Genomic DNA, 55,507 nt, shown 5'->3' with positions numbered 1-55,507 from the left:
AGGCAGTCCATCGCGGTGTCCCCGCCGCCGATGACCACAACGCGCTTGCCTTCGGCGTTCAGCTCGCCCGAGTCGAAATCCGCCACTTCGTCGCCAAAGCTTTTGCGGTTCGAGGCGGTCAGATAGTCCAGCGCCTTCACGATGCCTTTGGCGCCCGAGCCCGGCGCGGTCACTTCGCGCACTTTATAAACGCCGGTGGCGATCAGAACCGCATCATGCTGGCCGCGGATCGCATCAAAGGAGATGTCCTCGCCGACTTTGCAGTTCAGCACGAAGGTCACGCCGCTTTGCTCAAGCTGCTCAATGCGGCGCAGAACGACCGGCTTTTCCAGCTTGAAGCCCGGAATGCCGTACATCATCAGCCCGCCCGCGCGGTCATAGCGGTCGTAAACCGTGACCTGCACACCGGCGCGGCGCAGCATATCGGCAGCAGCAAGGCCACCGGGGCCTGCGCCAATGATGCCAACGGATTCGGCGCGCTCAACCGAGGGACGCGCCGGTTTGACCCAGCCGTTTTCCCAGGCGGTGTCGGTGATATATTTCTCAACCGAGCCGATCGTCACGGTGCCGTGGCCCGACTGCTCAATCACGCAGTTGCCTTCGCACAGACGATCCTGCGGGCAGATGCGGCCGCAGATCTCGGGGAAAGAATTGGTGGCCTGCGAGACTTCATAAGCCTCCTGCAGGCGGCCGGCAGCGGTCAGGCGCAGCCAGTCGGGGATATTGTTCGACAGCGGGCAATGCGCCTGACAGTAGGGCACGCCGCACTGGCTGCAGCGGCTGGCCTGTTCCGCGGCCTTGGCATCGGCATATTCACGATAGATTTCGTGAAAATCCTGCGAGCGAGTTTCAGCTGCGCGCTTCTCGGGCATCTCTTTGCCCAGCGACACGAACTTCAGCATTTTCTCAGCAGCCATACCGGGGCCTCCTACCTAGCGCAAAAGCTGTGTAAATCAGCACATTCGATAGTAAAAGTCAGTAAAGCTGACCTATTTGTGCGATTTTATACTCCGTCACTCGCCGGAATGCAAAATTAGCAAAATACTAGGTAACTTAAACTGACCTATATTCACTCTTCCCTCCCTGCCCCCGCACCGGGCAGGGTGCGCGCAACGAATCAAAAAAGCCCGGGGCCTGCGCATGCCACTGATGATCCTCTCTCTGCTTGCCATTGTGCAGGGCATCACAGAATTCCTTCCGATTTCTTCATCGGCCCACCTGATCCTGCTGCATGAGATCAGCGGTCAGACCCCCAATGCCCTCGCACTGGATGTGGCGGTGCATATGGGCTCAATCGTGGCGGTGCTGATCTATCTGCGCACCGAGGTGATGCAGGTGCTGCGCGGCTGCCTGCAGTGGCTCACCGGCACCCGCGACACCGTTGAAGCGCGCCTGGCGCTGTGCCTGGTGCTGGTAACGATCCCCACGCTGATCGTCGGCGCGATCCTGGCCGTGACCGGAGTTGTTGATCAGCTGCGCAACCCGACCGTGATCGGGGTGACCATGATCGTCTTCGGGATCTGGCTCTGGTGGGCGCACCGAACCTCGCCCGAAGAGCGCGAGATGGACGACTGGCGGCTGAGCGATGTGGTGAAGATGGGCCTCTGGCAGGCCGTGGCGCTGATCCCGGGCACCTCGCGCTCGGGCATCACCATGACCACCGCGCGGCTTTTGCGCTTCAAGCGCCATGCGGCGGCGAAAATCTCGATGCTGATGTCGATCCCGGTGACATTGTCGACGGGCGGCTATCTGGGGATCAAAGTCGCCAAAGACGGTATGCCCGAAGGCCTCTGGGCGGATGTTGGCCTCGCGGCACTTCTCAGCTTTATCGCCGCCTATATCTCGCTCGTGCTGATGATGAAGTTCCTGCACAAAGTCAGCTTCACCCCCTATGTGATCTACCGCGTGATCCTGGGGGTCGTGCTGCTGGTCGTCACCCTGTAAAGAAAAGCCCGCCGGACGGCGGGCTTTTTCATATCGACGCGCCCCGGGTCGGCGATGCGCCTCGGCAGGACCACCTCTGCCCGCTTCAGTCCTCCTTCACCAGGATCGCCCGAAAGTCATTGACGTTGGTCCCCGTGGGACCGGGTGAGAACAGATCCCCCAGCGCGTCAAAGGCCCCCCAGGCGTCATTGCGACTGAGAAACCCGCGCGCGGGCTGGCCCAGCGCCCGCAGGCGCGCCGCCGTGTGACCATCGGCGAAGGCTCCGGCATTGGCCTCTGAGCCGTCGATGCCATCGGTATCGGCCGCCAGTGCCACGACGGGCAGCCCCTCGGCGGCCGCGGCAAAGGCCAGCAGAAACTCGGTGTTGCGCCCGCCGCGCCCCTGGCCTTTCAGCGTCACCGTGGTCTCTCCGCCCGAGAGGAGCACCACGGGGCGCGGCACCGGACGGCCCCGCAGGGCCACCTCACGCGCAAGGGCGGCATGGACCTGCCCCACATCCCGCGCCTCGCCCTCAATGGCATCCGACAGGATCACCGCCCGCACGCCCATCGCCTCCGCCTGCCGCGCCGCAGCCTCCAGAGACAGGCGGGCTGAGGCGATCACCCGCACCTCATTGCGGGCAAAGACCGCCTCCGAGGGCAGCGGTGCCGGAGCGCCGCCGCCCTGCAGCCAGTCGCGCAGCCGCGGCGGCAAATCGATGCGCCAGTCTGAGGCCATCTCCAGCGCCTCTGCCAATGTGCCGCCCTCCGGCACCGTGGGCCCTGAGGCCACCTGCGCCGGATCATCGCCCGGCACATCCGAGACCACCAGCGAGACCACCCGCGCCGGATGCGCCGCCCGTGCCAGCCGCCCGCCCTTGACGCGCGAGACCTGACGGCGCAGCGCATTCATCACCGAGATCGGCGCCCCCGAGGCCAGCAGCGCGCGGTTCAGATCCGCCTCATCCTGAAGGCTCAGCCCCTCAGGCGGCGCGGGCAGCAGCGCCGAGCCGCCGCCGCAGATCAGCGCGACCACCAGGTCTTCGGGGCCAAGCCCCTGAACCGCCTGCAAAAGCGCCTCTGAGGCGCGCAGCCCGGCCTCATCCGGGACGGGATGGGCGGCCTCCATCACCCGGATGCGGGTCGTGCGACAGCCATAGCCATAGCGCGTCACCACCACCCCGCTCAGATCCCCGGGCCAGAGCCGCTCAAAGGCGGCGGCAAGCTGCGCCGCGCCCTTGCCTGCACCGATGACCACCGTGCGGCCAGGCGGCGGCTCAGGGAGATGGGCCGCCAGGACCTGCGCGGGATCTGCGGCCGCGACCGCGGCATCAAAGAGACGGGTGAGAAAGATTTTATCATCAGACTGCATAAACGGCACCTTCCCTGCGAAGCAGCGTTTTGCCAATGACTTTTCACCGGGAGACCTCATTTGCTCAACCGCTGGTCTACGGATGGCCCCCGCCTTATCCCGCTGAACGAGGCCGCGCCCGAAAGTGCCGCGCTTTGGATCGACCTCTGCCGCCCTGCCCCGCCCGAGCTGCAGGCGATGGAAGCGCTGTTGCCGAAGGTCCCCGACCAGGGAGAGATGCACGACCTTGAGGTGTCACACCGCTACTACCGGCTGGGGGCCGCGCTTTATATGACAATGGTGCTGCCCGGCACCGATCACCCCGGGCAGGCAGGGACCTTCAGCAGGCCGGTCAGTTTCATCCTGACCCCTGAGCATCTGATCACGCTGCGTCATCATGAGCCGGCGGTGCTTGCCAGCCTGCCGCAGCGCAGCGATCTGCGGCTGCACGCCCATCGGCCGGATCAGTTGTTCCTGACCTTTTGCGAAGAGATCGTCGGCCAGATGGCGGATCTGCTGGAGCAGACCGGCGATGATCTGGCCCTCGCCGCGCAGGACATCTACGCGCAGAACAGCCGCACCGGCCCTTCGCAACTCCACCAGGCGCTGCGCCGGATCGGGCGCAAAAACGAAGTCCTGGCCCAGGTGCGGGCGGCGCTGATGACGCTGACCCGCTCGCTCAGGTTTTTTACGACGGATCTGGAGGACCAGGGCGGGATCGCGCCTGAGATGACACGCGCCCATGACGATCTGATGCGCGATATTGATGCGCTTGATCTGCATACCGACAGCCTGGATGCGCGGCTGGGCGTGCTGACGGAAATGACCATCGGGCTGATCGGCCTTGGCGACAATAAGGTCGCCAAGGCGCAGTCCATGGTGGCGGCGCTGTTTTTACCGCCGACGCTGATAGCCTCGGTCTATGGGATGAACTTTGCGCATCTGCCGGGGCTGGAAAACCCCTATGGCTTCTGGCTGTCGATCGGGGCGATGTTTCTCGCCTCGATCGGAACCTGGGTGTTCTTCCGCTGGCGCGGCTGGTTCTAGACCGTGTCGAGATAAAGCTCGACCTGCTCATCGGGGGTCAGCTCGGCCATATAGTGCAGCTCCTGCCGCTTGGTCAGCACATAGTTGCGAATGAGCTCCGCCGGGAAAATCCGCGCCATCTGGGGCGAGTGCTCAAAGGCATCGATCGCCTCGGCCCAGGTGCCGGGCAACTGCCGCAGCCCTTCAATGGCATAGGCATTGCCGGTGACATGGCCCGGCGGCTCGACCCCGTCGATAATGCCGTTGAGCGCGCCGCCAAGGATCGCGGCCAGCATCAGATAGGGGTTCACATCGCCCCCCGCGACCCGATGCTCAATCCGCCGCGCCGCAGGGCTGCCCGAGGGCACCCGCAGCGCCACGGTGCGGTTCTCATAGCCCCAGCAGATCGCCGTCGGCGCATGGGCATCGGGCACGAGGCGCGCATAGCTGTTGGCATGGGGCGCAAAGACCAGGGCTGCGTCATGCATGGCATCAAGAGAACCCGCGATGGCATGGCGCAAAAGCGCCGTCCCCTCGGGTCCGCCGTTATCAAAGACATTGCGGCCCTGCCCGTCGATCAGGCTGAAATGGGTATGCAGGCCAGAGCCGGAATATTCCGCATAGGGCTTGGCCATGAAGCTCGCGGCAAAGCCGTGACGCCGCGCCAGCCCCTTCACCAGCAGCTTGAACAGCCAGGCATCATCGGCGGCGCGCAAAGCGTCCTCCTGATGCATCATATTGATTTCAAACTGCCCGAGGCCGGTCTCGGAAATGGCGGTATCGGCGGGGATATCCATCGCCTCGCAGGCGTCATAGAGATCGGTAAAGAAGGTATCAAAGGCGTCAAGCGCGCGGATCGACATGGTCTCAGCCGCCTTGCGCCTTTTGCCCGAGCGCGGTGAGGGCGGCACCTGCAGCTTGCGGCCGCTGTCATCGATCAGGAAAAACTCAAGCTCGGTGGCGACCACCGGGGTCAGGCCACGGGCCTTAAAGCCCTCGATCACCCGGCGCAAAGCATGGCGGGGATCGCCCTCATAGGGGCTGCCGTCCTCGCGAAACATCCAGATCGGCAGCAGTGCGGAGGGGCTTTCAAGCCAGGGCATCGGCATGAAGCCCCGCTCGGTGGGACGCAGGATCCCGTCTTCATCGCCCTGGTCAAAGACCAGCGGGCTGTCGTCAATGTCTTCGCCCCAGATGTCGAGGTTCATCACCGACATCGGAAAGCGGGTGCCGTTGCGGATCACATTTTCCGCAAAGCGCGCCGGGATGCGTTTGCCGCGGGCCTGACCGTTGAGGTCTGCCGCAGCAACGCGGATTGTCCGGACGGACGGGTGTTTACGCAGCCAGTGTTCTAACTCTTTCATCGTACAATTTGCGGCCGAATGCGGAGTTTCGGCCGCACCTCCCCTGGCAAATGCCTGTTAAGCCGCCGGTTCGCCGCCCCGAAGAGAGCGATGATCCCCAGAGTCGCCAGCACAAAATAGGCGGCGATAATCGGATAGGCGACAAAGGGGTTAAACGTCTGTTCCGCAAAGTAGCGGGCGTAATAAAGCGCGTCACCGGACTGCTGCCAGGCGGGAAAGCCCGAGAAAAACACCAGCGCGGTGGCGTGGAAAAGGAAGATGGCCTCATTGGTATAGCTCGGCCAGGCCAGGCGCAGCATGATGGGCCAGGTGATGCGGCGGAACCGCGCCCAGCCGTGCATGCCGTAGGAATCCGCCGCCTCGACATCGCCTTTCGGGACCGAGCGCAGCGCCCCGTAGAAGATCTCTGCCGAATAGGCCGTGGTGTTCAGGATCAGCACCAGCAGCGCCCCAAGCCAGGCACGGGTCAGCCAGCGCGTCTCCACCGTCAGCTCGACAAGGCCCAGATTCAGCGTGCCGGTCAGCTTTGGCAAAAGCTGGAACAGCTCATAGGCGAAGAAAAACTGAATAAAGAGCGGCGAGCCCCGGAAAACGAAGATAAAGCCCTTCGCCAGCCCCGCCAGCCAGCCGGTTTCCCGCGAGCGTGCCACGGCCACCAGGGTCGCCAGCACAAAGCCGAAGACCACCGCCATGGCCGCCAGATAGATGTTCCACAGCATCCCCGAGCCGATCAGAACGATCTGATCACACAGGCCAATATCCGCGCCTTTCGGCAAAAGCGGCGCCCCGAAATCGCGGCCAAGCGCGCGCAATCCGTAATCGCTCAGGCTTTCATAACAGCTGCGCATCAGGCAGCTGCCCGGCGAAGTGCTTCGCCTGAGGCTGTGGCCTGGCCCGTCGACAGACGGCGCTGCAGACGCGCGAAGACCTTTTCACTGATTGCCGTGAGCACGAGATAGAACACCAGAAGTCCGAGGAAATACCACACCCGCCAGTCAGGATGCGCATAGGCGTAAACAGAGGTCTTGGAGCCGCCAAGCTCGCGCGCCCAATAGACGATGTCTTTGATCCCCAGCAGAAACAACAAAGGCGTCGCCTTGATGAGGATCATCCACAGGTTCGACAGACCCGGCAGCGCAAAGACCCACATCTGCGGCAGGATCACCCGCCGGAAGGCCTGAGCGCGGTTCATGCCGTAGGCCTCAGCCGTCTCAACCTGGGCTTTCGGCACCGCCGACATGGCCCCGTGAAGCGTATTGGCCGCAAAAGCCCCGAAGACCAGCGCAAAGGCCAGCAGCGCCAGGGCAAAAGAATAGGCATCATGCACAAAGGCCGCCGAGGAAGACTGCGGGATCTTGGCAGCCGGACAGACCACGAAATCCACGCCACGCCGGACCGGCTCAGTCCAGTCGGGGCAGCGGATCTTATGGTTCAGATATTCCAGCCCCTGATCCACCGCCAGCGGCACAAAGAGGAAGAACACCACATCCGGCACACCCCGGACCATGGAGATATAGCCCTTGCCAAAGGTCCGCGTGACCGGGTTCGGCGAGCGCGCCATCAGCGCCCCGCCAAAACCAAAGAGCAGCGCCGAAGGCGCAGCCAGAGCCAGCAGCAACAGCACCGTCAGCACCGACCAATACATCATCAGATGGGTGCCGGAGGTCAGATAGCAGCTCAGCCAGACCAGCCCCTCAAGGCTTTTGGGATCAGCGCAATACTCAAACATCCCGCTCCCCCCCGGCAGCAGGCAATACCGCCGCGCCCGAAGGCGGGGCATCAACATCCGGGAGAGGGTGAGACAGATGGGTCATAAGTACAGGTCCGGTCAGCCTTCGGGCGGCGCAGCGCCGCCCGAAGCAGGGGATCAGAAGGTATTGGCTTCGTCGCCAAACCATTTCTGGATGAGCACGTTCAGCGAGCCGTCGGCTTTCATCGTATCGATGGCGGCGTCGAATTTGGCTTTCAGCTCATCATCGGACTTGCGAAAGCCAATGCCGATGCCTTCGCCAAGCGGGATGTCTTCCCCGACCCAAACCAGCCCGCCGTTCGATTCGTTCACGATCGGGGCAAGGAAGTCTTTATCGGCCAGCGCGGCCTCAGCCTCGCCATTGCGCACGGCAGCCACGGTCTCATCAGGGGTCGCAAACTCCAGCAGGGTCGCGCCGGTGGTGGCGACATGGCTGGCCTGAATGGTGCCGGTCTGCGCCGCGATCACGCCGTTCAGATCTGCCTCTGCACCCAGGGCCGCATAGGCCGAAGCCGCGGGCGGGAAATAGGCCTGGCTGAAGTTCAGCACCGCCTTGCGCTCATCGGTGATCGACATGCCCGCAAGGATGGTGTCGTAGTTGCCGGCGGTGAGGTTCGGGATGATCGAATCCCAATCCGTGCTGACCCAGGTGCAGGTCAGCTCCGCGCGCTTGCACAGCTCATCGCCGAGTTCGCGCTCAAAGCCGTCCACTTCGCCTTTGTCGTTGATCATGTTGTAGGGAGGGTAAGCACCCTCAGTTCCCATGCGCACCGTCTGCTGCGCGAAAGCTGAGGTCACCGACAGCGCCAGAACGCCGAGCGTCAATGCAATTTTCTTCATTCCGTCCTCTTAAGTTCAAACCGCTTTACTCACTAACCTTCAGTGACCACTCGTCGCTGAAAGGAACTGGCGCAGCCTTGCCGATTTCGGCGCGCCAAAAAGCGCAGCCGGGCTGCCTTCTTCTTCAATCAGACCCTGATGCAGGAAGATGACGTGATCCGAGACATCGGCGGCCATCTTCATATCATGGGTCACAATAATCATCGTGCGGCCCTCATCGGCGAGCGCCTTAATCACACGGACAACTTCCTGTTCCAGTTCCGGATCCAGCGCCGAAGTCGGTTCGTCAAAAAGGATCGCGCGCGGTTCCATGCAAAGCGCACGGGCGATGGCGGCGCGCTGCTGCTGACCACCGGAAAGCTGCGCGGGCCAGGCATCGGCCTTGTCGGAGATGCCGACCTTGGCCAGATATTCGCGGGCCTTCACTTCCACTTCGGCTTTGTCGCGGCCCAGCACGGTGACCGGCGCTTCCATGACGTTTTGCAGGATCGTCAGATGGGACCAGAGGTTGAACTGCTGAAACACCATCGACAGCCGGGTGCGGATGTCACGCACCTGCGCCTTATCGGCCGGATGGCGCGCCATGCCATGGCCCTTCCAGCGCACCGGCTGACCCTCAAAGAGGATCTCGCCCTGCTGGCTGTCTTCCAGCAGGTTGCAGCAGCGCAGCAGCGTGGATTTGCCCGAGCCCGATGAGCCGATCAGCGAGATCACGTGACCACGCGGAGCGACCAGATCGACGCCTTTGATCACTTCATTCTCACCATAGGCCTTATGCAGACCACGGATTTCGATCACCGGAGAAGACGTCACGATCTGTCCTGTTATCAACTGTTTCACCGATTAAAGGCCCGGGAGCGGTGCCATTGCAACGCAGTTTCCCGCGTCACCCGGACATAATGCCCGGAAACACGGCAGATCGCACAATTTGCCGCAGCTCCGCCACCATAAAATGTCAGTTTTCTGCGCGAAGCGCCCGCTGACGGGCAATACCGGATTCGACATCCGTTACCCCCAGAAGCGAGACCACCAAACGCATAAGGCGATCTTCAGATGCGTCACGCCCGCCATCGGCGAGTACGACGGACCAAAGCCCTTCCACCAGGCCCAGACGCTCTTCCGGCGGCACCGCCTCTTTCAGGGCGCGGGTGAAGCGAACGGTATCGGGGGCCTCAGCCTCCAGCACCTCAGCCTCCTGGCGCAGGGCAGCGGCGCCGCTTTCGCTCAGGCCTTCGCGGGCCATCATCACCCGGTCGATGCGGGTCTTTTCCGCCGCCGCATAATCGCCGTCCGAGCGGGCCACCCGCACCAGCAGCGCCGCAAGCGCCAGCGTCGCATCCTTATGACCCACCGGCGCAGGGGCCGGGGCCAGCAGGCGGCGCAGAAATCCTGAGACCATGTCAGTCCTTTCCGAAAGGCCGGAGCAGGATCAGCCTGCCCAGCCCTCAATAATAATCAGATCACCCGTCGAGCAGGGCTCGCGCAGCGATTTTGCATGCTGATACTCCGGGCTGTCGTAGCAGGCCCGCGCCGTGGCGAGATCGGCGAATTCAATCACCACCGTCCGGGCACGCACCTGGCCCTCGCGCTGCTCAAATTCACCGCCCCGGACCAGAAATTTCGCGCCATATTTGCTGAAAGCCGCCGCATTGGCGGCGCGATAGGCCTCATAGGCGGCAGGGTCTGCGACATCGACATGGGCGACCCAATAGGCTTTGGTCATCTGCGTTTCCTCCCCGAAACGGGCGCGGCCTGCGCCTTTGCAAATCTCTCCGTGATCCGCGCGGCTTCCTCGGCCAGACCGGGCGGCGGGTTCAGGATGAACATGCCCGAGCCTTCCATCCGGTGCCCCTCCCGCGCGGGCGGAAAGCGCACCTCATGGCGCAGAGCCCCCGGATGCGCCGCCGTCAGCGCCTCAAGCATCTCAAGATGCGCGCCCCCCGTCAGGATCGGATACCAAAGCACGATGATCCCCTCGGCCCAGCGCCTGGCAAAGCCCGCGATCAGCCCCGGCATCCGGGTGTAATCGTCCTTCACCTCATAGGAGGGGTCGATCACCATCACGCCGCGCTTTGGCGCGGGCGGAGAGATCCGGGTGGCCATGGAAAAGCCATCCTCGCGGTACACTTCCGCGCCGAAATCCGCCATGACCTCATCAAGGGCGGCATGTTCTTTCGGGTGCAGCTCCGCCAGCGCCATGCGGTCATGGGTGCCCAGCAGCAGCCCCGCAATCACCGGAGAGCCCGGATAGGCATCGCGCCCCGCCGCCTCGCGCACGATCTGCAGACAGCGCCGCCAGGGGTGATCTTCGGGGAAGACGTGCTCAAGTTTCTGCACGCCGCTGGCAGCCTCAGCGGTCTTGACCGCTTCGCGGGCGTTCAGGGCATAAAGCCCGCGCCCGGAGTGGGTCTCAAGATAGCTGAGCGGCTTGCCTTCGGCGACAAGCGCATCCAGAAGCCAGGCCAGAAGGGCGTGCTTCTGGACATCTGCGGCATTTCCGGCGTGATAGATATGCTGATAGGATAACATGCCACTGGCTTAGCGCCTGATGGACCGGCAAACAAGCAACGACCGGGTGAGGAACGAGGCCCCATGAGCGAGACACCACGGACGCGGATCCAGCTTGAAAACCGCCGCCGCATTATGGAAGGCGCGCTGGAGGTCTTTTCCGCAGAGGGCTTTCGCGGCGCGACGCTCGATCAGATCTCCGCCGCCTCGGGTCTCTCAAAGCCCAATCTGCTCTATTACTTCCCCTCCAAAGAGGCGATCTATACCCGGCTGCTGACGGAGCTGCTGGAAATCTGGCTGCAGCCCCTCGAAGACATGGACCCGCAGGGCCAGCCGCTGGAAGAAGTGCTGCGCTATGTGCAGCGCAAGCTGGATATGAGCCGCGACATGCCGCGCGAAAGCCGCCTCTTTGCCAATGAGATGCTGCGCGGCGCCCCCCATATCTCCGAAGTGCTGGCGGGGCGTCTGCGGGAGCTGGTTGAGGCACGCGCAACGCTTCTGAGCCGCTGGATGCAGGAGGGGCGCCTGAGGCAGACGCCCCCTGATCATCTCATCATCTCAATCTGGGCGCTGACCCAGCATTACGCCGATTTCGACGTTCAGGTCCGCGCCGTGCTGGGCCCGGACCGCGACCCCTATCCGGAAGCCGCGGGTTATCTCACCACGCTCTTTCGGGATCTGCTGACGCCCTGATTACAGGCTTTCCATCACATCCCGCGCCAGGGTGTAGCTGTATTTGCGCGCCTCATGGTCATAGATCTGGCTGGCAAAGATGATCTCATCGGGTTTCAGCTCTGCCGTCAGGCGGATAACCTCGGCGCGCACCGTGTCGCGGCTGCCCGTTGCCGAACAGGCCAGCGCCTGATTGACGCCCGCCATGATATTGCGCGGGATCACATGCTCAATATTGCGCAGGGGCGGCTGCATTTTGCCCGGACGGCCCAGCCGCAGATTGGCAAAGGTCTGCTGCATGGAACTGCGCAGGAACCGCGCCTCCTCATCGGTGTCGGCCGCAAAGACCCCCATGCCGATCTGCACATAGGGCTGATCGAGCCATTGCGAGGGGCGGAACTGCTCGCGGTAAGTGCGCACCGCCTCATGCAGATAATCCGGCGCGAAATGGCTGGCAAAGCCATAGGGCAGCCCCAGATAGGCCGCAAGCTGCGCGCCAAACAGCGACGAGCCCAGGATCCAGACCGGGACATGCGTCCCCTCCCCCGGCCAGGCATGGACCACGCCTTCGTTTTCATCCCCGAGATAGCCCAGCAGTTCGACCACATCTTCGGGGAAACTGTCGGCCCCGCGGGTATAACGGCGCAGCGCATGCGCCGTGGCCCCGTCGGTGCCCGGCGCACGACCAAGACCCAGATCAATGCGCCCCGGATAAAGCGTCTCCAGGGTGCCAAAGGCTTCGGCCACCTGCAAAGGCGCATGGTTGGGCAGCATGATACCACCCGCACCCACACGGATGGTCTTCGTCTGCCCCGCCACATGGCCGATCACCACCGCCGTCGCAGCCGAGGCGATCCCGGCCATATTGTGATGCTCTGCCAGCCAGAAGCGGGTGTAGCCCAAAGCCTCCGTGTGCTGCGCCAGATCGACCGAATGCTTCAGCGCCTCTGCAGGGGTGCAGTTCTCCGGCACCGGAGCGAGATCAAGAACGGAGTATTTCATTGCTCAACCTTATCAAGTCCGCGCCCTTTCAAAAGCGCCCCCGGCCCCGGCAGTCGCCCCCGGAACGCGGTGTAAAGCGCATCGGCCTCAACCGAGCCGCCTTTTGAGAGGATATGTTCATAAAGCGCCGCCGCCATCCCCGGGTCAAAGGCGGAGCCTGCCTCCTCAAAAGCCTCAAAGGCATCGGCATCCATCACTTCGGACCACATGTAGCTGTAATAGCCCGCGGCATAGCCACCGCCTGAGAAGACGTGACCGAAATGCGGTGTGGCATGACGCATGACGATGGCATGCGGAAGGCCAATACCCTGCAGCACCTCCGCCTGACGCGCCATCGGATCCGCGGGCGGGGTGCCGCGGTGGAAGTCCAGATCCACAAGCGCCGAGGCGAGATATTCCACCGTCGCAAAGCCCTGATCATAGGTCTGCGCCCCGAGCAGCCGCTCGCGCAGATCCGCGGGCATCGGCGCGCCGGTCTTATAATGACGGGCATGCTTTTCCAGCACCTCCGGAACGGCCAGCCAATGCTCATAAAGCTGGCTCGGCAGCTCCACAAAGTCCCGCGCCACGCTGGTCCCGGACACCGTCTCATAGGTCACATCCGAGAGCATCCCATGCAGCGCATGGCCAAACTCATGGAAAAGCGTGCGCGCATCATCCCAGGACAAGAGCGCCGGATCGCCCTTCACGAAATTGCAGACATTGACGATGACCGGCGACTGCGCCCCACCAAATTTCCGCTGATTGCGGAAGGCCGACATCCAGGCGCCTGAGCGTTTGGAGCTGCGCGCGAAATAATCGCCGATAAAGACGGCAATATGATCCCCCCCCCTGGTCACCTCCCAGGCGCGGGCATCGGGGTGATAAAGCGGTACATCAAGCGGACGGAACTCCAGCCCGAAAAGCCGGTTCGCACAGTCAAAAGCCGCAGCAATCATCGCCTCAAGCGACAGATAAGGCTTCAGCGCTGCCTCATCGAGATCATGCTCGGCCTTCCGGCGCGTCTCCGAATAGTACCGCCAGTCCCAGGGCTCCAATGCGCCGTTATGACCGTCGGCATGCAGCATGGCCTCAAGGACCTTCGCATCTGCCTCAGCCCTCGCCCTCGCAGGGACCCAGACCTGCATCAACAGATCCTCCACCGCCTCAGGCCGCTTTGCCATCTCGGTCTCAAGCTTAAAACGCGCGAAATCCGGATAACCCAGAAGCTGCGCCCGCTCATGACGCAGCGCCAGGGTCTCGGCCACAATGGCACGGTTGTCGGTCTCACCGCCATTTTCACCACGCGCCACCCAGGCCCGGAAGGCCACCTCCCGCAGATCGCGGCGCGGCGAGAACTGCAGGAACGGCACGATCAGCGAGCGCGAGAGCGTGATCACCGCACCAGGCCGCCCGCGCGTGACACCCTCATCCCGCGCAGCCGTCACCAGAAACTCCGGCAATCCCTCCAGATCCGCCTCGCTCAGGTCCATAAACCAGTCGCGCTCATCCGCCAGAAGATTTTGCGAAAACGCGGTGCCGATCACAGCCAGACGGCTGTTGATCTCCCGCATCCGCCCGGCATCAGGCCCTGAAAGCGCCGCACCCGCACGCACAAAGCCGCGACGGCAGAGCAGCAAAATCCGTGCCTGATCTTCCATCAGGCCCAGGCTGTCACGGGCGTCCCAAAGCGCCTCAATCCGCGCAAAGAGATCCGGATTCAGGCTGCGCTCCGAGTTCCAGGCCGCAAGCTTCGGCGCGAGATCCCGCTGCAAAGCTTCGCGCGCCGGATTGGACTCCGCCCCGGCCAGATTGTAAAACACCCCCGCAACCCGGTTCAGTTCCTCTTCGGCCTGCTCCAGTGCCTCAATGGTATTTGAAAACGTAGCAGGCTCAGAACTCCCGGTGATCTCTGCCAGCCGCGCCCGTGCCACCTCCAGCGCCACATCAAACGCGGGAGCAAAATCCTCATCCCGGAGCGCGTCAAAGGGCGGCAGGGCAAAAAGCGTGGTCCAGTCCGACAAAAGCACATTGGTCATGCAGGGTCTCCTTTGGGCGTAAAGTAAGCCCCACGCTCCGCACATGTAAGACCCGCCAGGCCGCCTTTGTGCCCACTGCACCCCCGGGAGGTTTTGCACCTCCCGGCCCCTCCGCAGAGTATTTGAAAAAAGCCAAAGCCGGGTGCGCGACCCTGACTTTGGCTTTTAAAAAATACTCCCGGGCGGGGTCCGGGGAGGGCAGGCAGCCCTCCCCGGCGGTTTCAGCCCGCGATGAAGTCGCCGCTCAGGCCGCGCGCGATCAGGGCACGGGTCTCATCGATACCGTAAAGCGCGATGAAGCCGCCAAAGCGCGGACCTTCCGATGCGCCGAGCAAAACCTCATAGAGGCCTTTGAACCAGTCGCGCAGGTTCTCAAAGTTGTGCTCTTTGCCCACGGCGAAAGCCAGGGATTGCAGCGCCTCTGCATCAAGACCCCCGTCCCAGACCGCCAGACGCGCCGAGAGATCCTCCATGGCCGCACGTTCCTGATCGCTCGGCAGGCGGAACTGCCGCGTCGGGGCAACGAAGTCATTATAGTAACGCACGGCGAAGCCGGCCGCCTGGTCGAGCTGCGGGTTGGTTTCCGGCGAGGCATCTGGCGCATAGCGTTTGATGAAGCCCCAGAGGCCTTTGGCATCCGCAGCACCAGCCACGGAGGCGAGATTGAGCAGCATGGCGAAGGGCACCACCATATCCGACTGCGGAACATTGCCGCTGTGGATATGCCAGACCGGGTTGTTCACCTGGGCGTCGACTTCCTGCGTATGATAGGCGCGCAGCTGCTGGTGATATTCATCCACCGCTTTCGGAATCACCGACCAGCCGAGGCGCTTCGCGGTCTTCGGCTTGAGGAACATGTAATAGCTGAGGGATTCCGTCGAGGCATAGGTGAGCCATTCGTCGATCGATAGTCCATTGCCTTTTGACTTCGATATCTTCTCGCCGTTTTCATCAAGGAACAGCTCATAGGTGAAATGCTCGGGCTTTTTACCGCCAAGGATTTCGCAGATGCGGTCATAGATCGGCGTATTGGTCGAGTGGTCCTTGCCATACATCTCGAAATCAACGCCCAGTGCCGCCCAGCGTGCACCGAAGTCAGGCTTCCACTGGAGCTTGACGTTTCCGCCAGTGACAGGAAGGGTCCATTCACGGCCATCTTCATCATCGAAAGTGATGGTGCCGTCTTTGGCGTTCACCTCTTTCATCGGCACGTAAAGCACGCGTCCGGTCTCGGGATGGATCGGCAGGAAGCAGGAATAGCTGGCCGCGCGCTCATCGCGCAGAGACTTCAGCATAACCTCCATGATCTCGTTATATTTCTCAACGGCGCGCAGCAGCACGGCATCGAACTGGCCGGATTTGTAGAACTCGGTGGCCGAGTAGAACTCATACTCAAAGCCGAACGTGTCGAGGAAGCGGCGCAGCATGGCGTTGTTGTAACCACCAAAGCTGTCGTACTCACCGAAAGGATCGGGCACAGCCGAGAGCGGCTTTTGCACATTGGCCTGCAGCAGCTCCTGGTTCGGCACGTTCTCGGGCACTTTGCGCATGCCGTCCATATCATCCGAGAAGCAGATCAGGCGGGTCGGAATATCCGAGATCGCCTCAAAGGCGCGGCGGATCATGGTCGTGCGGGCGACCTCTCCAAAGGTGCCGATATGGGGCAGACCTGAGGGGCCGTAGCCGGTCTCAAAAAGCACATAACCCTTCTCCGGGGCCTTCTTCTCGTAGCGTTTGAGGAGCCTGCGGGCCTCTTCAAAGGGCCAGGCTTTCGATTTCATCGCGGCGTCGCGCAGTGCAGACATCGGCGCATCCTCTCACACTCGTCACCGGACCCCGTGCCCGGCAGGCCACAGCCTCTATTGCCGCGAGGCGCTCGGGTCAATAATCTCTGCCAGGAAGTGGCCCAGGGGACGACAATATGACCACCGATACCGATCGGATGACAGCCCAGGACGCGCTGATTGCCGTGATGACCGCCGTTTCTGTCTCAGACCAGCGGATGCGCACGGCAGAACTGGTGGCTATTGAGCGCATCGTGATTCACCTGCCGGTTTTCGCGGGCTATGACGTTGAGCGCATCAAGCATGTCGCACAGACAGTGCTGGATCTGCTGACCGAAGAAGACGGGCTGGATGCGCTTTTTGGGCTTGTGCGCGCGGCCCTGCCGGAACGGCTGTTTGAGACCGCCTATGCGCTGGCCTGCGATGTGGCAGCGGCAGACGGCACGCTGCGCGATATTGAACTGGCGATGCTGGAAGAGATCCGCGACCAGCTGCAACTGCACCGCCTGCTCGCCGCCGCCATAGAAACAGGTGCGCGGGCACGTCATCAAAGGCCCTGAGGCGCGCGACCCGTTGTTGCAGAGGCCGGCAGCAGCCGGGAGGTTTTGCACCTCCCGGACCCTCCGCAGAGTATTTAGAAAAAGCCAAATATCTGCCGACGCCCTTCTGACTTTGGCTTTTCAGAAATACTCCCGGGTGGGGTCCGGGGAGGGCAGGCAGCCCTCCCCGGCTTTGGCCGATTTTACGCTTCGAAAGCCGGCATGGAGGAGACGAGATGTGGAAGCGGCCTGACAAGGCGCGACAAAGCCATCGGGCGGCAGAAAGGCCTCAGCAGGGTTGAGGCCAGGCGTCGATCTCGGCGATGGCCTCCTCCGCGGTTTCCACAAAGCGGAAGAGGTGCAGATCTTCGTCGGAGATCGTCCCCGCCTCGGCCAGCGCCTCCCAGTTGATGACGTTTTCCCAGAAGGCGCGCCCGAAAAGGAGGAAGGGGATCGATTTCATCCGGCCGGTCTGGATCAGCGTCAGCGCCTCAAACATCTCATCCAGCGTGCCGAAGCCACCCGGAAAGACGCAGATGGCCTTGGCGCGCATCAGGAAATGCATCTTACGGATCGCGAAGTAGTGGAAATTGAAGCACAGATCGGGTGAGACATAGCTGTTGGGTGCCTGCTCATGTGGCAGCACGATGCTGAGGCCAATGGACTGCCCCCCCGCCTCGGCAGCGCCGCGGTTGCCCGCTTCCATCACGCCGGGACCGCCGCCGGTGATGATGACGTTCTGTTTGCCATAGCTCTGCATTGAGCGCTCGGTCATCAGGCGCGAGAAGCGGCGCGCTTCTTCATAATAGTGTGAAAGTGCAGCGAGCGCGGGGGTGCGCGCCGTTTCTGCATGTTCGGGCGCCGGAATACGGGCGCCGCCAAAGAGGACGATGGTCGTCTCAATGCCACGCTCATCCATGACCATCTGCGGCTTGAGAAGTTCAAGCTGCAGGCGCACCGGGCGCAGCTCTTCGCGGGTCAGGAAATCGGTATCGGTAAAGGCCAGCCGATAGGCCGGTGCGCGGGTCTGCGCCGTCTGCGGCACCTGATCGGCGGCGACAACGTCCTGGGCGGCATCACGAAACGGGTGGCTGCGGCTGTCGTCATTCATGGCAATCGTCCTGATCAAATTATATCCCCGTGATGGCATAACGCCGACATAAAACCAACATTGCGGCACGCAATGGTTACAATGGCGTGAAGCCCGCTGAACGATTGCGCCAAAGTCCTGTGCCGCCTATAGCGGGGGCGGATGACCCTCTGACCGACAGGATAAATCGCATGTCCAACGCCGCACTTGAGACCGCCATCGAAGCCGCATGGGATGCCCGTGACACGCTGAACCCCGCCTCGAAAGGTGAGGCCCGTGACGCCATTGAAGCAACGCTCGACGCGCTCGACAATGGCACGCTGCGTGTGGCGGAGCGTCAGGCCAACGGCGACTGGCATGTGAACCAATGGGCCAAAAAGGCCGTGCTGCTGGGCTTTCGCATCAAGGACATGGAGCCGCTGACCGGTGGTCCGCAGGACAGCTTTTTCTGGGACAAGGTCGACACCAAGTTCAAAGGCTGGGATGAGAACCGCTGGAAAGCAGCGGGCTTCCGCGCCGTTCCGGGCGCGATCGTGCGCCGCTCGGCCCATATCGGCAAGGGCGTGGTGCTGATGCCCTCGTTTGTGAACCTGGGCGCTTTTGTGGATGAGGGCACCATGGTCGACACCTGGGCCACCGTGGGCTCCTGCGCGCAGATCGGCAAGAACGTGCACCTCTCGGGCGGCGTTGGTATCGGCGGCGTGCTGGAGCCGATGCAGGCGGGTCCGACCATCATTGAGGACAACTGCTTCATCGGCGCGCGCTCTGAGGTGGTTGAGGGCTGCATCATCCGTGAGGGCTCGGTCCTCGGCATGGGCGTGTTCATCGGCAAATCGACCAAGATCCTTGATCGTGAGACCGGCGAAGTCTTCTACGGCGAAGTCCCTGCCGGTTCAGTGGTTGTCTCGGGCTCGATGCCGTCGAAAAACGGCGTGAACCTTTACTGCGCGGTGATCGTGAAGCGCGTCGATGCACAGACCCGCTCGAAAACCTCGATCAACGAACTGCTGCGCGACTGACCGCAAGCCCCGCCCCGGGCTTTGGCTTTTTCCAAATACTCCCGGGCGGGGTCCGGGGAGGGCAGGCAGCCCTCCCCGGCTTTGCCACAGGCGCGCGGCCTGCCGCCTTGCCGCTCCGGCCCCGTCTTGCTACATCTGCGCGCCATTCAACCCGGAGAGCCGCCATGACCACTGAAGCCAAACCGCGCCGCCCGCAGCAGGTGCATACCCTTCTGGTCGAAGTCGGCCGCAAGCCGGGCGACGGGCTGCCCAAACATGCGACCGGGGCGGCGCTGCTGTGCTATGCCTCGGGCGTGGAAGAGGCCGAGGCCGTGCGTGAGACCGTGGCCATCCTGCAGCAGGCCGATCTGTCGGTGCTGGAAGTCACCGGCCAGGGCACCCGCGAAGAGCGCGAAGCCGGCGGCGAAAAGATCGACCCGGAAGAGCTGGAACTGATGGAGCGCGCGCTGGCCGAAAATTCGGTCGTCGTCGCGGTCATCACGCCCTTCTTCGACTGATCAGACCGCCCTGCGGCAGCCGGTCAGATCCGCGACCGGCTGCGGCAGCACCCCATCGGGGTCTGCGGCGGCCAGCCAGTAGCCGCCCACCGACAGCAGCGCCGGGCGATCCGTCACCGGCACCGCCATGAGCGCGACCCGCGAGGGTCCGGTAAAGCGGCGCGCCTCCGGCAGGGCGGCCGCCGTGATCAGCCCCCCCTCACGCGAGAGCTGCGCGCGCGGCCCGATCAGCAGATCCCGGCCCTCAGGGCTTGGCACGCGCAGGGGCGAAAAAGCAAAGCCCGCAGGCACCTCGGCAAGCTGCATCCCGGCCAGACGCAGCTCGCGGCCTGAGATATCGAGAACCGCATCTCCGGCCATCAGCGCCGCGGCAGGCACCAGCCCGCCCGGGGTCTGCAGGAAGGTATTGCCCGCGACGGCCGCCCCGCGACCGATCTGCTCAGGGCCCGCCCGCCCGGGAGAGGCGCGCCGCAGGCCCGCGGTCTGCACAAAGCGGCACGCGCCCAGCGCAGCGACCAGAGCGGCCCCCAGCGGCAGCGGCAGCGACAGCGCGCCGGCCCCGATGGCCACGGGGGCGAGAAGCCGCCCCGCCGCATCGCAAAGCGACAGCCGCCAGCGCCCCGCCGGGGCCTCATCTCCGCCCCCGATGAAAGAAAAGGTCAGCTCAGCGCTGCCGGGATGGCTGTAAAGCTCGGCCGCAAGGACATGGCGCAGCACATGACCGCCCGGGCCGCGCAGGCGCAGCACCACGCCCACATCCTGCCCCGCGATCAGCGCCGCGCTCAGCGCACGGCCCTGATGCAGCACCCGCGCATCCGCGAGCACGGTGGCCACCCGCGGGATGCCCCGCAGCGCCACATTCACCGCCCCCGTGCGCAGAGGCTGCGCCGCCGGGACCGCCTCAGGTGCATCGCCCGTCAGCGCGATCCATGCCGTTGCCTGCATCATCTGTCTGCCCTCCCTCTGATCGGGCAGGGGCACGCGCGGTTCTCGGATGTCATGCTCTCTGCCTCACCGGCGCCTCGGGGCGCTCTCTTGGGATCAGTCTTGCGCCGCAGACCCGTCCTGTCATGCGTTCTGGCGGGCTGGCCTGCAGGAATGCCATCAGGGTTGCAGCTTTACCACAGCCCGCGCGGGGGCTATCCCATTTCAAACAGTCTGCCACGGGAGCCCGCCATGACCACTGCCCTGCCCTTTGACCCCTCAGATCCCGTTGCGCTGACCCAGGCGCTGGTACGCTGCCCGACGGTCACCCCCGCCGAGGGCGGCGCGCTGGTGCTGCTGGAGCAGATCCTGTCGGAAGCCGGCTTCAGCTGCACCCGGGTCGACCGCGCCGGAGTGCCGAACCTCTTTGCGCGCTGGGGTGCGAAGGGCGATGCGAAGACCTTTGGCTTTAACGGCCATACCGATGTGGTTCCGGTCGGCAATCTCGACGACTGGAGCGTCGATCCCTTTGGCGGTGAGATCAAAGACGGCAAACTCTGGGGCCGGGGCGCCTGCGATATGAAATCGGGCGTCGCGGCCTTTGCCGCCGCCGCGATTGATTTTGTGCGCGACACGCCCCCCGAAGGCGCGGTGATCCTGACGATCACCGGCGACGAAGAGGCCGTCTCGACCGATGGCACCGTCGCGCTTCTGGACTGGATGGCCGCTCAGGGCGAGCAGATGACCGATTGCATCGTCGGTGAGCCGACCTGCCCCGAAGAGATGGGCGATATGATCAAGATCGGCCGCCGCGGCGCGCTTTCGGCCTATTTCACCGCCCGCGGCACCCAGGGCCATTCGGCCTATCCGCATCTGGCGCGCAATCCGCTCAATGGCATGGCGCTGCTGATGAGCCGCCTGGCGGTGCATGAGCTCGATCAGGGCAATGCGCATTTCGGCCCCTCGACCCTTGCGATCACCACCATTGATACCGGCAATACCGCCGCCAATGTCATCCCGGCCAGCTGCAAAGCGACCGTCAATATCCGCTTCAACACCTGCCACACCGGCGAGAGCCTGACCAAATGGCTGGAGGCCGAAGCCGCGAAAGCCGGCGCAGAGGCAGGGGTGGAGATTTCGGTGCGGGTCCGCGTCGGCGGCGACTGCTTCCTGACCCCGCCGGGCGCGCTTTCTGCCATGGTCTCGCGCGCCGTGCAGACGGAAACCAACCGCACCCCGGTGCTCTCGACCTCAGGCGGCACTTCGGATGCGCGCTTTATCAAAGACCATTGCCCGGTGGTGGAATTCGGCCTCGTTGGCAAGACGCTGCATAAGGTCGATGAACATGTCGAAGTGGCGCATATCCATCAGCTCAAAGCGGTCTATACCCGCGTCCTGCATGACTATTTCGCATGAGCCTGGAGGTCTGCGTGACCACGGACCCGGAGCCCTGCTTCGCGCTGCGCCGCCAGGTCTTCATTGATGAGCAGCAGGTGCCGGAAGAGGAAGAATGGGACGCGCTGGACGCCGTTGCCATTCATCTTCTGATGACCGATGCGGGCCGCCCCCTTGGCACCGCGCGGCTGATTATCGACGGCGACGCCGGAAAAATCGGCCGCGTCTGTGTGCTGGGCGAAAGGCGCGGCACCGGGGCGGGGGCGCTTCTGATGCGCTTTGCGATCGCGCATCTGCGCGCGCGGGGGGATCTGAAAAAGCTGAAACTCTCGGCGCAAAGCTATGCCATCGGCTTTTATGAAAAGCTGGGCTTTACCGCCTATGGCCCGGAATATGACGATGCGGGCATCCCGCACCGCGATATGGTGATGGCCCTCTGACATCGGCGGCCCCGGGAAATTGCTTGCCCCGGGGCCGCGCGGCCTTATCCTGCGCATCAGGCTCAGGAGGAGGGCACCAGATGCAAATGAAAGACAGCCGCGACATTGCCGCGCCACCCGCAGAGGTCTGGCAGGCACTTTTTAACCCCGAAGTTCTGAAGGCCTGCGTTCCGGGCTGCGAGGAACTGACCGGCTCACCCGAGGAGGGGTTTGAGGCCGTGGTGGTGCAAAAGGTCGGCCCCGTGAAAGCGAAATTCGCAGGTCTGGTGAAGATGTCCGACATCGTCGAGGGGGTCAGCTGCACCCTTTCCGGTGAAGGCAAGGGCGGCGCTGCGGGCTTTGCCAAAGGGGCGGCCCGGGTGACCCTGGCCCCTTCGGGCGACGGCACGCTTCTGAGCTATGAGGTTGACGCCAATGTCGGCGGCAAGCTTGCGCAGCTCGGCAGCCGTATCATCGACAGCTTTGCCGCCAAACTCGCCGATGAGTTCTTCAACCGCTTCCAGGAGGCCATTGAAGGCCCCGCCGAGCCGCCGCCCGAAGGCGAAGCCGGCGAACCCGCGAAAAAAGGCTGGTTCAAGCGGCTGGTCAGCTGAGCCTTAAAGATTTTGCGGCCCGCCCAGGGCCGCAACCCGGTCATGGACCAGGCAGCTGGTCAGATGGTCATTCACCAGCCCCGCCGCCTGCATAAAGGCGTAAGTGATGGTCGGGCCACAGAATTTAAACCCCTCGCGCTTTAAGGCTTTCGAGAGCGCAAGGGAGATGTCGGTCTGTGCCGGGATCGGCGCGCCGGGCTGCAGGGCATTTTGCAAAGGCGCGCCATTGGTGAAGCGCCAGATGAACCCGGAAAATCCGCCCGGCTCTGCCTCAAGGCGCAGAAAGCTGCGGGCCGCCTGAATCGTGGCCTCGATCTTGCCACGGTGGCGGATGATGCCGGGATTTTGCAGCAGGACCGCGACCTCCGCCTCCCCCCAGGTGGCAATGATCTGCGGATCAAAGCCCGCAAAAGCCTCCCGAAAACTTTCCCGCCGCCGCAGAATGGTGATCCAGGACAGCCCGGCCTGAAACCCCTCAAGCATCAAAAGCTCCCACAGGGTGCGGCCGTCGGTCTCCGGAATGCCCCATTCCTCGTCGTGATAGCGGACATAAAGCGGATCCGTTCCGCACCAGGCGCAGCGCGTCTGCATCTTCCGACCCCTCTCCCGTGGCTCGCGGAAAAATTAGCGCAATTAGAACAAAATGGGAAACTTAAACGCGAATTAAGCTCCTTGCGGCAGTCTGGGTGCAATTGCCCCAGAGGAGGCCCACATGAAACATCCCAAGCCCCCCCGGCCTGAGGCCTTCTCAGATCCGCTGACAACGGCCGTCAGCCTGCGTGACCGCGAAGTGCTGGAGATGGTCGATCAGGCGCTTCGCGAGGGGCGCACGGCCCTGGCCTTTCAGCCCGTGGTGCTGGCCCGCGACAGGGGGCGGGTGGCCTTTTATGAGGGGCTGATTCGCATCCTTGATACCTCCGGCCGCATTATCCCGGCGCGGGAGTTTATCTCTGCGGTCGAAACGCGCGAGACCGGGCGACTGATCGACTGCGCGGCGCTGACCCATGGGCTGACAATCCTGCAGCGCGTCCCGGATCTGCGGCTTTCCATCAATATGTCCGCCCGTTCCATTGGCTATGGCCGGTGGATGAACACATTGCACCAGGGCCTGAAGCAGGATGAGACCCTGGCTGAGCGGCTGATTCTCGAGATCACCGAAAGCTCCGCCATGATGATGCCGGAGGTGGTGAGCGCCTTTATGGACGAGTTGCACGGCATGGGCATCGCCTTTGCGCTGGATGACTTTGGCGCGGGCTATACCGCCTTTCGCTATTTTCGCGAATTCTTCTTCGATATGGTAAAGATCGACGGACAGTTCATCCGTAATGTCGCCTCCAACCCCGACAACCAGGTGCTGACACGGGCGCTGACTTCCATCGGGCAGCATTTTGATATGCTGGTGGTGGCCGAAGCGGTCGAAAGTCAGGCCGATGCCGACTGGCTGGCCACGCTGGGGGTGGACTGCATGCAGGGCTATCACTTTGCCGCCCCCATGCTGCAACCCGAATGGTTTCCGCGCCCGGGCGGCGAGGGACGGCGGGGACGCGCCGCCGCAGGCTGAGACCCCGGGCCATTTTTCTTGCTCTTCCCGCCGCTGCGTCTTAGCCATAACGCACAGCAGCCTGTCACGCTGTGGCAGGGCTGAGTCCGGGCGTATTCTGCCCGACGGACCGGCAGGAAGGGCGCCCCCCTTCCCCGCCCCACTCAGGGAAGGAAGCCCATGACCAGAGTTGTTATTGTATCCGCAGCCCGTACCCCGGTTGGCAGCTTCAACGGCGCCTTTGCCCAGATCCCCGCGCATGATCTGGGCGCCATCGTGCTTGATGCCATCTGCACCCGCGCAGGGGTCGACAAATCGGAGGTCTCGGAAACCATCCTTGGCCAGGTGCTGACCGGCGGTCAGGGCCAGAACCCGGCGCGTCAGGCGCATATCAAAGCGGGTCTGCCGCAGGAAAGCTCAGCCTGGTCGATCAACCAGGTCTGCGGCTCGGGCCTGCGCGCGGTGGCGATTGCCGCCCAGCACATCGCCCTTGGGGATGCAGAGATCGTTGCCGCCGGTGGCCAGGAAAACATGTCGCTCTCTCCCCATGTCGCGCATCTGCGCTCGGGCCAGAAAATGGGCGATCTGAACTTCATCGATTCGATGATCAAAGACGGCCTCTGGGATGCCTTCAACGGCTATCACATGGGCCAGACCGCTGAAAACGTTGCAAATAAATGGCAGATCTCGCGCGAAGAGCAGGACATTTTTGCCGTCGCCAGCCAGAACAAAGCCGAGGCTGCGCAGAAGGCCGGGAAATTCGCCGATGAGATCGTCCCCGTCATCCTGAAAACCCGCAAGGGTGAGACGGTGGTCAGCGAGGATGAATATATCCGCCACGGCGCCACGCTGGACGCGATGACCAAACTGCGCCCGGCCTTTACCAAAGACGGCTCCGTCACGGCGGCCAATGCCTCGGGCATCAACGACGGCGCGGCGGCGGTTCTGCTGATGTCGGAGGCTGAGGCCGAAAAGCGCGGGTTGCAGATCCTGGCCCGCATCGCATCCTATGCGACCGCAGGTCTCGATCCGGCGATCATGGGCGTCGGCCCGGTTCACGCCAGCCGCAAAGCGCTGAGCAAAGCGGGCTGGGGTGTGAAAGATCTCGACCTCATTGAGGCCAATGAGGCCTTCGCCGCCCAGGCCTGCGCGGTGAACAAAGAGATGGGCTGGGATCCCTCGGTCGTGAACGTGAACGGCGGCGCCATCGCGATCGGCCATCCGATCGGGGCCTCAGGCGCGCGGGTTCTCAACACCCTGCTCTTTGAAATGCAGCGCCGCGATGCCCGGCGCGCGCTTGCCACGCTCTGCATCGGCGGCGGCATGGGCGTTGCCATGTGCCTTGAGCGCTGAGGCCTCTTCGAACATCATGCGCGCACCAGAGTTGCGCGCATGAATATTGCGTAGTAACAAAACTTAAAGACATATAATTTCTGTGAGGAGGATTCATGTCGAGAGTCGCACTGGTCACCGGTGGAACCCGCGGCATTGGCGCTGCCATTTCTAAGGCGCTGAAGGCCGCAGGCTATACCGTCGCGGCGAATTATGCCGGCAATGATGAAGCAGCCCGCAGCTTTACGGAGGCCACCGGCATTCCGACCTGGAAATGGGATGTCTCGGACTACGAGGCTTCAAAAGCCGGCATCGCCGCCATTGAAGCGGACCTCGGCCCCGTCGATATCGTGGTCGCCAATGCCGGGATCACCCGCGATGCGCCCTTCCACAAAATGACCCCCGGTCAGTGGAAAGAGGTGGTCGACACCAATCTGAACGGCGTTTTCAACACCGTCCACCCGGTCTGGGCCGGCATGCGTGAGCGCCGCTTTGGCCGCGTGGTTGTGATCTCCTCGATCAACGGCCAAAAAGGTCAGTTCGGTCAGGTGAATTATGCCGCGACCAAGGCGGGCGATCTGGGCATCGTGAAAAGCCTCGCCCAGGAAGGCGCGCGCAATGGCATTACCGCCAATGCGATCTGCCCGGGCTATATTGCCACCGAGATGGTGATGGCCATGCCCGAAAAGGCGCGCGAAAGCATCGCCGCACAGATCCCGACCGGCCGTCTGGGAGAGCCGGAAGAAATCGCACGTTGTGTCACCTTCCTGGTCGCAGAGGATTCGGCCTTTATCAACGGTTCGACGATCACGGCCAACGGCGGACAGTTTTTCGTCTGAAACCAAAGCACTGGTCTCAAGCCGGCCCAAGGGCCGGCTTTCTTTTATGCGCCGCGCTTTTTTTGCTCAATGCGGCAGCAATAAAATCAATATTGCTTAAATTCAGGCAATTCGGTCAGACTTGCCGCACAAAAATAAGACAAATGGCTGCCACTCTCTTCGGCACATGCCAGGCTGGCCTAAGTCCAACCGGAGGAAACTGATGCTTCAACGTGCTTTGAAAGTCGCGGCTCTTGGTCTGTCGCTCTCGGGTCTGTCGGCGGGTGTCGCCGCAGCGGAAACGGCGGTCAATTTCGCGCTCGACTGGAAGTTCGAAGGGCCCGCCGCGCCCTGGTTTGCTGCGGTCGATAATGGTCACTTCGGCGCTGAGGGGCTGAAGGTCGAAATCCAGGCGGGCCAGGGCTCGCTCGATGCGATCCCGAAGGTCGCCACCGGTGCGTTCCAGTTCGGCTTTGCCGATATGAACTCGATCGCGAAGTTTCTCGATCAGAACCCCGGCGCGCCGATTACCGCCGTGATGATCGTCTATGACAAGCCGGCCGCTGCCATCGTTGGCCGGAAGTCCAGGGGAATCAATGAGCTGAAGGATCTGGAAGGCCGGGTCCTTGGCGCACCGCCGCCGGATGGTGCCTGGTCGCAGTTCCCGGCGCTGGCCAATGCCAATGGCCTTGATGTCAGCAAAATCACCGTGGAGCCGGTCGGCTTCCCGACCCGTGAGCCGATGCTGGCCGAGGGCAAAGTCGATGCCGTCACCGGTTTTTCCTTCACCAGCTTCCTGAACACCCGCCGTCTCGGCGTTCCGGCCGACGATCTGACCGTCCTGCTGATGGCGGATTACGGCGTGCATTACTACGGCAACGCCGTGATCGTGAACACCGATTTCGCCAGGGCCAATGAAGCGGCTGTGACCGGATTTATCAAAGCGGCTGCAAAGGGTTGGCAGGATGCCGCGAAGGAGCCGCAGAAGGCGGTTGAGGGGATGATCCCGCGCACGCCCGCCTCGGATGTTGCGCTGGAGACCGAGCGGCTGGAGCTGGCTTTGCGCGATGTGGTGGTGACCGATTACGTCAAAGCCAATGGCATGGGCGGCATCGACGCGGACCGCTATGCGAAATCGATTGAGCAGCTCAAAGAGATCTATGAGTTCAAAAACGCGCCGACCCCGGAGCTTTACTACACGGACGCTTATCTGCCGAAAGACGACAGCCTGAAATTCTGATTGCGACCGCCCCCGGCTGCGGCTCTGCCGCAGTCGGGGGATTTCTGTTTATGGGGGGCGATCAGACGTGACTGATCTCGTTGAAATTAAAGGTGTTTCGCATGCCTACCGCACGCCTTCGGGTGCGCTGCCGGTGCTGCGTGATCTGAATATTGCAATACCTGAGGGGAAGTTCTGCGCCGTTGTGGGGCCATCGGGCTGCGGAAAATCCACCCTGACGCGGTTGATCGCGGGGCTGATGAAGCCCGATCAGGGCGAGGTCTGGCTGCATGGTGAGCGGGTGAAAAGCCCGCGCAAGACCGTGGGCATGGCGTTTCAGAACCCGGTCATGCTGGAATGGCGCACGATCCTTGAGAATGTGATGCTGCCGCTGGAGATCGTGGCCCCCTCCATGCCGAAGGCGCAGCGCGAAGAGCGGGCGATGAAGCTGCTCGCTCTGGTGGGTCTGGCGGGCTTTGAGGCCAAGCGGCCGAGCCAGCTGTCGGGCGGGATGCGGCAGCGCGCAAGCCTGTGCCGCGCGATCGTCCACAAGCCCGAAGTGCTGATTATGGATGAGCCCTTTGGCGCGCTCGATGCCTTCACCCGCGAGGATCTGTGGCAATTAATGCATAAGCTGCGCGCGGAAGAGCCGTTTACGGCCCTGCTGATCACCCATGATCTGCGCGAGAGCGTCTATCTGGCCGATGAGATCATCGTGCTTTCGGATCGTCCGGCCCATGTGCAATACCGCATGCAGGTGGAGTATCCGCTTAGCATGCGGCCGATTTCAATGCTTTACGAGGCAGAGAGCATCGAGCGTCTGGCCATCCTGCGCGATCAGATCGAGATTGCCCAGGGCCGCAACGGGGGGGCGCATTGATGCAGGCACTTCGCAAAGCCGCACCGCCGCTGATAGCGCTTTTCGTGATCATTGCCTTTTGGGAATGGCTGGTCTGGTTCAAAGGCTGGCCGAATTACAAAATGGCCTCGCCTTCCGATCTCTGGCCCGCCTATCAGCGCTATGGCCATCTGTTTTTGACCATGGGCTGGGATACGCTTTGGCGCACGGTCGTGGGGCTGCTGCTGGCGGTGGTCTTTGGCACCTTCCTTGGCATGATCATGGGCTTTTCGCGGATCATGCGCGAGGCGCTTTATCCGATTCTGGTGGGCTTTAACGCCATCCCGAAAGCCTCGGTGGTGCCGGTGATCGCGCTGATCTTTGTGGGCCAGCATGATTTCAACACCATTCTGATCGCCTTTATGATCTCGTTTTTCCCGATCGCGGTCTCGGTCTCGATCGGGTTGTCGACGCTGGAGCCGGAGTATCGCGATATTCTGCGCGCGCTTGGCGCGAGCCGTTTCACGATTTTTCGTAAGATCGCTTTGCCAAAGACGCTGCCGGAGTTTTTTGGCGCTTTGAAGGTGGCGGTGACGCTGGCCTTTATCGGCACCAATCTGATGGAGATTGTGGAGCCGCATGGCCGGGGTCTGGGCGCGCTTTTTGACAGCGGCAAGATCAATGCGGATTACCCGCTGATGTTTGCGGTGCTGCTGGCGCTGGCCTTCCTGGGGATTGTGCTTTTCTACGTCGTGGTCGTGCTTGAGAAGATCTTCGCAGGCTGGGCGGATCGCGGACAATAAGCGCGGGGTCGGTTCAACAAAAAGCGGGGGCCACGGCCCCCGCACCCCCGTCTGAAGGGGCAGCGCCCCTTCAGACTTCCCCGATCACAGGCTTGTTGCGCTGTAGATCGGGGTCAGGTCTTTGTTCCATTCCGTCTCATAGGCGCGCAGCAGGCGGTCGGCCTGAACCTCGCCTTTGGCGGCATCGGCATCGAGGATGTCGAGGAAGCGCTCTTCCGAGAGGCCGCGGGCCTGCAGGCCCTGGCGCGAGAGTTTCAGGGTTTCGCGGGCGAGATAGAGCAGGCGGATGCCATCGGCCTCGCCCTGGAGCGCCTGCTCTGAGGCGGCGACGCGCAGGCCCTCACGGGTCGCGGTGGAGAGGCCTTTGACCAGATCCCAGGCGGCATCTAGCGCGCCCTGGTCATACATCAGCCCGACCCAGAAGGCGGGGAGCGCGCTGAGATGGGCCTGAGAGCCCGCATCGGCGCCGCGCATTTCGATGTATTTTTTGACCCGCGCTTCCGGGAAGACGGTGGTCAGGTGATCGGCCCAGTCCGAGAGGGTCGGCACTTCACCCGGCATGGCAGGAAGTTTGCCTTGCAGGAAAGCCCGGAAGCTCTGGCCGCGGGCGTCGATATATTTGCCGTCGCGGTAGACGAAATACATCGGCACATCGAGCACCCAATCGGCATAGGCCTCAAAGCCGAAGCCCTCGTCGAAGACGAAGGGCAGCATGCCGGTGCGCGAATTATCAAGGCCGCGCCAGATCCGCGAGCGCCAGGATTTATGACCGTTGGGCTTGCCATCGAAGAAGGGCGAAGAGGCAAAGAGCGCGGTCGCCACCGGCTGCAGCGCCAGCGCCACGCGCATCTTTTTGACCATATCGGCCTCTGACCCGAAGTCGAGGTTCACCTGAACGGTCGAGGTGCGATACATCATCTGGGTGCCGTGCGTGCCCACGCGCCCCATATATTCGGTCATCAGCCGGTAGCGGCCCTTGGGCATCACCGGCATCTGGTCATGCGACCACTCAGGCGCGGCACCAAGGCTCATGTAGCGGATGCCGAGGGGACCTGCGACGGCCCCGACTTCGGTGAGGTGGTTTTGCAGCTCAGCTTCGGTCTCAACCACCGAGACCAGCGGCGCGCCCGAAAGCTCCAGCTGGCCGCCCGGCTCAAGTGAGATATTGGCGCCGTCGCGGTGCAGCCCGATCAGCTCACCCGCTTCCAGAACCGGGGTCCAGTTAAAGCGGTCGCGCAGCCCTTCGAGGACGGCTTTGACCGAGGCCTGGCCCTCATAGGGGACCGGCTTGCGGGTCGTGGTCAGCCAGCCGAATTTCTCATGCTCGGTCCCGATGCGCCAGGCGTCGCGCGGTTTGGAGCCCGATTCCATCAGTTCGGCAAGTTGCTCCGGACGTTCAATCGGCCCGCCGCCGGACTGAGGAATAGACATGCAGGACTCCGCCTTTAAACTGGTTTGCGATGAGAAGTGTCCCCTGGGCGGAGCCAAGTCAAGTCCGCCACAGGGATTAGGAACGCGGCCGAAACGGAAGCAGGACCGCGCTTTCGGCCTGCCAGAGAACCGCAATATCCTCCTGAGAGGCGAGTGCAGAGATCAGCTTTCCCCCATCGAGCCCCGGAAGCGCTGTGAGTGCGCCGAAAAGCTGCTCGGCACCGGCCGCGTCGACGGGGACCTGCAGGCGATTGCCGCCATCATCTGACAGCACCCAGACCCTTTGCCCGCCGTCAGATTGCAGCCCCACCCGGCTGAGATCCGAGAGCGCCAGAAAGCCGCCGCCGGACGGGCCGAACCAGGCGATCTGCCCCTCCAGCACCTCAACCGCGCCCGGCCCCTCTGCCTCGCCCTGAAAGCGCAGCCGCTGAAAGGCATCGCGCGCGAGGATAAGTCCCAGAAGCGCCAGCGCGATGCCAAAGCCCGCCAGCAGCCAGCCCCCGCGCGTGCCAAGCCAGAGCCCGCAGAGCACGAGAGCCAGCGCCCCGCCGACCCCGGACCAGCGCCACAAAAACGCCTGTGCCTCGGGGCGGATCATGGCTTACGCCCCCGCCCAGTCGCCAAGCTCGGCCTGCCAGAGGCTGAGGGCGGCGACGGCGGCGGTATCGGCGCGCAGGATGCGCGGACCCAGCGAGACGGGGGTAACAAAGGGAAATGCGGCCAGTTTTGCCTGTTCCGCCGGGGAGAAGCCCCCCTCAGGGCCGATGAGAATGGCCCAGGGCCCGCGCTCCAGCCCCTTCAGGCTGTGGACCGAGCCGACCCTTGCCTCATCGCACCACAAAATCCGGCGCGCCGGATCCCAGGAGGCCAGCAGCTTCGCCAGCGGCTGCAGATCCGCCACCTCGGGCACATAGGTGCCGCCGCATTGCTCGGCGGCTTCCAGGGCATGGGCCTGCAGGCGGTCCTGGCGCAGCCGCTCGGAATTGGTGAAATCGGTCTGCACCGGCAGGATCCGGGCCGCGCCCATCTCAGTCGCCTTTTCGACGATGAAATCGGTGCGGGCCTTTTTGATCGGCGCGAAGAGCAGCCACAGATCGGGCGGCAGCTGCACGGGGCGGGTCTGCTCGCGCACGACCAGCGCGCCGCCGCGTTTGGAGGCCTGGGTGACTTCGGCCACCCATTCCCCGTCCCGGCCATTGAAGGCCAGAATAAGGTCACCCGGCGCAAGCCGCATGACTGCAAAAAGATAATTTGCCTGATCGCGGTCGGGTGCGAGCAGTTGCCCCGGCGCGAGAGGCTGGTCTAGATGGAGGCGAACCTTGGGTGTCATGGGAATAGCTGTATGACCGGAGCCGCGAAATTGCCAGAGCCGGAAGGCCGCGTTGCCGACGCCTCCCGTGACAACTGGGTCGACCGCTATGCGCCGGCACCCGCGCGGCCCTATCTGCGGCTGTCGCGGGCGGACCGACCCATTGGCACCTGGCTTTTGCTGCTGCCCTGCTGGTGGGCGATTGCATTGGCGGCGGCGGCGGATGCGCCTTCGCTTTGGGATCTGTGGCTGGCGCTTGGCTGTGCGATTGGCGCTTTTGTGATGCGCGGGGCGGGCTGCACCTGGAATGACATCACCGACCGGAAGTTTGACGCCCGGGTGGCGCGCACCCGCTCGCGTCCGATCCCCTCGGGCCAGGTCAGTGTGAAACAGGCCGTGGTCTGGATGGGGGTGCAGGCGCTTCTGGGCTTTCTGGTTTTGATCACGCTGCCGCCTCTGGCGATTGGCCTCGGCGTGGGGTCGCTGGCACTTGTGGCGATTTATCCCTTCGCCAAGCGCTTTACCTGGTGGCCGCAGCTGTTTCTGGGGCTGGCCTTCAACTGGGGCGCCCTGCTGGCCTGGGCGGCGCATGACAATTCCATCGGCTGGCCTGCGGTGCTGATGTGGGTGGCGGGCATCTGCTGGACGCTGTTTTATGACACCATCTATGCCCATCAGGACAAAGAGGATGACGCGCTGATCGGGGTGAAATCCACCGCGCGGCTCTTTGCCGAAAATACCGGCCGCTGGCTCTTTGGCTTTCAGATTGCCGCGGTGCTTTTGCTGACGGCCTCGGTGCTGCTGGCGCTGCTTCCGGCGGGGGCTTCGGGGCTTTCAATCGGGCTGGCGCTGGCGGGGGTCTGGCTTTTCGCGGGCCATCTCACCTGGCAGCTTGGCCGGCTGGAAACGGAAAATACAGATCTCTGCCTCAGGCTCTTTAAATCCAATCGCGAAGCCGGGCTGATTCTTGCGCTGTTTCTTGCCGGTGCCGCGCTGGCCGCATTGATCCCGGCATAAGCCGCCCCTACCAAGAGGTCTTCCAAGCCGGGAATATCGGATGCAGCGCCGCAAAGCCTTACTGACCCTCGCCGCCTTTCTTTTTGCCGCCGCCTTTTCGCTGGTGATGGCAACCTTTGTCGGCGGCGCGCTGGAAAGCCGGTCAGAGCGTCATTCTCTGCGCGCGCTCAACGCGGCGGGCTTCGACTGGGTTGAGGTCTCGGCCGATGGCCTGCTGGTCACCCTGACCGGCACCGCCCCGACCGAGGCGATACGCTTTCGCGCCGCCAAAGTGGTGGCGGATACCGTGGGTGCCAGCCGGGTGATTGACCAAATTGAGGTCACTCCGGCCCGGGCCCTGACGGCCCCGCATTTCTCGCTGGAGCTGCTGCGCAATGACGATGGTGTCTCGATCATCGGTCTGGTCCCCACCGCCTGGGAGGGGGAGGCCTTTGTCACCGCCGCCGACAGCCTGAGCGAGCAGGATCTGACCAATATGATCGAAACCGCCGATTTTCCGCCCCCCGAGGGCTGGGACCCGGCGATCGCCTTTGGCTTTGAGGCGCTGAAAACGCTGCCGCGCTCAAAGATCTCGATCTCGGCGACGCAGGTGAAAATCACCGCCATCGCCGACAGCCCCGATCAGAAGGCGGGCTTTGAGCGGGCTTTGAACCGGGTCCGCCCGCGGGGCCTGAACGTTGTCACCGAGATTTCCGCGCCCCGCCCGGTCATTACGCCCTTCACGCTGCGCTTTGTGATCGAAGACGGCAAGGCCCGCTTTGATGCCTGCGCCGCCGATACCGAACGCGCCCGCGCGCGCATTCTGACCGCCGCCCGTCAGGCCGGGGCCGAAGACAACCCTTCCTGCGTGATCGGCCTTGGCACCCCTTCGCCCAGTTGGGCGGATGCGGCGGTGCAATCCATCGGCGCGCTGGCGAAACTCGGGGCAGGCTCGGTGACGATTTCAGATGTCGATCTGACGCTGATCGCCGACAGCACTGTTTTGCAAAGCGAATTTGACCGCGTTGTGGGCGAACTCACCACCGCGCTGCCGGATGTCTTCTCGCTGAAAGCCACACTCACCCCGCGCGAGCAGGCAAGCACAGGCCCCGCCCAGTTCACCGGCATTCTGGCCGCAGACGGCAAGCTGCAACTGCGCGGCCGTCTGGCCGATGACCGCATGAAGACCGTGGTTGAGGCCTATGCCCGCGCGCGCTTCGGGGCGGAAAACGTCTATATCGCGACCCGCCAGGAAGACACCCTGCCCCAGGGCTGGGGCCTGCGGGTGCTGGCGGGCCTTGCGGCGCTGTCGGAGCTGAACAGCGGCGGCCTGCTGGTCGAGCCGGATCTGGTCGCCGTCAAAGGCGAGACCGGAAGCCAGGGTGCGCGGGCTGAAATCTCGCGGCTCCTCTCCAACCGTCTGGGTCAGGGCGCGGAATTCCGGGTCGATGTCACCTATAATGAGCGGCTCGACCCGACCCGTGGTCTGCCGTCCGCGCATGACTGCCTGAAATTCGCCGAGAACATTCTGGGCGCACGTCAGATCAAATTCGCCCCTGGCTCGAAACAGCTTGAGGGCGATTCGCTGAAGATCGTGGAAGATATGGCCGCCGCGCTGAAGGACTGCCGCGAAGTGCAGCTTGAGATCGGTGGTCACACCGATTCTCAGGGCCGCGCCGAAAGCAATCTCGCCCTGTCGCAGGAACGCGCGGATGCGGTTCTGGAAAAACTCGCCGAGCTTGGCACCGATGTCAGCGAGATGAGCGCGCGCGGCTATGGCGCCTCCCAGCCGCTGGCCGACAACGGCACCGAGGCCGGGCGCGACGCCAACCGCCGCATCGCGGTGAAACTCCTGAATGAAATTGAAACCCGCCCCAGCCTGCGCGACCTCCTGCGCGAGCTGGAGCAGGAAGATGACGGCGAGGCCCTGCCCGATGCCATCACCGGCGACGAGACAGACGATCTGATCCCCGAGGGGGAAGAGCCCATGGGCGAAGCGGGTGATCTGGAAGTCGGCAGTGACGGGGAAGTCACCCCTGCGGAGGAGGAGGAACCCGCCTCCCCGGCAGAGACATCGGTTGACGCTGAACCCGCTCCCGCCCCGGAAGAAACCGCACAGGAACCGGCGGACACAGCGCCCGAAACCGCCCCTGAGGCGGTTGACGATGGCCTCTGGACACCGCACCCTGAAGTGGAAAACCTGCGCCCGCGTCCGCGCCAATAAGGAGAGCCCTGATGAACCGCACCGAGCTGATTATCGGGATGGCCGTCATTCTTTTCGTCTCCTTCGCCCTGGGCTGGTTCGCCTATTGGCTGATGCAGCGCTTCACCCGCGTTCCGGGCGAAGAAACGGGTGAACTGGAGCGCCTGGCCCAGGCGCTGCATGAAGCCGAAGAGACCCGCGATGAGGCGATCCTCTATCTGCAGGAGCGTGAGGCCGAGCTTGCGAACCGCATCTCGCAGACGGAGGCCGAGTTGCGCGCCGCGACGGACGGCCTGCGGAGCGCCCGCCAGGAGGCGGCCTCCCTGCGCGGTATCGCGACGACCTGAAGGGACAGCCGCCTCAGCCGATCGGCCCGGGGCGGCCCTCCTCAGACAAAAGGACATTGGCCTCAACCTGCCCCACGCCGGGCAGTGTCATGATGCGGCGGCGCAGAACCCGTTCGAAATCCGTGATATCCCGGGCGACCACCCGCAGGCGGTAGTCAAAAAGCCCTAAGACATGCTGCACCACCTGAACCTCAGGAATGGCTTTCACCGCACGCTCAAAATCCTCAATACTGACCCTGCCCTTGGTGGCCAGTTTGATGCCCAGAAAGACCGTCACTCCGAACCCAAGAGCCACGCGGTCCACATCAAGCCGCCGCCCGCGGATGACCCCGGCCTCTTCCAGCCGTTTTATGCGCCGCCAGGCCGACGGCTGGCTGATGCCAACCGCCTTGCCCATCGCCCCCGCCCCGGTCGTCGCATCCCGGGCCAGCATGGCCAGCAGCGCGCGGTCAATCTCATCAAGATCCGTCATCCGTTCCGTCTTCCTCAGCGCCCGAAACCCGGGCTCAAAGCTGCTCTCTTCATGACAGTGAGCCCGACTGCACCGGAAAGGCGCCCGCTGCCATCTGACCCCACCGACATAGCAAACCCCTGTGACCAATCGATTAACATGTCAGATTGGCAGGGCCGATTCGTCCTTCAGGGTTGCCACCAGCATCAGGGCTTCGATGTCGGAAATATGCGGCAGGCTCAGGATCCGGCTGCGGTAGACTTCGGCATAATGCGCCATATCCCGCGCGATCACATTCAGCCGCAGATCCACACGGCCCAGAAAGGTCTCAATCCGGATGACCTCAGGGACCAGGCGTGCGGCCTCAATGAACTCGTCGAAAGCCCGCGGGTGCGTTTTATCAAGGTTAAAGCGAAGGGACACCTCCACCTCATAGCCCATCGCGCGCCAGTCGATGACCGCACGGGGCACCCCGACCACCCCGGCCGAGCGCAGCCGCTCCAGCCTGCGCCAGCAGGTGGCGGTGGTCACCCCGGCCCGCGCGGCAAGATCCGCCGTGGTCATCTCCGCATCGGCCAGAAGCTGGCGCAGGATCCTGCGGTCCGTGTCATCAATCTGAATAGTCATTTCACCAGAATACCTATGTAAGAATAAATAATCCAGACAAGCGCAAATCTCTGCAGAGATTGTGACCAGACTTTTGCGAAAACCGGTAGATTAGGCGCAACAGAACCCGAAAGGATGCGGACATGCGCGTTTATTACGATCGCGATTGCGATGTGAACCTGATCAAAGACAAAAAAGTAGCCATCCTCGGCTACGGCTCGCAGGGCCACGCCCATGCGCTGAACCTGCGCGATTCGGGTGCAAAGAACCTCGTCGTCGCTCTGCGCGAAGGCTCGGCCTCGGCGAAGAAAGCCGAAGCGGAAGGCCTGAAAGTCATGGGCATCGCCGAAGCGGCTGCCTGGTGCGACGTCATCATGTTCACCATGCCCGACGAACTGCAGGCCGACACCTACAAAAAATACGTCCACGACAACATCCGTGAAGGCGCTGCGATTGCTTTCGCTCACGGGCTGAACGTGCACTTCGGCCTTATTGAGCCGAAAGCCGGCGTTGACGTCATCATGATGGCCCCGAAAGGCCCGGGCCACACCGTGCGTGGCGAATACACCAAAGGCGGCGGCGTTCCCTGCCTGGTCGCCGTTCACAACGACGCAACCGGCAAAGCGATGGAAATCGGTCTGTCCTATTGCTCGGCGATCGGTGGCGGCCGCTCGGGCATCATCGAAACCAACTTCCGCGAAGAATGCGAAACCGACCTCTTCGGTGAGCAGGCCGTGCTCTGCGGCGGTCTGGTTGAGCTGATCCGCTGCGGCTTTGAGACCCTGGTCGAAGCCGGCTACGCCCCGGAAATGGCCTACTTCGAGTGCCTGCACGAAGTGAAACTGATCGTCGATCTGATCTATGAAGGCGGTATCGCCAACATGGACTACTCGATCTCGAACACCGCAGAATACGGCCAATACGTCACCGGCCCGCGCATTCTGAAGTACGAAGAGACCAAAGCCCGCATGAAAGAAGTCCTCACCGACATCCAGCAGGGCAAATTCGTGCGCGACTTCATGCTCGAAAACGCTGTCGGCCAGCCGACCATCAAAGCCTCGCGCCGCGCCAACGACGAGCATCTGATCGAGCAGACCGGTGCGAAACTGCGCGAAATGATGCCCTGGATCTCCAAAGGCAAAATGGTCGACAAAGCCCGCAACTGATCGCGGCCTTTTCAATCTGCACAAAGACCGGGCGGGGATCTCCCCGCCCGGTTTGCATTTTAAGCACCAGCCATGCAATTTACGCATAGCTGATACCCGCGACATTCTTTCACCTTTCAACCCTTTGCCCTGACGGTTACCCGGTCATCAGTCGCTTCGATTTCAAAAATCGAACCCATAACGAAATAAAATTACCCGGTGACCAAAGTGTCTTCTCAAAGCTCTCCCGCCGGTGCCCAAAAGGCAGCGCCGCGGAAAAACTCCCCCGCCCAGGTGCTCTCAGCCTCACTGATCGGCACCACGATCGAATTCTTCGACTTCTACGCCTATGCGACGGCGGCCGTGCTGGTCTTCCCGGTGCTCTTCTTCCCCGGAAGCGACCCGATGACCGCGCTGCTTGCAAGCTTCGCAACCTTCTCGATCGCTTTCTTCGCCCGCCCCTTCGGCGCGCTGGTCTTTGGCCACTTCGGCGACCGCGTGGGCCGCAAAGCCACTCTGGTCGCGGCCCTTCTCACCATGGGGGTCTCAACGATCATCATCGGCCTGCTGCCGACCTACGAACAGATCGGCGTCGCAGCCCCGCTGCTGCTCGCGCTCTGCCGCTTTGGTCAGGGCTTCGGCCTTGGCGGTGAATGGGGCGGCGCGGTGCTTCTTGCCACCGAGAACGCACCCGAGGGCAAACGCTCCTGGTATGGCATGTTCCCGCAACTCGGCGCGCCGGTCGGGCTCTTCCTGTCGTCGGGCTTCTTCTGGATCCTGCTGCATGTCATCGACGAAGAGGCCTTCCTCTCCTGGGGCTGGCGCCTGCCCTTCCTCGCCTCGATCCTGCTGATCGGGCTTGGCCTCTGGGTGCGCCTGTCGATCACCGAGACCCCGGAATTCACGGATGCGCTGAAGAAAAAAGAGCGCGTAAAGCTGCCCGCGGCAGAGGTCTTCACCAAATACAAGATGACCCTCTTCCTCGGCACCTTCGCCGCTCTGGTCACCTTTGTGCTCTTCTATATCTGCACCGCCTGGCTCTTGTCCTATAACGTCAAAGTTGTGGGCATCCCCTTCAAAGACGCGCTTCTGGTGCAGATCTTTGGCTCGGTGATCTTCGGGATCGGCATCATCCTCGCCGGCAAAGTCGCCGACAAAACCGGCCGCTACGCCTTCCTCCTGGTGGTGACCGCCGCGATCGGCCTCTTCTCCTTCGGCCTCTCGCCGCTGATGTCGCCTGGCGCCGACGGCGCGCTGAACATCTATCCCTTCGTCACCATCGGCATGTTCCTGATGGGCCTGACCTATGGGGTGATCGGCGCGACCCTGGCGGCCCCCTTCCCGGCCTCCATCCGCTACACCGGCTCGTCGATGACCTTCAACTTCGCAGGCATCTTCGGCGCCTCGCTGGCCCCCTATGCGGCGACCTGGCTGCAAACCAACTACGGCATGACCCATGTGGGCTATTACCTGCTCGCCTCTGCGGTCATCACCTTCCTCTGCGTGCTCGCGCTCGGCAAAAACAAAGTCTGAGCCACGGCACTGAAACAAATAAGGGGCGGCGCCGAAACGCGCCGCCCCTTTGCCATTGGCTTTTTCCAAATACTCATAAAACGCCCGCTCCCGGCCCCCCCGGCAGCCCGACCCTACCCCTGCAGGCTTCGCGCAATCACCATGCGCTGAATATCCGAAGTCCCCTCATAGATCTGCGTGATCCGCACATCGCGCCAGATCCGCTCCACCGGGAAGTCTTTCGTATAGCCGTAGCCGCCAAAAACCTGGATCGCATCCGAGCAGACCTTCTCCGCCATCTCCGAGGCAAAGAGCTTGGCCTGTGACGCCTCGACCAGCGCGGGCGCGCCGCTGTCTTTCACCGCCGCCGCATGCAGCACCATCTGCCGCGCCACCGCCACCTGGGTCGCCATATCCGCCAGCCGGAAGGCCACCGCCTGATGGCCGATCAGCGTCTTTCCCATCGAGATGCGCTCATTGGCATAGGCCACCGCCGCCTCCAGGGCCGCACGCGCCATGCCCACCGACTGCGCTGCAATCCCGATGCGGCCGCCCTCCAGATTGGCGAGGGCAATCTTATAGCCCTCACCCTCGGCGCCCAGCATATTGCCCTCAGGCACCTCCAGATCCTCCAGCGCGATCTGCGCCGTATCCGACAGATGCTGCCCGATCTTGCGCTCAACCGAGGCCACCCGCCAGCCCGGCAGGGCCGTCTCCACGATAAAGGCCGAGATGCCCTTTTTACCGGCCGCCGGATCCGTCACCGCAAAAACGATCGCCACATCTGCGTTTTTCCCGCTGGTGATGAACTGCTTCACCCCGTTCAGCCGCCAGCCCCGATCCGTGCGCAAAGCCCGCGTCTGCAGCGCCGCCGCATCAGAGCCCGCCTGCGGCTCGGTCAGACAAAAAGCCCCGAGCCACTCGCCCGAGGCCATACGGCGGAGGTATTTTTCCTTCTGTGCCTCCGTCCCAAAGCGCAAAATCGGCACGCAGCCCACGGAATTATGCACCGACATAATGGTCGAAAGCCCGCCCGCACCGGCGGCGATCTCTTCAATCGCAAGGGCATAGGCCAGCGTATCCGTAAAGGTCCCGCCCCAGGCCTCGGGCACCAGCATGCCCAGCAGCCCCAGCTCGCCCATTTCGCGCAGGACCTCTGCGGGGAAAACATGCCCCTCATCCCAGGCGGCGGCCTGCGGGGCCAGACGCTCCGCCGCAAAGCGGCGCGCCATATCGCGGATCAGGACCTGATCTTCAGACAGCAGCATGGTCTTTCCTCCCGTTGACGCATGATGTTCTCATAGGTAATATCTATACTGACAAGTAAGTTTGTGACGCAACAGTATCATCAGGGTATCACCGCGTCCCCTCAGAAGCGAGACCGCCTTGGCCCGTACCGCCCGCCGCAGCGCAAGCCCCTCTCCCTGGACCAGCGCCGATGAGCGTGAGCGCGAGCGCGAGGCCAAACGCGAAGCCGTGCTGCGCACCGCCGCGCGCTTCTTCAATGAAAAGGGCTATCACGCCACCTCGCTCGATGATGTGGCCTCCGCCCTCAGCGTCACCAAGCCGACGATCTATCATTACTTCGCCAATAAAGACGAAATCCTGATGGAATGCACCCGGCGCGGGCTGAATGCTCTGGCCGATTCCATGCGGGCCACCGATCAGGAGGGGCTGTCGGGCGCTCAGGCGCTGGAGGCGATGATGATGGCCCATGCCTTTGAAATGATGGATGATTTCGGCATCTGCGTCGCCCGCACCCAGGATCACCTGCTCTCGCCTGAAAGCCGCGCGCAGTTCCGCGCCCTCAAGCGCGAGATCGACGCTCTGATCCGGCGGACCATTTCCCGCGGGGTGGAAGACGGCTCGCTTCGGGTCCCGGATGTGCGGATTGCGGCCTTCACCCTTGGTCTGGCGCTGAATTCATTGGGCAGCTGGTTCCGCCCCGATGGCCCGATGGGGCGGGAAGAGACCGCAAAGCTGACCGTTGCCACCCTTTTGACCGGCCTTCGCAGCCAAAAATCGTGAATTTTCACAGTCCGACTGTTCAAGTCATCAAAAATGTCTGACAATCTCATCAGACTATTCAAGGGAGGAATCATCCGTGATTATTGACGGACAGGCAGCGATCGTAACCGGCGGCGCATCGGGCCTTGGCGGGGCCACGGCGGCGCGGCTGGCGAAAGCGGGCGCAAAAGTCACCATCTTTGACATGAACGAGACCCTTGGCGCTGCGAAAGCCGCTGAGATCGGCGGTCATTTCATCAAACTCAATGTCACCGACGAGACGGCGGTTGAGGCCGCGATTGCCGAGGCCGAGGGCCTGCACGGCAAGGCGCGCATCCTGGTGAACTGCGCGGGCATCGGGCCGCCGGCCAAGGTGATCGACCGCGACGGCAAGGCCATCCCGCTGAAAGAATTCACCAAAATCATCGACGTGAATCTGGTCGGCAGCTTCAACGTCCTGTCGAAATTCGCCGCTGCCGTCCATACCGCAGATCTGATCGGCGAAGAGCGCGGCGTCATCATCAACACGGCCTCGGTAGCCGCTTTTGAGGGCCAGATCGGCCAGGCTGCCTATGCGGCCTCGAAAGGCGCCATCGTGGGCATGGCGCTGCCGATCGCGCGGGAATTCTCGCGCTATGGCATCCGGGTGATGACCATCGCACCAGGCCTGTTCCTGACGCCGCTGCTGGCCTCGCTGCCGCAGGAGGCCCAGGACAGCCTTGGCCGTCAGGTGCCCTTCCCGGCACGCCTGGGCAGCCCGGAAGAATATGCGCAGCTCGCACAGTCGATTGTTGAGAACCCGATGCTCAACGGTGAAGTAATCCGCCTTGATGGCGCAATCCGGATGGCCCCGAAATGAGCTACAGCGCATATTCCGTCGAACGCTTCGGCATTTCCGAACGCGCGCTGGCCCTCGCCGATCAGATCGAGGCTTTTGTGCGCGACACGGTGGTGCCTTACGAAAAAGACACCCGCCGCGACAGCCATGGCCCGCTCGAAGAGATGGTCGTGGAGATGCGCGAAAAGGCCAAGGCCGCAGGCCTTATCACCCCGCATATCCCGGGCGGCACCGGCCATCTGACGCAGCGCGAGACCGCGGCCGTGCTGATCCGTTCAGGGCTGTCGCCGCTGGGGCCGGTGGCGCTGAACACCTCTGCCCCGGATGAGGGGAATATGTTCCTGCTCGGCAAGGTCGCCTCGCCCGAGCTGAAAGAGCGCTTCCTCAATCAGATGGTGGCGGGTGATGCCCGCTCGGCCTTCTTTATGACGGAACCCGCCGATGAAAACGGCGCGGGCTCGGATCCGTCGATGATGCTGACGACCTGTGTGCCGGATGGCAATCACTGGGTCATCAACGGCCGCAAGACGCTGATCACCGGCGCCCTGGGCGCAAAGGTGGGCATCATCATGGCAAAGTCGGAGGAGGGCGCCTGTATGTTCCTCGTCGACCTGCCGCATCCGGCGATTAAGATTGAGCGCGTGCTTGATACCATCGACGGCTCGATGCCGGGGGGCCATTCGGTCATCCATATCGACAATCTGCGCGTCCCCGCCGATCAGATGCTGGGTCAAAGCGGCGAGGGGTTCAAATACGCCCAGGTCCGTCTGGCCCCGGCCAGGCTCTCGCATTGCATGCGCTGGCTGGGCGGCTGCATCCGCGCCCATGAGATCGCGGTCGATTACGCCTGCCGCCGCAAGGCCTTTGGCAAGCTGCTGATTGAACATGAGGGCGTGGGCTTCATGCTGGCCGAAAACCTGCTGGATCTGAAGCAGGCGGAACTCATGACCTATTGGTGCGCCGATATCCTCGACAGCGGGGCGGATGGCGGCACGGAAAGCTCAATGGCGAAAGTGGCGGTCTCAGAGGCGCTGATGCGCGTGGCGGACCGCTGCGTGCAGGTCATGGGCGGTCAGGGCGTGACGCGCGATACCATCGTGGAAACGATCTTCCGCGAAATCCGCGCTTTCCGCATCTACGACGGCCCGACCGAGGTCCATAAATGGTCCCTGTCACGCAAATTGCGCCGCGAGTATCTGAAGGCGCATCAGGTCTGACCTGAAGCACAGACCGGCCCCCCTCCCCGGGGGCCGAAGACGACGGCCAGCGGAGGAGCGAACATGGCGATTTCAACCCGTATTACCGAGATGCTCGGGATTGAGCATCCCATCGTGCAGGGGGGCATGATGTGGGTCGGTACCGCCGATCTGGCAGCGGCCGTCTCCAATGCCGGGGGGCTTGGCATCCTTACCGCGCTGACGCAGCCCACCCCCGATGAGCTGCGCCGCGAGATTGAGCGCTGCCGCAGCCTGACCGACAAGCCCTTTGGCGTGAACCTGACCGTGCTGCCCTCGGTCAATCCGCCGCCCTATGCGGATTACCGCAAAGCCATTATCGACAGCGGCATTCAGATCGTTGAAACCGCCGGTGGCCGCCCCCAGGAGCATGTTGAGGATTTCAAATCCCACGGCATCACGGTGCTGCACAAATGCACCTCGGTGCGCCATGCCCTGTCGGCTGTGAAAATGGGCGCCGATATCATCTCGATCGACGGCTTTGAATGCGCGGGCCACCCGGGCGAAGATGACGTGCCGGGTCTTGTGCTGATCCCGGCGGCCGCCGATCAGATCAAAGTGCCGATGCTGGCCTCGGGCGGCTTTGGCGACGGGCGCGGGCTGGTGGCGGCCCTGGCGCTTGGCGCGGAAGGCATCAACATGGGCACGCGCTTTTGCGTGACCAAAGAGGCGCCGATCCATGACAACGTCAAGGAACTGCTGATCAAAAACAACGAGCGCGATACCGCGCTGATCTTCCGCGGCTTTAAAAACACCGGCCGCGTAACGAAGAACTCGGTCGCCGAAAAGGTGCTGGAAATCAGCGCCCGCCCGGATGTGGAATTCAAAGACATCCAGCCCCTCGTGGCCGGGGCAAAGGGCCGTCAGGCGCTGAACTCCGGGGATATTGATGCAGGGCTGATCTGGGGCGGCCAGGTCCAGGGCCTGATCCATGACATCCCGACCTGCCAGGAACTGATCTCACGCATCGTCGCAGAGGCCGAAGAGATCATCCACACCCGCCTTGCCCGCTTTGCGCGCGGCTGATCACAAAAAGCGCCGCCCCCCGAGGTAGTTTTGCAGCACCTCGGGCGGATCGACCAGGAAAGGGCCTGTGTCCTGCGGGGCGCGGGCCACGCCCTGCGCCACCAGCACCGTCTGCGGACAAAGCCTCAGCGCATCCTGCGGATCATGGGTGACCATCAAAAGCGTGATCCCCGTCGCCGCGCAAAGCTCTGCCACCAGATCAAGCATCTGTTCCTTCAGCCCCGGGCCAAGTGCCGCGAAAGGCTCATCCAGCAGCAAAAGGGGCCGCGCGCGCAGCAGCACCCGCGCCAGCGCCACCCGCGACTGCTCTCCGCCGGAGAGTTGCGCCGGACGCCGGGGGCCAAAGCCCGCAAGGCCCACCCGCTCCAGCGCCGCCGCGATCCGGTCGCGGTCCGCCGCGCTGAGCCGCAGATCCGGAGAGATCCCGAGACCCAGATTATCCGCCACGCTCAGATGCGGAAACAGATTGCCGTCCTGAAACAGCATCGACAGCGGCCGCGCGCCAGGGGCCAGCGCGCCGATCTCGCGCCCCGCCCACAAAATGCGCCCAGAGGCCGGGGCGTAAAACCCCGCAATGGCCGAGAGAAGCGAGGATTTTCCCGCCCCTGAAGGCCCGATGACCGCAACACGCGCACCCGCCTCAATGGTGAAATCGGCGCTCAGACGGAAGTCATCCTGCACCAGCGTCAAAGCCTCAAGCCGCAGCATTGCGTCGCCCCCAAAGATCAAAAAGCGCAAAAAGCCCGAAGGAAAGCAGCACCAGCAGCAGCGCCGCCGCTTCGGCCTGGGCGCTGCGATAGGCCCCCATCAGGCTCCAGACCTGCAAGGGCAGGGTCAGGCTCTGGTCGCTGGCGAAAAGGGTAATGACGCCCAGATCCCCCATCGACAAAGCCGCCGCCACCCCAAGCGCCATGCCAAAGGGCCGGCGCAAACGCGGCAGCAGCGCGAAACGCAGCCGCGACATCCCGCGCATCCCCAGGCTCTCGGCCAGCCGCCCCTGCCCCGCCTCTGCCGCAGCCCAGGCGGGCATCAGAAGCCTCAGCCCAAAGGGCAGCGCCATGAGAACATTGACCAAAACCGTGATCGGCAGCGACAGCGCGGAAGGCGCCACAAAGGGATGCAGGATCAAAAAGAGCCCCGCCCCCAGTGCCAGAGCCGAGGTCGCCATGGGGGCCATGGCCGCCAGCTCTACGCCGCGCCGCCCGGCCACCGCCGCGGGCGTCAGCGCCAGCAGGCACAGCCCACAAAGAAAGGCCGCCGCCAGCGCCATCAGCACCGAAGTCAGCGCCGCCTGCCAGACCACCGGCGGCAGGCTCAGCAGCCCCGGCAGGCCGCGCAGCACCACCACCGCCAGGGGCGCTGCCAGAAACAGCGCCGCAAGACCAAGCGCCAACGCATCAAAGCCCAGCCGCCAGCCCCCGGGCCTTGGCAGCGCCTGCGCCCGGTCGAGCCCGCCCCCCATCGGCAGCCGCGCCCGCCCCCCCGCCAGCAGCACCGCCAGCGCACAAAGGCCAAACTGCACCAGCGCCAGCGCCGCCGCCCGGGGCAGATCAAAATCAAAGCGCACCGCCTGATAGATCGCCAGCTCCAGCGTGGTGGCCTTTGGCCCGCCGCCCAGGATCAACACCAGCGCAAAGCTGCTCAGACAGACCAGAAAGACCGCCAGAAGCGCGCCAGGCAGCACCTGACGCAGCATCGGCCCCTCCAGATGGCGAAACTGCGCGCGCGGGCCAAGGCCTAAGCTCTCCGCCAGCCGCACCTGCTCCTGCGGGATGGCCTGCCAGCCGTGCAGCAGCATCCGCACCGCCAGCGGCATGTTCAAAAACACATGGCCCAGCAGCACGCCACTCAGGCCATAGATCTGCACCCCCGGCAGCTCAATGGCCATAAGCGCCTGATTCAACAGACCATTGCGTCCGAAAACCCCCAAAAGCCCCAAAGCCGCCACCAGCACCGGCAGCAAAAAGGGCGCGCCCATGGCAGCAATCAACACCCCCCGCCCGGCAAAGCGCCGCCGCGCCAAAGCCCGCGCCACCGGCAAAGCCAGGGCCACCGACAGAAGGGCCGAAAGCACCGCCTGGAGCAGCGAAAACCGCACCGCCCCCCAGTCCGAGGCCGAAAGCACCGGCCGCCCCGACTGCAGCGCCAGCGCCAGCGCCGCGCTGCCCATCAGCAGCGCGATCAGCAGCGCCAGCCCGCGCCCGGCCAGATTCCGGCTTAATTTGAAAGCGCGCTGCGCCATTCATCCACCGCCTCACCCCGCAGGGCCGCCGCCTCTTCCGCCGTGAACAGCAAAGACTTTTCCGGACGCATCAGGGTCTCAAAGCCCTGAGGCAGCCCCGCCGCCGGAGTTTTCGCCGGATACATCCAGTTCGTCTCAGGGATCGCGGCCTGGAACTCCCCGCTCAGTAAAAAGGCCATGAACCGCTGCGCAAGCTCGGGATCGCGCGCTGATTTCAACTGACCCGCCACCTCGATCTGCAGATAATGCCCCTCGGCGAAACCGGCCGCCGCCTTGCTGTCATCCCGCTCGGCGATCAGATGATAGGCCGGTGAGGTGGAATAAGAGAGCACCATATCCGCCTCGCCCTTCAGGAAAAGGTCATAGGCCTCGGACCAGCCGGGGGTCACGGTCAGGATATTGTCGGAAAGCCCCTCCCAGATCTCAGGCGCCCGCGCGCCATAGGCGGCCTTAACCCACATCACCAGCCCCAGGCCCGGCGTCGAAGAGCGCGGATCCTGGATCACCACCTTCAGATCCGAGGCCGCCAGCTCCTCAAAAGAGGCAGGCGGCGCGGGAAGCCGGGTTTTGTCATAATTGAAGGCGAACCAGCCCCAGTCAAAGGGCAAAAACAGCGGATCCTCATAGGGCACCGGCAGATCCGGCGCCGCTGCCTGACCGTGGGGCACGAAAAGCCCGGTCTGAGCGGCCTGCGCCGTCAGCGCCGTATCGAGCCCCAGGACCACATCCGCCTCAGAGCGCGCGCCCTCCAGCCGCAGACGCGAGAGCACCGCCGCCCCGTCGCCGCCCGGCAAAAACCGCAGATCGCAGCCGCAGACCGCCTCAAAGGCCTTCTCCACAATCGGCCCCGGCCCCCAGTCGGCCGCAAAACTGTCATAGGTCAGCACGGTCAGCACCGGCTTTTGCGCCAGGCCCGCGCCCGCGGTCAGGGTGAGAAGTGAAGCTGCACAGATAAGGGCTTTCATCCTTGCCTCCTTGTGGCAGCGGAGAAAGCAGCGCCGGCAGGCCCGATGCACCTTCCCTCCGCCGGTATGAGCCGGTTCAGGTTCAACGGGTTCGCCACTGCGTCTCAGCCAGGACAAGCCTGACACCCCGAGGTGCCGCCAGCATAGAGGAACGGGCTGCGGTGACAAGATGTCGCTCCGGGAGAGGCGCCGCCGGAAGACGCCTGAAGCGGATTGCCGGCCCCGTCGCTCTGCACGTGTTTCTCACAGGTCGTTATGCCCATATGAACGAACCGCTGTCACAGACGCGTTTCGCAGGCAGAGTTTCCGGCCCTGGCAGCAGGGGTGGTCCGCTCCGCTGAACAGCACTTTGTGGTTTGACGATATGTGGTGACACACCGGTTCCGCAACAGCCTGCAATTTGCTTTGACCTGCCCGGCTCTATCGGTTCTTTCGGCGCGCCTTGCCGTTGCAATGCGAAGCCTTTGCGCCGGATCGACTGCATGTGTGAGCCCTGTGTGATCCTCACAAGCAGAGTGCAAAGCAGGATCTGCCCGCACTTGGGTCACCATCGCCACGGACGCCTTTGTGCGGCGGCTCTGTAACCGCCAGGACCAGGATGTCCGGGGCGGACGACAATCCGATCTGCGGCAAGCGGACACCTGATCGGGGGACAATCCGCGCACAGGTGGAGCCAAATCGCTCTACAGAAAAAGCACGGCAGGGGATGGATGCCTGGCTGGCAAGGCGCTTATGTTTTTGGTGAGGTCCGCCTCACCGGAAGGAATTGCCCCGGAGACCTTCGCAGCAACAGCGGGCCCGCGCCCGCCGCCACTCTTTATCCGACAGGATCAGGGCTCTCCTGTCAGTCCGATAGTCCGGCGCTGGCGGACAATATCGCGAGGCCGTGCCCCCCCCCTGCCGTCCGGCGGGAAGCAGGTCAGATACGTGCCAACGAGCTGAGTTCTCAGCGAGGACCACAGCGGCTGCGCCCCCACGATCGAAACCCAGGGGCCGCTTTGTGACCGCCAGAACCCGAGATGCAGCGCCAGGAGCCAGGAGCCAGGAGCCAGGAGCCAGGAGCCAGGAGCCAGGAGCCAGGAGCCAGGAGCCAGGAGCCAGGAGCCAGGAGCCAGGAGCCAGGAGCCAGGAGCCAGGAGCCAGGAGCCAGGAGCCAGGAGCCAGGAGCCAGGAGCCAGGAGCCAGGAGCCAGGAGCCAGGAGCCAGGAGCCAGGAGCCAGGAGCCAGGAGCCAGGAGCCAGGAGCCAGGAGCCAGGAGCCAGGAGCCAGGAGCCAGGAGCCAGGAGCCAGGAGCCAGGAGCCAGGAGCCAGGAGCCAGGAGCCAGGAGCCAGGAGCCAGGAGCCAGGAGCCAGGAGCCAGGAGCCAGGAGCCAGGAGCCAGGAGCCAGGAGCCAGGAGCCAGGAGCCAGGAGCCAGGAGCCAGGAGCCAGGAGCCAGGAGCCAGGAGCCAGGAGCCAGGAGCCAGGAGCCAGGAGCCAGGAGCCAGGAGCCAGGAGCCAGGAGCCAGGAGCCAGGAGCCAGGAGAATTTCTCTCCGTCGGCCTTTGCGCAAGCTCTCATATGCGCTTAGCAGGCTGCTGAAAAAGTCAGGTCGGCAGAATATTTCAGCTGTCGCGCCAGTTTGTCACGATCTGAGCGGCAACTGCTATGTATCACCGGTCTCACCGAGCAGACACTTGCTGTGACGCCCCAGGAGGTGATAAAATCGTTGTATAAACCCAATAAATCAAAGTGGTTTTTTGCCTTTGATTGCAACGGAAGTGTCGATTGATCGCTGTTTGCAGGATTGGATTTCATTCTGGCCTGTCAGGAGATCCTGGCTGCAGCAAACGAGCTAAAGCGCATATTTTAAAGTTCACAGGGCAAGACAGTAAGATTTTTCTTATCGCCTGACTTTTTCAGTACCCTGTTAGGCAGGGAAATTTTGCGCGGTGTGAGTGCCACAAAGATACGCGCTTCTGCACCACGCAAGGGGGGGCCTTACCCTCCGCCTCAAGCGGCTTGTCACACCACATCGCAGAGCGGCGCTCCGGCAGCAAAACGGGGGAGCGTTGCCCCGTGATGGTTCAGGCGGCCGCTTCGGGGCGCAGGCAGAAGCGGAGTTGATTGGCGCCCCGCACACGGTCAAAGCGGATGTCGCTGGCGAGGGCACGGATCATGTGCCAGCCAAAGCCACCCTCCGGCAGACCGTCGAGGCCTGCGGTGGTGTCCGGCAGGTCGGGCAGGCGCCCCTCGGGCAGGCGGCCGTCGGGGAGAGGGCGGCCTTTGTCCGTCACGAGGCACATGACCCCGCAGTCAATCGGCAGCACGGAGAGTTCAATATCGCCGCCCTGCCCGTTGTAGCCATGCTCGACGATATTGTTCAGCACTTCTGCCAGCACAATCTCCAGCGCGACGCGCAGATCTTCATGAAGGGCGACGCCGGCAATCGTGCCCGGCAGTTCCTGCAGGGTGCGGCGCACCTCAAAGGGATCAGCGGTGATCACCCGGCGAAGGCCCTGAAATTCCGGAACCGGATCAGTGGCCATCGCCCCTCCCTGCCTGAGGCACCCCAGGATGAATGGTGAAGACCTGATCCATGCGGGTGAGCCGGAACACTTTCTGCACGGTAGGGGTCAGGCCTGCGAGTTCCAGCCGCCGCTCTGGCCCGGCGAGTTTCATCACGGCCACCACCGCTCCGAGGCCGCTGCTGTCGAGAAAGCCGACCTGCGACAGGTCCAATACGATCCGTTCTGAGGGGTTTTGCAAAATTTCACGCATCCGCTCTTTGAAACGGAGGGCGACGGCGGCATCGACCCGGTCCTCACAGACCCGTGCCACCATGGCCCCGCCGGTTTCTTCGCAGCTGATCTGCATCCTGATTCCCCCGCCTGCTCAGGAGCCACTGTGACAAAACCATCTTAACAGAAAGTAACCGCCGCCCCCCGCGCGCCGGGACGCGTCGCGGGTCTTTCCCTTTATCCCCCCCGCGCCTATTCTGGCCCGATCGTGAGGGAGATGCTGATGACCGCCGTTTTCGTTCAGTTCCGCTGCCAGCCCGGCAAAACCTATGAGGTGGCCAGCGCCATCTGGGACCGCGAAGTGGTCTCGGAGCTGTTCTCAACCTCGGGCGAATACGACCTGATTGCAAAGGTCTATATCCCCGAAGGCGAGGACGTGGGGCATTATCTCTCGCGGGCCCTTTTTGACATTCCAGGGATCGTGCGGACGCTGACCACGATGACCTTCAGGGCCTTCTGAGATGAGCCGCTGCGCGATTGTCACCGGGGCCTCGGACGGGATCGGGGCGGCGGTGGCGCGCCGGCTTTTGTCGCAGGGCTGGCGGGTTACACTGCTGGCGCGGCGCGAGGACCGGCTGGGGGAGGTGGCATCGGGCTTTTCAGAGGCGCTGCCGCTGGGCTGCGATGTGACCGATGCGGCTCAGGTCGCGGCGGCCTTTCGGGCGACCGTGGAGCGCTTCGGGCGGCTTGATTTTCTGTTCAACAATGCCGGAATTTTCACGCCGGCGGGGCTGATTGATGAGATCGACCCTGAGGACTGGGCACGCTCGGTCGCGGTCAATCAGACGGGGATGTTTTACTGCGCCCGGGAGGCTTTTGCGATCATGCGCCGGCAGGATCCGATCGGCGGGCGCATTCTGAACAATGGCTCGGTGGCGGCGCAGTCGCCGCGCTGGGGGTCTGTTTGTTATACGGTGACGAAACATGCGGTGACGGGGCTGACCAAGCAGCTGTCACTGGACGGGCGACCCTTTCGGATCGCGGTGGGGCAGATCGACATCGGCAATGCCCGCACTGAGCTTTTGAATGCCCATGTAACGCGAATGAAGGCGCTGGACCCGGCTGCGGAGGAAACCCCGATGATGGAGTTATCGACCGTGGCGGAGACGGTGGCGCATCTGGCGGCACTGCCGCTGGAGGCCAATGCGCAATGGACCACGCTGATGGCGAGCGCCATGCCGCTGATCGGGCGGGGGTGAGGGCGGCGGCCGGAATTTAAAAGATGAGTATTTAAGAAAAGCCAAAGTCGGGGCCGCGGGAGACTGTCCGCGGCCCTTTTGCAGTTCAGGGGCGCGGCGCGGATCTGCGGAAGCGCCAGATCAGGCAGACCGCGGTGAGCGAGAGGCCGATCACGAGGCCCAGCCAGATGCCGGGCCCCCCCATGCCGAATTTGAAAGCCAGCAGATAACTCGCGGGGATGCCGATGCCCCAATAGGTGACCGCGGCGATATACATCGGCACCTTCGTATCCTGGATGCCGCGCAGCAGGCCCAGCGAGACGGCCTGGGCGGCATCTGCCACCTGAAACATCGCCGACATCATCAAAAGGACCGAGCCATAAGCGATGATCTCGGCGGCGCGGGGGTTGGCCTCGTCGAGAAAGAGGCCAATCAGCTGTTCCGGGAAGATCAGGAAGGCCGCGATGATGAAGAGCCCGATGCTCTGGCTGACGCAAAGTGCCGTCCAGGCGCCGTCGCGTAAGAGCCGCGCATCGCCCGCGCCCTGCGCAAGCCCCACCCGCACGGTGGCTGCATTGGCGAGGCCCACGTGGATCATGAAGGTGAGCGAGGTGATCTCAAGCGCGATGCCATGGGCAGCGAGTTCGACCGTGCCGACCCAGCCCATCATCAGCGCGGCGGCGTTGAAGAGCCCGCCCTCCATGAGAGAGGTGAAGCCGATGGGCCAGCCGAGGCGGAAGACCTGGGCCAGCGCGCCGGGATCGGCGCGCCAGAACCGCTGGAAGAGGCGGAAATGGCGGATCTTCGGGTGAAACCCGGCCCAGAGAGAAATGGCGATGAAACTGAAGCTTTGCACCATGACCGTCGACAGGCCCGCGCCCTGAATGCCGAGCTTTGGCATGCCGAGATTGCCGAAGATGAAGATCCAGTTCAGCCCGGCATTGATAAAGGCCGCCGCCACCGTCACCCAGAGCACGATCTGCGCGCGCCCCTGGGCGGCGAGAAAGCTCTTCATCACCATGACCAGAAGCGCCGGGGCCATACCGAGGCCGATGACGCGCATGAAGGCCTGGGCGTTTTCGGCCACCTCATGCTGCTGACCGAGGGCCATCAGGATGTCATAGGAGAACCAGAAGACCGGATAGATCAGCACCGAAAAGCCGAGCGAAAGCCACATGCCCATCCGTGTCGCCCGCCGGACCTGGGTTTCATCTCCGCGGCCAAGTGCCTCAGCCGCCAGCGGCATGACGGCTGCCGCGAAGCCCGCCCCCAGCAGGAAAACGATAAAGAAGGTCGAGGCCCCGAGCACGCCGCCGGCGAGGGCTTCAACGCTGTACCAGCCGAGCATGACGGTATTGGTGACATGCAGGATGACCTGCGCCACATGGCTGCCAATCAGCGGCAGGGCAAGAATCAGAAGCGCACGGATATGCGCGGGTATTGATAAGCGGGGGATCATGGCAGCCATCCGGCAGGGACCGCGACGGGCGGCCGTAAAAGACCTGCCATAGCCGCGATCGGTTGATTCCTCAAGGAGCCGCCCCCCGTCCTGCGCAGGAGGTCCCGGCGGCCGCGCTGCGGATGCGCGGAAAACGCAGGTGCTCCCCCGTTATTGACTTGCGATCCGTCGGCCCATGCCTATAACCCCGATCAATTTGCCGCCTGAAACGCCAGAGGATCCCATGCCGAAAAGAACCGATATCAAGTCCATTATGATCATCGGGGCAGGGCCCATTGTCATCGGCCAGGCCTGCGAATTCGACTATTCGGGCGCTCAGGCCTGTAAGGCTTTGCGCGAAGAGGGCTACCGGGTCATCCTGGTGAACTCGAACCCCGCGACCATCATGACCGACCCGGGTCTCGCGGATGCGACCTATATCGAGCCGATCACCCCGGAAGTCGTCGCCAAGATCATCGAGATCGAGCGTCCTGACGCGCTGCTGCCGACCATGGGCGGGCAGACCGGTCTGAACACCTCGCTTGCTCTGGCAGACATGGGCGTGCTGGAGAAATTCAACGTTGAGCTGATCGGCGCCAAGCGCGAAGCCATTGAGATGGCTGAAGACCGCAAGCTCTTCCGCGAAGCCATGGACCGTCTGGGCATCGAGAACCCCAAGGCGACCATCGTTGCCGCACCGAAGCTGCCGAACGGCAAATATGACATCAACGCAGGTATCGCCCAGGCGATGGCGGATCTCGAAGAGATCGGCCTGCCGGCGATCATCCGTCCCGCCTTTACGCTGGGCGGCACCGGCGGTGGCGTGGCCTATAACCGCGACGACTATGAAGCGATTGTGCGCTCGGGTCTCGAAGCCTCGCCGATGGCGCAGGTGCTGGTCGATGAATCGCTGCTCGGCTGGAAAGAATATGAGATGGAAGTGGTTCGCGACAAAGCGGACAACGCCATCATCGTCTGCGCGATCGAAAACATCGATCCGATGGGTGTGCACACCGGTGATTCGATCACCGTGGCCCCTGCCCTGACGCTGACCGACAAAGAATATCAGATCATGCGCAACGGCTCGATCGCCGTGCTGCGTGAGATCGGCGTTGAGACCGGCGGCTCGAACGTGCAATGGGCGATCAACCCGAAAGACGGCCGTATGGTCGTCATCGAGATGAACCCGCGCGTGTCGCGCTCCTCGGCGCTGGCCTCGAAAGCCACCGGCTTCCCGATCGCGAAGATCGCGGCGAAACTGGCTGTCGGCTACACGCTCGATGAGCTGGACAACGACATCACCCGCGTGACCCCGGCGTCCTTTGAGCCGACCATCGATTATGTCGTCACCAAAATCCCGCGCTTTGCCTTTGAGAAATTCCCCGGCTCGCAGCCGAACCTGACCACCGCGATGAAATCGGTGGGTGAGGTTATGGCGATCGGCCGGACCATCCACGAATCGCTGCAAAAGGCGCTGGCCTCGCTGGAAACCGGTCTCTCGGGCTTTGATGAGATCGAGATCCCCGGTGCCCCCGACCGCGCTGCCATCTCGAAGGCGCTCTCGGAAGCCACCCCGGACCGTCTGCGTGTCATCGCCCAGGCGATGCGCGAAGGCTTCACCAACGATGACATTCAGGCCATCACCTCCTTTGATCCCTGGTTCCTCGCCCGCATCCGCGAAATCGTGGACGCTGAGAACGAGATCCGCAAAGAGGGTCTGCCGGTCACCGAAGCGGGCCTGCGCCGCCTGAAAATGATGGGCTTTACCGATGCCCGTCTGGCCATGCTGACCGGTCGCGATGAAGGTCAGGTCCGCCGGGCCCGCCGCAACCTTGGCGTCACCGCCGTCTTCAAGCGCATCGACACCTGCGGTGCCGAGTTTGAAGCGCAGACCCCCTATATGTATTCGACCTACGAAGCCCCGGCGATGGGCGATGTGGAATGCGAAGCGCGCCCCTCGGATGCCAAAAAGGTCGTCATCCTGGGCGGTGGCCCGAACCGGATCGGTCAGGGCATCGAGTTCGATTACTGCTGCGTCCATGCCTGCTATGCGCTGACCGCGCAGGGCTATGAGACCATCATGATCAACTGCAACCCCGAGACCGTGTCGACCGACTATGACACCTCGGACCGGTTGTACTTTGAGCCGCTGACCCTGGAGCATGTGCTGGAAATCCTGCGCGTTGAGCAGGAAAACGGCACCCTTCACGGTGTGATCGTGCAGTTCGGCGGCCAGACCCCGCTGAAACTGGCAAACGCGCTGGAAGAAGAGGGCATCCCGATCCTTGGCACCACCCCGGACGCCATTGATCTGGCGGAAGACCGTGGCCGCTTCCAGCAGCTGCTGAACGATCTGGGCCTGAAGCAGCCGGTCAACGGCATCGCCTCGACCGGCGAGCAGGCCTTTGAGATCGCACAGCGCGTCGGCTATCCGCTGGTCATCCGCCCCTCCTTCGTTCTGGGTGGCCGCGCGATGGAAATCGTGCGCGATGATGCGCAGCTGAAGCGCTATAT

At 63.3% G+C, this 55,507-nt stretch carries 55 protein-coding genes and 1 riboswitch (2 of these 56 running past the window's edge); of the genes, 27 read left to right on the top strand and 28 right to left on the bottom strand.

Annotated features, from left to right (window positions below; translation table 11 throughout):
• Positions 1-917 carry the 5' portion of an NAD(P)-dependent oxidoreductase gene (locus tag EG244_RS01185; protein ID WP_124963174.1) on the bottom strand. It extends 520 nt beyond the left edge of the window, so 917 of the gene's 1,437 nt are visible here — the first part of the coding sequence; the start codon lies at positions 915-917; its stop codon lies off the left edge, out of view.
• A gap of 223 nt (positions 918-1,140) precedes the next feature.
• Here EG244_RS01185 and EG244_RS01180 point away from each other — a divergent pair, with 223 nt between their 5' ends.
• Positions 1,141-1,944, top strand: coding sequence for an undecaprenyl-diphosphate phosphatase (locus EG244_RS01180; protein ID WP_124963173.1), 804 nt, complete (start codon positions 1,141-1,143; stop codon positions 1,942-1,944).
• Between the two features lie 85 nt (positions 1,945-2,029).
• Here the strand turns inward: EG244_RS01180 and EG244_RS01175 are convergent, their stop codons facing one another.
• Entirely contained in the window at positions 2,030-3,295 is a 1,266-nt protein-coding gene (locus EG244_RS01175) for a glycerate kinase type-2 family protein (protein ID WP_124963172.1), read from the bottom strand.
• 60 nt (positions 3,296-3,355) lie between these two features.
• Here EG244_RS01175 and EG244_RS01170 point away from each other — a divergent pair, with 60 nt between their 5' ends.
• The gene (locus EG244_RS01170; protein WP_124963171.1) at positions 3,356-4,321 is read left to right on the top strand and encodes a CorA family divalent cation transporter; all 966 of its coding nucleotides are present in this window, start codon (positions 3,356-3,358) and stop codon (positions 4,319-4,321) included.
• Here EG244_RS01170 and EG244_RS01165 read toward each other — a convergent pair.
• The 8 genes from EG244_RS01165 to rlmJ form a co-directional block, all read right to left on the bottom strand.
• Positions 4,318-5,664, bottom strand: a complete 1,347-nt coding sequence (locus EG244_RS01165) for a glutamine synthetase family protein (RefSeq protein WP_124963170.1) — start codon at positions 5,662-5,664, stop codon at positions 4,318-4,320. The genes EG244_RS01170 and EG244_RS01165 overlap by 4 nt on opposite strands.
• Positions 5,661-6,512, bottom strand: a complete 852-nt coding sequence (locus tag EG244_RS01160) for an ABC transporter permease (protein WP_124963169.1) — start codon at positions 6,510-6,512, stop codon at positions 5,661-5,663. Before EG244_RS01160 ends, EG244_RS01165 begins: the two co-directional genes overlap by 4 nt.
• Positions 6,512-7,393, bottom strand: a complete 882-nt coding sequence (locus EG244_RS01155; protein WP_124963168.1) for an ABC transporter permease — start codon at positions 7,391-7,393, stop codon at positions 6,512-6,514. The genes EG244_RS01160 and EG244_RS01155 overlap by 1 nt, the downstream gene beginning before the upstream one ends.
• Before the next feature lie 138 nt (positions 7,394-7,531).
• On the bottom strand, positions 7,532-8,254 hold the full coding sequence (locus EG244_RS01150) for a transporter substrate-binding domain-containing protein (protein WP_124963167.1): 723 nt from the start codon (positions 8,252-8,254) through the stop codon (positions 7,532-7,534).
• 39 nt (positions 8,255-8,293) lie between these two features.
• The gene (locus tag EG244_RS01145) at positions 8,294-9,067 is read right to left on the bottom strand and encodes an ABC transporter ATP-binding protein (RefSeq protein WP_407644022.1); all 774 of its coding nucleotides are present in this window, start codon (positions 9,065-9,067) and stop codon (positions 8,294-8,296) included.
• Positions 9,068-9,209: 142 nt separating this feature from the next.
• Positions 9,210-9,653: a tellurite resistance TerB family protein gene (locus EG244_RS01140; RefSeq protein WP_124963165.1), complete on the bottom strand. Its 444-nt coding sequence runs from the start codon at positions 9,651-9,653 to the stop codon at positions 9,210-9,212.
• A 30-nt stretch (positions 9,654-9,683) separates the two neighbouring features.
• Positions 9,684-9,977, bottom strand: a complete 294-nt coding sequence (locus tag EG244_RS01135) for a DUF1330 domain-containing protein (protein WP_124963164.1) — start codon at positions 9,975-9,977, stop codon at positions 9,684-9,686.
• A complete protein-coding gene (gene rlmJ / locus EG244_RS01130) occupies positions 9,974-10,783 on the bottom strand; it encodes a 23S rRNA (adenine(2030)-N(6))-methyltransferase RlmJ (RefSeq protein WP_124963163.1) in 810 nt (269 codons plus the stop codon). The genes EG244_RS01135 and rlmJ overlap by 4 nt, the downstream gene beginning before the upstream one ends.
• Before the next feature lie 63 nt (positions 10,784-10,846).
• Here rlmJ and EG244_RS01125 point away from each other — a divergent pair, with 63 nt between their 5' ends.
• Positions 10,847-11,455, top strand: coding sequence for a TetR family transcriptional regulator C-terminal domain-containing protein (locus EG244_RS01125; RefSeq protein WP_124963162.1), 609 nt, complete (start codon positions 10,847-10,849; stop codon positions 11,453-11,455).
• Here EG244_RS01125 and EG244_RS01120 read toward each other — a convergent pair whose 3' ends face one another.
• From EG244_RS01120 to EG244_RS01110, 3 genes are all read right to left on the bottom strand, one after another.
• Entirely contained in the window at positions 11,456-12,436 is a 981-nt protein-coding gene (locus EG244_RS01120) for an LLM class flavin-dependent oxidoreductase (protein ID WP_124963161.1), read from the bottom strand.
• The gene (locus tag EG244_RS01115; RefSeq protein WP_124963160.1) at positions 12,433-14,454 is read right to left on the bottom strand and encodes a M3 family metallopeptidase; all 2,022 of its coding nucleotides are present in this window, start codon (positions 14,452-14,454) and stop codon (positions 12,433-12,435) included. Before EG244_RS01115 ends, EG244_RS01120 begins: the two co-directional genes overlap by 4 nt.
• Positions 14,455-14,675: 221 nt before the next feature.
• On the bottom strand, positions 14,676-16,259 hold the full coding sequence (locus EG244_RS01110) for a lysine--tRNA ligase (RefSeq protein WP_124963159.1): 1,584 nt from the start codon (positions 16,257-16,259) through the stop codon (positions 14,676-14,678).
• Between the two features lie 116 nt (positions 16,260-16,375).
• Here EG244_RS01110 and EG244_RS01105 point away from each other — a divergent pair, with 116 nt between their 5' ends.
• Positions 16,376-16,798 carry a tellurite resistance TerB family protein gene (locus EG244_RS01105; protein WP_124963158.1) on the top strand — a complete coding sequence of 141 codons (423 nt, stop codon included), beginning with the start codon at positions 16,376-16,378 and terminating at the stop codon, positions 16,796-16,798.
• A 268-nt stretch (positions 16,799-17,066) separates the two neighbouring features.
• On the opposite strand, the gene EG244_RS01100 is transcribed toward EG244_RS01105, so the two are convergent.
• The gene (locus EG244_RS01100; protein ID WP_124963157.1) at positions 17,067-17,888 is read right to left on the bottom strand and encodes an LOG family protein; all 822 of its coding nucleotides are present in this window, start codon (positions 17,886-17,888) and stop codon (positions 17,067-17,069) included.
• Positions 17,889-18,058: 170 nt separating this feature from the next.
• Between EG244_RS01100 and dapD the strand changes: the two genes are divergently transcribed.
• A complete protein-coding gene (dapD, locus tag EG244_RS01095; protein WP_124963156.1) occupies positions 18,059-18,886 on the top strand; it encodes a 2,3,4,5-tetrahydropyridine-2,6-dicarboxylate N-succinyltransferase in 828 nt (275 codons plus the stop codon).
• A 164-nt stretch (positions 18,887-19,050) separates the two neighbouring features.
• Entirely contained in the window at positions 19,051-19,383 is a 333-nt protein-coding gene (locus EG244_RS01090) for a hypothetical protein (RefSeq protein ID WP_124963155.1), read from the top strand.
• Here the strand turns inward: EG244_RS01090 and EG244_RS01085 are convergent, their stop codons facing one another.
• Complete coding sequence (locus tag EG244_RS01085) at positions 19,384-20,331, bottom strand: hypothetical protein (RefSeq protein WP_124963154.1); 948 nt, start codon at positions 20,329-20,331, stop codon at positions 19,384-19,386. It abuts the gene before it with no gap.
• Positions 20,332-20,559: 228 nt separating this feature from the next.
• Here EG244_RS01085 and dapE point away from each other — a divergent pair, with 228 nt between their 5' ends.
• The 3 genes from dapE (at position 20,560) to EG244_RS01070 (ending at position 22,735) form a co-directional block, all read left to right on the top strand.
• A complete protein-coding gene (gene dapE, locus EG244_RS01080; RefSeq protein ID WP_124963153.1) occupies positions 20,560-21,723 on the top strand; it encodes a succinyl-diaminopimelate desuccinylase in 1,164 nt (387 codons plus the stop codon).
• Complete coding sequence (locus EG244_RS01075) at positions 21,720-22,142, top strand: GNAT family N-acetyltransferase (RefSeq protein ID WP_124963152.1); 423 nt, start codon at positions 21,720-21,722, stop codon at positions 22,140-22,142. The genes dapE and EG244_RS01075 overlap by 4 nt, the downstream gene beginning before the upstream one ends.
• An 80-nt stretch (positions 22,143-22,222) precedes the next feature.
• Positions 22,223-22,735: a CoxG family protein gene (locus tag EG244_RS01070; RefSeq protein ID WP_124963151.1), complete on the top strand. Its 513-nt coding sequence runs from the start codon at positions 22,223-22,225 to the stop codon at positions 22,733-22,735.
• Positions 22,736-22,738: 3 nt separating this feature from the next.
• On the opposite strand, the gene EG244_RS01065 is transcribed toward EG244_RS01070, so the two are convergent.
• On the bottom strand, positions 22,739-23,326 hold the full coding sequence (locus EG244_RS01065) for a DNA-3-methyladenine glycosylase I (RefSeq protein ID WP_124963150.1): 588 nt from the start codon (positions 23,324-23,326) through the stop codon (positions 22,739-22,741).
• A 121-nt stretch (positions 23,327-23,447) separates the two neighbouring features.
• On the opposite strand from EG244_RS01065, the gene EG244_RS01060 reads away from it, so the two are divergent.
• The 6 genes from EG244_RS01060 to EG244_RS01035 all read left to right on the top strand — a co-directional run bounded on the left by EG244_RS01060 (position 23,448) and on the right by EG244_RS01035 (position 29,285).
• Positions 23,448-24,296, top strand: a complete 849-nt coding sequence (locus EG244_RS01060; protein WP_124963149.1) for an EAL domain-containing protein — start codon at positions 23,448-23,450, stop codon at positions 24,294-24,296.
• Between the two features lie 159 nt (positions 24,297-24,455).
• On the top strand, positions 24,456-25,628 hold the full coding sequence (locus EG244_RS01055; protein WP_124963148.1) for an acetyl-CoA C-acetyltransferase: 1,173 nt from the start codon (positions 24,456-24,458) through the stop codon (positions 25,626-25,628).
• Positions 25,629-25,723: 95 nt separating this feature from the next.
• Positions 25,724-26,446 carry an acetoacetyl-CoA reductase gene (gene phbB, locus EG244_RS01050; RefSeq protein ID WP_124963147.1) on the top strand — a complete coding sequence of 241 codons (723 nt, stop codon included), beginning with the start codon at positions 25,724-25,726 and terminating at the stop codon, positions 26,444-26,446.
• Positions 26,447-26,648: 202 nt separating this feature from the next.
• Positions 26,649-27,665: an ABC transporter substrate-binding protein gene (locus EG244_RS01045; protein ID WP_124963146.1), complete on the top strand. Its 1,017-nt coding sequence runs from the start codon at positions 26,649-26,651 to the stop codon at positions 27,663-27,665.
• Positions 27,666-27,732: 67 nt separating this feature from the next.
• On the top strand, positions 27,733-28,524 hold the full coding sequence (locus EG244_RS01040; RefSeq protein ID WP_124963145.1) for an ABC transporter ATP-binding protein: 792 nt from the start codon (positions 27,733-27,735) through the stop codon (positions 28,522-28,524).
• Positions 28,524-29,285, top strand: coding sequence for an ABC transporter permease (locus EG244_RS01035; protein ID WP_124963144.1), 762 nt, complete (start codon positions 28,524-28,526; stop codon positions 29,283-29,285). The genes EG244_RS01040 and EG244_RS01035 overlap by 1 nt, the downstream gene beginning before the upstream one ends.
• 84 nt (positions 29,286-29,369) lie before the next feature.
• On the opposite strand, the gene EG244_RS01030 is transcribed toward EG244_RS01035, so the two are convergent.
• The 3 genes from EG244_RS01030 to EG244_RS01020 form a co-directional block, all read right to left on the bottom strand.
• The gene (locus EG244_RS01030; RefSeq protein WP_124963143.1) at positions 29,370-30,716 is read right to left on the bottom strand and encodes a glutamate--cysteine ligase; all 1,347 of its coding nucleotides are present in this window, start codon (positions 30,714-30,716) and stop codon (positions 29,370-29,372) included.
• A 76-nt stretch (positions 30,717-30,792) separates the two neighbouring features.
• A complete protein-coding gene (locus tag EG244_RS01025; protein WP_124963142.1) occupies positions 30,793-31,314 on the bottom strand; it encodes a hypothetical protein in 522 nt (173 codons plus the stop codon).
• Positions 31,315-31,317: 3 nt separating this feature from the next.
• Complete coding sequence (locus EG244_RS01020; protein WP_124963141.1) at positions 31,318-32,046, bottom strand: 16S rRNA (uracil(1498)-N(3))-methyltransferase; 729 nt, start codon at positions 32,044-32,046, stop codon at positions 31,318-31,320.
• A 12-nt stretch (positions 32,047-32,058) separates the two neighbouring features.
• Here EG244_RS01020 and ubiA point away from each other — a divergent pair, with 12 nt between their 5' ends.
• Genes ubiA through EG244_RS01005 form a run of 3 tightly spaced genes read left to right on the top strand, consistent with a single transcriptional unit; the run spans position 32,059 to position 35,571 of the window.
• Positions 32,059-33,042, top strand: a complete 984-nt coding sequence (gene ubiA, locus EG244_RS01015; RefSeq protein WP_124963140.1) for a 4-hydroxybenzoate octaprenyltransferase — start codon at positions 32,059-32,061, stop codon at positions 33,040-33,042.
• 40 nt (positions 33,043-33,082) lie between these two features.
• Positions 33,083-35,245: an OmpA family protein gene (locus EG244_RS01010; protein WP_124963139.1), complete on the top strand. Its 2,163-nt coding sequence runs from the start codon at positions 33,083-33,085 to the stop codon at positions 35,243-35,245.
• An 11-nt stretch (positions 35,246-35,256) separates the two neighbouring features.
• Positions 35,257-35,571, top strand: a complete 315-nt coding sequence (locus EG244_RS01005; RefSeq protein WP_124963138.1) for a hypothetical protein — start codon at positions 35,257-35,259, stop codon at positions 35,569-35,571.
• A 13-nt stretch (positions 35,572-35,584) separates the two neighbouring features.
• Here the strand turns inward: EG244_RS01005 and EG244_RS01000 are convergent, their stop codons facing one another.
• Both EG244_RS01000 and EG244_RS00995 read right to left on the bottom strand, forming a co-directional pair.
• On the bottom strand, positions 35,585-36,043 hold the full coding sequence (locus EG244_RS01000; RefSeq protein ID WP_124963137.1) for an Lrp/AsnC family transcriptional regulator: 459 nt from the start codon (positions 36,041-36,043) through the stop codon (positions 35,585-35,587).
• Positions 36,044-36,184: 141 nt separating this feature from the next.
• Positions 36,185-36,649: an Lrp/AsnC family transcriptional regulator gene (locus tag EG244_RS00995; RefSeq protein WP_124963136.1), complete on the bottom strand. Its 465-nt coding sequence runs from the start codon at positions 36,647-36,649 to the stop codon at positions 36,185-36,187.
• A gap of 122 nt (positions 36,650-36,771) precedes the next feature.
• On the opposite strand from EG244_RS00995, the gene ilvC reads away from it, so the two are divergent.
• Together ilvC and EG244_RS00985 are read left to right on the top strand one after the other, a co-directional pair.
• On the top strand, positions 36,772-37,794 hold the full coding sequence (gene ilvC / locus EG244_RS00990) for a ketol-acid reductoisomerase (RefSeq protein WP_124963135.1): 1,023 nt from the start codon (positions 36,772-36,774) through the stop codon (positions 37,792-37,794).
• A 198-nt stretch (positions 37,795-37,992) separates the two neighbouring features.
• Positions 37,993-39,306, top strand: coding sequence for an MFS transporter (locus tag EG244_RS00985; protein WP_124963134.1), 1,314 nt, complete (start codon positions 37,993-37,995; stop codon positions 39,304-39,306).
• A 113-nt stretch (positions 39,307-39,419) separates the two neighbouring features.
• Here the strand turns inward: EG244_RS00985 and EG244_RS00980 are convergent, their stop codons facing one another.
• Positions 39,420-40,553: an acyl-CoA dehydrogenase family protein gene (locus EG244_RS00980; RefSeq protein WP_124963133.1), complete on the bottom strand. Its 1,134-nt coding sequence runs from the start codon at positions 40,551-40,553 to the stop codon at positions 39,420-39,422.
• 118 nt (positions 40,554-40,671) lie between these two features.
• Between EG244_RS00980 and EG244_RS00975 the strand changes: the two genes are divergently transcribed.
• The 4 genes from EG244_RS00975 to EG244_RS00960 all read left to right on the top strand — a co-directional run bounded on the left by EG244_RS00975 (position 40,672) and on the right by EG244_RS00960 (position 44,391).
• Positions 40,672-41,313 (top strand): TetR/AcrR family transcriptional regulator, encoded by a 642-nt coding sequence (locus tag EG244_RS00975; RefSeq protein ID WP_124963132.1) that lies wholly within the window; start codon positions 40,672-40,674, stop codon positions 41,311-41,313.
• 76 nt (positions 41,314-41,389) lie between these two features.
• Positions 41,390-42,151 (top strand): SDR family NAD(P)-dependent oxidoreductase, encoded by a 762-nt coding sequence (locus EG244_RS00970; protein ID WP_124963131.1) that lies wholly within the window; start codon positions 41,390-41,392, stop codon positions 42,149-42,151.
• Complete coding sequence (locus EG244_RS00965) at positions 42,148-43,347, top strand: acyl-CoA dehydrogenase family protein (RefSeq protein ID WP_124963130.1); 1,200 nt, start codon at positions 42,148-42,150, stop codon at positions 43,345-43,347. Before EG244_RS00970 ends, EG244_RS00965 begins: the two co-directional genes overlap by 4 nt.
• Before the next feature lie 63 nt (positions 43,348-43,410).
• On the top strand, positions 43,411-44,391 hold the full coding sequence (locus EG244_RS00960) for an NAD(P)H-dependent flavin oxidoreductase (RefSeq protein ID WP_124963129.1): 981 nt from the start codon (positions 43,411-43,413) through the stop codon (positions 44,389-44,391).
• Here the strand turns inward: EG244_RS00960 and EG244_RS00955 are convergent, their stop codons facing one another.
• From EG244_RS00955 to EG244_RS00930, 5 genes are all read right to left on the bottom strand, one after another.
• Positions 44,392-45,099 (bottom strand): thiamine ABC transporter ATP-binding protein, encoded by a 708-nt coding sequence (locus tag EG244_RS00955; protein ID WP_124963128.1) that lies wholly within the window; start codon positions 45,097-45,099, stop codon positions 44,392-44,394.
• Entirely contained in the window at positions 45,086-46,633 is a 1,548-nt protein-coding gene (locus EG244_RS00950; RefSeq protein WP_124963127.1) for an ABC transporter permease subunit, read from the bottom strand. Before EG244_RS00950 ends, EG244_RS00955 begins: the two co-directional genes overlap by 14 nt.
• Positions 46,609-47,598 (bottom strand): thiamine ABC transporter substrate binding subunit, encoded by a 990-nt coding sequence (gene thiB, locus EG244_RS00945; RefSeq protein WP_124963126.1) that lies wholly within the window; start codon positions 47,596-47,598, stop codon positions 46,609-46,611. The genes EG244_RS00950 and thiB overlap by 25 nt, the downstream gene beginning before the upstream one ends.
• A gap of 36 nt (positions 47,599-47,634) precedes the next feature.
• A riboswitch (TPP riboswitch) is annotated at positions 47,635-47,738 on the bottom strand.
• Between the two features lie 1,925 nt (positions 47,739-49,663).
• Positions 49,664-50,125, bottom strand: coding sequence for an ATP-binding protein (locus EG244_RS00935; RefSeq protein ID WP_124963125.1), 462 nt, complete (start codon positions 50,123-50,125; stop codon positions 49,664-49,666).
• Positions 50,115-50,453 (bottom strand): STAS domain-containing protein, encoded by a 339-nt coding sequence (locus EG244_RS00930; protein ID WP_124963124.1) that lies wholly within the window; start codon positions 50,451-50,453, stop codon positions 50,115-50,117. The genes EG244_RS00935 and EG244_RS00930 overlap by 11 nt, the downstream gene beginning before the upstream one ends.
• A gap of 147 nt (positions 50,454-50,600) precedes the next feature.
• Between EG244_RS00930 and EG244_RS00925 the strand changes: the two genes are divergently transcribed.
• Both EG244_RS00925 and EG244_RS00920 read left to right on the top strand, forming a co-directional pair.
• Positions 50,601-50,837, top strand: a complete 237-nt coding sequence (locus EG244_RS00925; RefSeq protein WP_124963123.1) for an Lrp/AsnC ligand binding domain-containing protein — start codon at positions 50,601-50,603, stop codon at positions 50,835-50,837.
• 1 nt (position 50,838) lies between these two features.
• Positions 50,839-51,576, top strand: coding sequence for an SDR family oxidoreductase (locus EG244_RS00920; RefSeq protein WP_124963122.1), 738 nt, complete (start codon positions 50,839-50,841; stop codon positions 51,574-51,576).
• 85 nt (positions 51,577-51,661) lie between these two features.
• Here the strand turns inward: EG244_RS00920 and EG244_RS00915 are convergent, their stop codons facing one another.
• On the bottom strand, positions 51,662-53,014 hold the full coding sequence (locus EG244_RS00915) for an MATE family efflux transporter (RefSeq protein WP_124963121.1): 1,353 nt from the start codon (positions 53,012-53,014) through the stop codon (positions 51,662-51,664).
• Between the two features lie 223 nt (positions 53,015-53,237).
• Between EG244_RS00915 and carB the strand changes: the two genes are divergently transcribed.
• On the top strand, positions 53,238-55,507 hold the 5' portion of the coding sequence (gene carB, locus EG244_RS00910) for a carbamoyl-phosphate synthase large subunit (protein WP_124963120.1). 1,060 nt of this gene lie beyond the right edge of the window; 2,270 of the gene's 3,330 nt are visible here — the first part of the coding sequence; its start codon is at positions 53,238-53,240; its stop codon lies off the right edge, out of view.

The sequence above is a fragment of the Falsigemmobacter faecalis genome (assembly GCF_003863335.1).
Classification (GTDB): domain Bacteria; phylum Pseudomonadota; class Alphaproteobacteria; order Rhodobacterales; family Rhodobacteraceae; genus Wagnerdoeblera; species Wagnerdoeblera faecalis.
Note: the sequence above shows the minus strand (reverse complement) of the source record. Positions and strands in the feature narration are given on the sequence as shown.

What these genes read in the sequence shown, in the direction of transcription:
- EG244_RS01180 (WP_124963173.1), top strand. Translation starts at nt 1,141, where the DNA reads ATGCCACTGATGATCCTCTCTCTGCTTGCCATTGTGCAGGGCATCACA.
- EG244_RS01175 (WP_124963172.1), bottom strand. Translation starts at nt 3,295, where the DNA reads ATGCAGTCTGATGATAAAATCTTTCTCACCCGTCTCTTTGATGCCGCG.
- EG244_RS01165 (WP_124963170.1), bottom strand. Translation starts at nt 5,664, where the DNA reads ATGAAAGAGTTAGAACACTGGCTGCGTAAACACCCGTCCGTCCGGACA.
- EG244_RS01160 (WP_124963169.1), bottom strand. Translation starts at nt 6,512, where the DNA reads ATGCGCAGCTGTTATGAAAGCCTGAGCGATTACGGATTGCGCGCGCTT.
- EG244_RS01155 (WP_124963168.1), bottom strand. Translation starts at nt 7,393, where the DNA reads ATGTTTGAGTATTGCGCTGATCCCAAAAGCCTTGAGGGGCTGGTCTGG.
- EG244_RS01150 (WP_124963167.1), bottom strand. Translation starts at nt 8,254, where the DNA reads ATGAAGAAAATTGCATTGACGCTCGGCGTTCTGGCGCTGTCGGTGACC.
- EG244_RS01140 (WP_124963165.1), bottom strand. Translation starts at nt 9,653, where the DNA reads ATGGTCTCAGGATTTCTGCGCCGCCTGCTGGCCCCGGCCCCTGCGCCG.
- EG244_RS01135 (WP_124963164.1), bottom strand. Translation starts at nt 9,977, where the DNA reads ATGACCAAAGCCTATTGGGTCGCCCATGTCGATGTCGCAGACCCTGCC.
- rlmJ (WP_124963163.1), bottom strand. Translation starts at nt 10,783, where the DNA reads ATGTTATCCTATCAGCATATCTATCACGCCGGAAATGCCGCAGATGTC.
- EG244_RS01125 (WP_124963162.1), top strand. Translation starts at nt 10,847, where the DNA reads ATGAGCGAGACACCACGGACGCGGATCCAGCTTGAAAACCGCCGCCGC.
- EG244_RS01120 (WP_124963161.1), bottom strand. Translation starts at nt 12,436, where the DNA reads ATGAAATACTCCGTTCTTGATCTCGCTCCGGTGCCGGAGAACTGCACC.
- EG244_RS01115 (WP_124963160.1), bottom strand. Translation starts at nt 14,454, where the DNA reads ATGACCAATGTGCTTTTGTCGGACTGGACCACGCTTTTTGCCCTGCCG.
- EG244_RS01110 (WP_124963159.1), bottom strand. Translation starts at nt 16,259, where the DNA reads ATGTCTGCACTGCGCGACGCCGCGATGAAATCGAAAGCCTGGCCCTTT.
- EG244_RS01105 (WP_124963158.1), top strand. Translation starts at nt 16,376, where the DNA reads ATGACCACCGATACCGATCGGATGACAGCCCAGGACGCGCTGATTGCC.
- EG244_RS01100 (WP_124963157.1), bottom strand. Translation starts at nt 17,888, where the DNA reads ATGAATGACGACAGCCGCAGCCACCCGTTTCGTGATGCCGCCCAGGAC.
- dapD (WP_124963156.1), top strand. Translation starts at nt 18,059, where the DNA reads ATGTCCAACGCCGCACTTGAGACCGCCATCGAAGCCGCATGGGATGCC.
- EG244_RS01090 (WP_124963155.1), top strand. Translation starts at nt 19,051, where the DNA reads ATGACCACTGAAGCCAAACCGCGCCGCCCGCAGCAGGTGCATACCCTT.
- EG244_RS01085 (WP_124963154.1), bottom strand. Translation starts at nt 20,331, where the DNA reads ATGATGCAGGCAACGGCATGGATCGCGCTGACGGGCGATGCACCTGAG.
- dapE (WP_124963153.1), top strand. Translation starts at nt 20,560, where the DNA reads ATGACCACTGCCCTGCCCTTTGACCCCTCAGATCCCGTTGCGCTGACC.
- EG244_RS01075 (WP_124963152.1), top strand. Translation starts at nt 21,720, where the DNA reads ATGAGCCTGGAGGTCTGCGTGACCACGGACCCGGAGCCCTGCTTCGCG.
- EG244_RS01070 (WP_124963151.1), top strand. Translation starts at nt 22,223, where the DNA reads ATGCAAATGAAAGACAGCCGCGACATTGCCGCGCCACCCGCAGAGGTC.
- EG244_RS01065 (WP_124963150.1), bottom strand. Translation starts at nt 23,326, where the DNA reads ATGCAGACGCGCTGCGCCTGGTGCGGAACGGATCCGCTTTATGTCCGC.
- EG244_RS01060 (WP_124963149.1), top strand. Translation starts at nt 23,448, where the DNA reads ATGAAACATCCCAAGCCCCCCCGGCCTGAGGCCTTCTCAGATCCGCTG.
- EG244_RS01055 (WP_124963148.1), top strand. Translation starts at nt 24,456, where the DNA reads ATGACCAGAGTTGTTATTGTATCCGCAGCCCGTACCCCGGTTGGCAGC.
- phbB (WP_124963147.1), top strand. Translation starts at nt 25,724, where the DNA reads ATGTCGAGAGTCGCACTGGTCACCGGTGGAACCCGCGGCATTGGCGCT.
- EG244_RS01045 (WP_124963146.1), top strand. Translation starts at nt 26,649, where the DNA reads ATGCTTCAACGTGCTTTGAAAGTCGCGGCTCTTGGTCTGTCGCTCTCG.
- EG244_RS01035 (WP_124963144.1), top strand. Translation starts at nt 28,524, where the DNA reads ATGCAGGCACTTCGCAAAGCCGCACCGCCGCTGATAGCGCTTTTCGTG.
- EG244_RS01030 (WP_124963143.1), bottom strand. Translation starts at nt 30,716, where the DNA reads ATGTCTATTCCTCAGTCCGGCGGCGGGCCGATTGAACGTCCGGAGCAA.
- EG244_RS01025 (WP_124963142.1), bottom strand. Translation starts at nt 31,314, where the DNA reads ATGATCCGCCCCGAGGCACAGGCGTTTTTGTGGCGCTGGTCCGGGGTC.
- EG244_RS01020 (WP_124963141.1), bottom strand. Translation starts at nt 32,046, where the DNA reads ATGACACCCAAGGTTCGCCTCCATCTAGACCAGCCTCTCGCGCCGGGG.
- ubiA (WP_124963140.1), top strand. Translation starts at nt 32,059, where the DNA reads ATGACCGGAGCCGCGAAATTGCCAGAGCCGGAAGGCCGCGTTGCCGAC.
- EG244_RS01010 (WP_124963139.1), top strand. Translation starts at nt 33,083, where the DNA reads ATGCAGCGCCGCAAAGCCTTACTGACCCTCGCCGCCTTTCTTTTTGCC.
- EG244_RS01005 (WP_124963138.1), top strand. Translation starts at nt 35,257, where the DNA reads ATGAACCGCACCGAGCTGATTATCGGGATGGCCGTCATTCTTTTCGTC.
- EG244_RS01000 (WP_124963137.1), bottom strand. Translation starts at nt 36,043, where the DNA reads ATGACGGATCTTGATGAGATTGACCGCGCGCTGCTGGCCATGCTGGCC.
- EG244_RS00995 (WP_124963136.1), bottom strand. Translation starts at nt 36,649, where the DNA reads ATGACTATTCAGATTGATGACACGGACCGCAGGATCCTGCGCCAGCTT.
- ilvC (WP_124963135.1), top strand. Translation starts at nt 36,772, where the DNA reads ATGCGCGTTTATTACGATCGCGATTGCGATGTGAACCTGATCAAAGAC.
- EG244_RS00980 (WP_124963133.1), bottom strand. Translation starts at nt 40,553, where the DNA reads ATGCTGCTGTCTGAAGATCAGGTCCTGATCCGCGATATGGCGCGCCGC.
- EG244_RS00965 (WP_124963130.1), top strand. Translation starts at nt 42,148, where the DNA reads ATGAGCTACAGCGCATATTCCGTCGAACGCTTCGGCATTTCCGAACGC.
- EG244_RS00960 (WP_124963129.1), top strand. Translation starts at nt 43,411, where the DNA reads ATGGCGATTTCAACCCGTATTACCGAGATGCTCGGGATTGAGCATCCC.
- EG244_RS00955 (WP_124963128.1), bottom strand. Translation starts at nt 45,099, where the DNA reads ATGCTGCGGCTTGAGGCTTTGACGCTGGTGCAGGATGACTTCCGTCTG.
- EG244_RS00950 (WP_124963127.1), bottom strand. Translation starts at nt 46,633, where the DNA reads ATGGCGCAGCGCGCTTTCAAATTAAGCCGGAATCTGGCCGGGCGCGGG.
- thiB (WP_124963126.1), bottom strand. Translation starts at nt 47,598, where the DNA reads ATGAAAGCCCTTATCTGTGCAGCTTCACTTCTCACCCTGACCGCGGGC.
- EG244_RS00935 (WP_124963125.1), bottom strand. Translation starts at nt 50,125, where the DNA reads ATGGCCACTGATCCGGTTCCGGAATTTCAGGGCCTTCGCCGGGTGATC.
- EG244_RS00930 (WP_124963124.1), bottom strand. Translation starts at nt 50,453, where the DNA reads ATGCAGATCAGCTGCGAAGAAACCGGCGGGGCCATGGTGGCACGGGTC.
- EG244_RS00925 (WP_124963123.1), top strand. Translation starts at nt 50,601, where the DNA reads ATGACCGCCGTTTTCGTTCAGTTCCGCTGCCAGCCCGGCAAAACCTAT.
- EG244_RS00920 (WP_124963122.1), top strand. Translation starts at nt 50,839, where the DNA reads ATGAGCCGCTGCGCGATTGTCACCGGGGCCTCGGACGGGATCGGGGCG.
- EG244_RS00915 (WP_124963121.1), bottom strand. Translation starts at nt 53,014, where the DNA reads ATGATCCCCCGCTTATCAATACCCGCGCATATCCGTGCGCTTCTGATT.